A 44,878-nucleotide genomic window follows, 5' to 3' on the forward strand; every position below is an offset into this window, starting at 1 on the left:
CACAACAGTTGGTTGACAAAGTTACGGCGGCCATAGCGAACGGGAAACACCCGGACCCATCCCGAACCCGGAAGTTAAGCCGTTCAGCGCCGATGGTACTGCACCCGAGAGGCTGTGGGAGAGTAGGACGCCGCCGGACATACATTCACGTGAAGGCCATCCGTCCGGGTGGCCTTCACGCATGTGACGAGGAGCAGATCAGTGGCCGAGGAGCGTCGTCCGCGTCCGAACCGTCGTTCCGACGGGCGCCCGCAGGGCGGAAAGGCGAAGCCGCGGGGCGCGAAGCCCGGCGCCGGCACGTCGCGCGGCGCGGAGAAGTCCCAGCGAGGCGACCGCGCCCGGCAGGACCGGGGCGGAAAACGGCCTTCGCGTGCGAGCGACTGGTCGCGACCGGCAGACAAGCAAGGCCCTCGCAGTGAGCAGCAGGCCCGCTATGACGGGCCGCCCCTGCCGGACGACATCACCGGCCAAGAGCTCGATCGCGCCGTGGCCGGCCAGCTGAAGGGGCTACCCGAGAAGCTCGCGGCCCGCGTGGCCCGCCACCTGGCGGCCGCTGGACTGCTGATCGACGAGGACCCCGAGACGGCCTACCAGCACACGCTGGCGGCACGGGCGCGCGCCTCGCGACTGGCGGTGGTCCGTGAGGCCACCGGCGAGGCGGCCTATGCCGCCGGCCACTACGCGGAGGCGCTGAGCGAGCTGCGGGCCGCGAAGCGGATGAACGGCGCCACGGCGTACCTGCCCATCATGGCGGACTGCCACCGGGCGCTCGGACAGCCGGAGCAGGCACTGAAGCTCGCCCGCAGCCCGGGCGTGGCTTCGTTCAAGCCCGACGCCAAGGCCGAGATGACGATCGTCGAGGCCGGTGCCCGCCGGGACCTCGGCCAGGTCGACGAGGCGATCCGGACCCTCGAGCACGCGCCGCTGAACTCCAAGAGTCGCGAGGCATGGGTGGTCCGCCTCCGCTACGCCTACGCCGATGCTCTGGAGGAGGCCGGCCGGCGAACCGAGGCGCTCGCCTGGTTCCACCGCACCCAGGCGATCGACGGAGCCGACCTCACCGATGCGGCCGACCGGGCCGCCGCGCTGGAGCGTTCCGCCGAGACGGAGCCCTGCGACGCGGACTGACCGATTCGCTGGTAAACACGCGTCACATGGGCCACACTAGGACCCACAACTACACAGGTGTGGTTCACACGTTCAGAACGTGATCCTCCACGACCCGACAGAGCCCGCTGGGGAAGGCGTAGCTCGCGCCGGGAGCAAAGGAGAGTCACGGTGAACGCACGTACCACCAGCACCACGCGGGGCGTCCTCTACGTCCACTCCGCGCCGTCTGCACTGTGCCCGCACATCGAGTGGGCCGTGGGCGGCGTCCTCGGCGTTGCCGTGAGTCTCGAGTGGACGCCGCAACCCGCCCAGCCCGGCAGCTACCGGGCGGAGCTCTCGTGGGCCGGCTCGCCCGGCTCGGGAGCCGGCATCGCGTCCGCCCTCCGAGGATGGAACCACCTGCGGTTCGAGGTCACCGAGGAGCCCACGAGCGGCACCGAGGGTGGCCGCTACTCCTACACCCCCGAGCTCGGCGTCTTCCACGCCGTGACCGGCCTGCACGGAGACATCATGATCCCCGAGGACCGGCTCAAGGCCGCGGTCGTGAAGGCCGCGCTGGGCGACACGACCCTGGTCACCGAGATCGACAAGCTGCTCGGCAAGCCCTGGGACGACGAGCTGGAGACGTTCCGGCACGCTGGCGAAGGAGCCCCCGTCCGCTGGCTGCACCAGGTCGTCTGACAGCCGGAGCGCGCCGCCCCTCCAGCGTGGGTGGTCGACCTAGGGGCGGCGCAACCGGAACCGCCCCGGCTTGATCCATACCTGGTCGACCAGTGCCCAGCCGTCGTAGACCGACAGCTTGCCGCGGATCTTGAACCGCCCGGGCACGGTCGAGCCGCGGCAGACGCCGAAGCTCCCCGTGCCGCGCTTGGGATCGATCTCGGAGTCCTTGACATCGCTCGCCACTCCCCGCCCGCGGCGATCGACCAGGAAGAACTCCGCCGACCAGTCGTTGCCGGGTTGCACCTGCCCCGGCCGCACCCGGTAGTGGAACCGGTACGCGTGGCAGCCGCCGCGCAGCACGCCGTCCTTGCGCCAGGTCCGGCCGTACTCGGCGCTGCCGGCGAAGGTGGGCGGCGGCGCCAGGGTCAGGACCAGTCCGCACGCCAGGATGAGGGCGACCAGGTGCTTCGTACCCGTCACGTCAGACCTCCCGCTTGGTCCAACGGCCAGGTGTGACCTGCGTTACGGTCCGGTCACTCGGCCTCGGCCACTGCGCTCAGAGCGGGATGTTGCCGTGGGCGCCACGTCGGACGCCGACGGTCTGCACCGCGTCGTCGATCGCGTGGGCGATCGCCGACCGGGTGCGGGCAGGGTCGACGACCTCGTCGACCACGCCGATCTCGACCGCCTTGTCGACGCCGCCGGCGATCCGCTCGTGCTCGGCGGCGAGCTCGGCCTCGACCTGCGGACGGATGTCCGGGGCCACCTCCGACAGCTTGCGGCGGTGCAGGATCCGGATCGCCGCGACCGCACCCATCACGGCGACCTCTGCCCCGGGCCAGGCGAGCACCCGGGTCGCGCCGAGCGACCGGGCGTTCATCGCGATGTAGGCGCCGCCGTACGTCTTGCGGGTGACCAGCGTGACTCGCGGCACCACGCACTCCCCAAAGGCGTGCAGCAGCTTCGCGCCGCGCCGGACGACGCCGTCCCACTCCTGGCCGACCCCGGGGAGGTAGCCGGGCACGTCGACGACGACGATCAGGGGCACGCCGAGGGCGTCGCAGAGTCGGACGAAGCGGGACGCCTTCTCCGCGGAGAGCGAGTCGAGGCAGCCACCGAGGCGGAGCGGGTTGTTGGCGACGACGCCGACGGTCCGGCCGCCGAAGCGGCCGAGTGCGGTGACGATGTTCGGGGCCCAGCGGGCGTGCAGCTCCTGCATGGTGCCCTCGTCGAGCATCGACTCCACGAGCGGGTGCACGTCGTAGGCACGCTTCTTGGACTCCGGCAGCAGCTCGGACAGGTCGCGATCGACCACACCGGCGACGTCCAGGCTTCCCTGCGAACCGAGCAGCGAGGCGACGGTCCGAGCACGCTGCAGCGCCTCCGCCTCCGACTCGGTGAGGATGTGCACCACGCCGGAGCGCCGGCCGTGGGGCTCCGGTCCGCCGAGCCGCAGCATGTCGACGTCCTCGCCGGTCACCGACCGCACGACGTCGGGGCCGGTGACGAAGATCCGACCCTCGGGTCCGAGGATCACGACGTCCGTGAGCGCCGGGCCGTACGCCGCCCCGCCGGCCGCGGGACCGAGCACGACCGAGATCTGCGGGATCTTGCCGGAGGCCTGAGTCATCGCCTGGAAGATCCGGCCGACCGCGTGCAGCGAGAGGACGCCCTCGGCCAGCCGCGCCCCGCCGGAGTGCCAGAGGCCGATGATCGGCACGCCCTCGGTCATCGCACGGTGGTACGCATCCACCACGACCCGGCAGCCGACGTCGCCCATCGCGCCGCCCATGACGGTCGCGTCGGAGCAGAACGCCACGACCTGGGTGCCCGCGACGCTGCCGATGGCCGCCAACATGCCCGAGTCGTCGTCGGGCGTGATCAGCTCCATCGTCCCCTCGTCGAGGAGCGCCCGCAGCCGGTGGACCGGGTTGCGCGGGTCCTCCTCGCGGGGAAGCTTCGTCCGCTTGGCGGCCGGGGCGGTGGTCACGCGACGCTCCCGAAGGCGACCGCGACGTTCGCGCCGCCGAACCCGAAGGAGTTGTTGAGTGCGGCGATGTCACCCTGCGGCAGGTCGCGCGCCTTGGTGGCGATGTCGAGCTCGACCTGCGGGTCCTGGTCGTCGAGGTTGATCGTCGGTGGCGAGACCCGGTGGTGGATCGCGAGGACCGTGGCGATCGCCTCGAGCGCCCCGGCGCCACCGAGCAGGTGCCCGGTCATGGACTTGGTGCTGGTGACCACGACCTCGTTGACGTGCGACCCCAACGTCGCGTGGAGCATCAGCCCCTCCGCGATGTCCCCCTGCGGGGTGGACGTCGCATGGGCGTTGACGTGGACGATCGAGGACGGGTCGATCTCAGCCTCCTCGATCGCGCGGAGGATGGCGCGGGAGCCGCCGCGTCCGGCCGGGTCGGGCTGCGCGATGTCGTGGGAGTCGGCGGTGATGCCGGCCCCGAGGACCTCGGCGTACAGCTTCGCGCCGCGGGCGCGGGCGTGCTCCTCCGACTCGAGCACCAGGACCCCGGCACCCTCACCGAGCACGAACCCGTCGCGCGCGGTGTCCCACGGCCGCGACACGGTGGTCGGGTCGCCGGGGTTCTTCGACAACGCCATCATGTTGGCGAAGGCCGCCATCGGCAGCGCGTGGATCGCCGCCTCGGTGCCGCCGGCCAGAACCATGTCGGCCCGACCGAGCCGGATCTGGTCCACCGCCAGGGCGATCGCCTCGTTGCCGGACGCGCAGGCGGAGACGGGAGTGTTGACCGCGGCCCGGGCGCCGACGAGCAGGCTGATCTGGGCTGCCGGTGCGTTGGGCATCAGCATCGGCACCGCGAGCGGCGAGACCCGGCGGGGACCCTTGTCCCGGAGGGCGTCGTAGTTGTCGAGCAGCGTGTTCACGCCGCCGATGCCGGAGGCCATGGCGACCCCGAGCCGGTCCTCGTCCACGTCCGCACCCTCGAGGCCGGCGTCACGCCAGGCCTCCATGGCGGCCACCATCGCGAACTGGGAGGACCGGTCGAGGCGCCGTGCCTTCACCCGCTCGAGGATCTCGGTCGGCTCGACGGCGGCGCGTCCGGCGATCTTGACCGGCATGCCCTCCGCCCACTCGTCGGTGAGGGTACGGACACCGGAACGACCGGCGAGCATGCCGTCCCACGTGCTCGCGACATCTCCACCGAGTGGGCTGGTGGTGCCCATGCCGGTGACCATGACTCGGGTGCGGCTCATGTGCAGACTCGATCCTTCGAAACGGGAGTGGGTGGTGGGGTGGGGCTCAGCCCTGGGCGCGCTCGATGAACGCGACCGCGTCTCCGACGGTCTTGAGGTTCTTGACCTCGTCGTCGGGGATCGACACGCCGAACTTCTCCTCGGCGGCCACGACGACCTCGACCATGGACAGCGAGTCGACGTCGAGGTCGTCCACGAACGACTTGTCCATCTGGACGTCGTCGGCGTCGATCCCGGCGACCTCGTTGACGATCTCGGCCAGGTCCGCGCGGATCTCTTCGGTGGTGGGCATTGCGTTCCTCTCTTGTGGGGTGCTGCTCGTGGGTGTGCTGAGGGGTGGTGCTGCTAGGGGACGGTGACGACCTGGGCGGCGTACGCCAGGCCGGCGCCGAAGGCGATCAGGAGCGCGGTGTCACCGCTCCTGGCGTCGCCCTCCTCGATCATCCGGTGGAGCGCGAGCGGGATCGACGCCGCCGAGGTGTTGCCCTGCTCGGCGATGTCGCGAGCGATCTTGACCCGCTCGGGCAGCTTCATCGACCGCGCCATCGCGTCGATGATGCGCATGTTGGCCTGATGGGGGACGAAGACGTCGAGGTCCTCGGCGGTGACGCCGGCCCGGTCGAGCGCCTGCTGGCCGATCTTCGCCATCGCGAAGCTGGCCCAGCGGAAGACCGGGTTGCCCTCCATCACCAGGTGGGGCATGACGCCGCTCCCGGGGACGGCCGGTGTGCCGACCACGTCGCGCCAGTCCTCCTTCTGCCGGATCAGCTCGAACTGCTCGCCGTCGGACCCCCACACGACCGGACCGATCGCCGGCGTATCGCTCGGTCCGACGACGGCCGCACCGGCGCCGTCGGCGAAGATGAACGCCGTGCCCCGGTCGTAGAGGTCGGTGAGGTCGCTCAGGCGCTCGACGCCGATGACCAGCACGTGGCCGGCGCTGCCGCCACGGACCATGTCGGCGCCGAGGGACACGCCGTGGCAGAACCCGGCGCAGGCCGCTGAGATGTCGAACGCGGCGGCGTTCTCGGTGCCGAGCTCGTGGGCGATGGCGGTCGCGATCGCGGGGGTCTGCAGCAGGTGGGTGACCGTCGCGACCACGACGCAGTCGATCTGGGCGGGTGCGATGCCGGCTCGCTCGATCGCCTCGCGCGCTGCGGAGACCGACATCATCTGGACGGTCTCGTCGGGGGTCGCCCAGCGGCGCTGCTTGATGCCCGAGCGTTGCTGGATCCACTCGTCGCTGGAGTCGATCGCCTCGACGACCTCGGAGTTGGGGATCACCCGCGAGGGGCGGTAGGCGCCGATCCCGAGGATGCGTGCGTACGGCGCTCCGGACGCAGACTCGACAGTCGCCATCACGCGACTCCTTCCGGGTGCAGGCGGAGCAAGGGCTGGCCCGGGGACACGATGTCGCCGTCCTCGACGAGCCACTCGACGACCTGACCGCCGTGGACGGACACGACCCTGGTGCGGTCACGCAGCGTGGCGACCTCGCCGATCGGCGCGCCAGGCTCGAGGGAGTCGGCGTCGGCGACGTTCTCGGCCACGTGGAAGGTTCCCTTCGCGGGCGAGACGATCATCCGCCAGGTCGGGGTCGTGTCGATCGGCGAGGCCTCGCCGTGCTTCTGCACGAACGCCCGAGCCTCGTCGAGCTGGTCCGGCGACTTGAGCGCGAACGTCTCGACGCCCTTGAGGGCGCGCTTGGCGATGCCGGTCAGGGTGCCGGCAGGGGGCATCTCGAGGATGCCGGTGACGCCGAAGTCGGACATTGCGTCGAGGCAGAGGTCCCAGCGGACGGGGCTCGCGATCTGCCCGACGAGCCGCGCCAACACCTCACGCCCCTCGTGGAGGATGGTGCCGTCCTTGTTGGAGATCACGGGGATTCGCGCGTCGTGGACGGAGACCGACCGGGCCAGCTTGGCGAGATGGCCGACGGCGGGAGCCATGTGCTCGGTGTGGAACGCACCGGCGACGCTCAGCGGCATCAGCCGCGCCTTGGCCGGCGGGTCGTTCGCCAGCGCCTCGAGCTGCTCGAGGGTGCCGGCCGCGACCACCTGACCCGGACCGTTGTCGTTGGCCGGCGTGAGGCCGTGCTTCTCGAGGACCGCGAGCACCTCGTCGCGGTCCCCGCCGAGGATCGCCGTCATGCCGGTCGGCGTCACGGCGGCGGCCTCGGCCATCGCCTTGCCGCGCTCGCGGACCAGCACCATGGCCTGCTCGGCGGTGATGACGCGAGCGCCAGCGGCCGCGGTGAGCTCACCCACGCTGTGGCCGGCGACGGCGCCGATCTTGGAGAACGCGTCGGCCGGGTGGGGGAAGAGCTCCAGGGCGGCGACCAGTCCGGTGGCCACCAGCAACGGCTGTGCGACCTGGGTGTCTCGGATCGCGTCGGCGTCCGCCTCGGTGCCGTAGTGGCGGAGGTCGAGCCCGGCCACGGTGGAGAGCCACTCCAGGCGGGACGCGAACGTGGTGTCCTCGAGCCAGGGGGTCAGGAAGCCGGGGGTCTGGGCGCCCTGCCCGGGCGCGACGATGACGAGCACACCGCACACTCTGCCGGTCCGAGGCATCGCCCGGCGCCTCCGCCACTCACGAAACCCGGGCCCCGTTCTTTGTAGGGTTCCTACAAAGAATCGGCGCGGCCGGACTGGCGCCCGAGCACCAGGGCGATCTGTAGCACGAACGCGTCGCGCGGATCCGAGGGGGAGAACCCGGTCAGCTGCGCGACCTGCTTCAGTCGGTAGCGGACCGTGTTCGGGTGCACGAACAGGGTCCGGCCGGTCGCCTCGATCGAGCCGCCGGAGTCGACGTACGCGGTGAGGGTCTCGATCAGCGTGCCGCGCGCCTGCACCAACGGGAGGTAGATCTCCTCCACCACGTGCCGTCGGGCATGGCCGTCACCGGCCAGCACCCGCTCGGGCAGCAGCTCGGAGCTGCGGACCGGGCGGGGCGCGTCCGGCCATCCGGCCGCCGCCCGGTACGCCGCGAGGGCCGCCCGGGCCGACAGGTGCGCGTGGTCGAGGCCGTCGGCCACCGGGCCCACCACGATCGGCCCGTCGCCGAAGAGCTCGGCGACCGAGAGAGCAGCGTCGCCCGCCTCCTTGACGTCACCGAGCAGCACCACGAGCCGTTCGCCCTGCGCGGCGCACAACGCGTCCATCCCCGATGCCCGCGCGAGGCGGCGCGCCTCGGCGAACACGTCGGTCTCGGTCCGCTGCGCGGGGACCCGGCCCAGCACCACCGCCACGTCGCCCAGGGCGGACCACCCGAGTGCGCTGGCTCGCGACATCACCTCTTCGTCGGCCTCGCCGCGCAGCACGGAGTCGACGACGAGCGCCTCGAGCCGGGCGTCCCAGGCGCCGCGCATCTCGGCGGCGCGGGCATAGACCTCGGCGGTCGCGAACGCCACCTCCCGGGCGTACCGGAGCACGGCTGCGTGCACGTCGGCGCTGTCCGCCGGGTCGATGATGTCGTCGATGCTGGTCTCGACGACCCGCAGCGAGAGCTTCACCAGCTCCACGGTCTGCTGCAGGCTGATCACCCCGGTCAGGGCGCGTGGTGCTGCTCCGAACACGGCGGCGGCCAGCGCGCTACCTGCTGGTTCCGGCTCGCTGCCGTGTGAGTACCAGTCCACGAACCCCTTGACGCCGGCCTGGACGATCAGGCCGACCCACGACCGGTCGTCGGCGCTGAGGTGCCGGAACCACGCGAGGTCGGTCTCCATCCGCGACGTGGCCGTGGTGCTGAGCGCACCGGTGGAACGCACCAGTGCGGCGGCCGCGCGCTCGCGATCGGTCTCCGACGGGCTGGAGGGGGTGGCCACGCCCCCGAGGCTAGTCGAAGGGCAGGGGAGGGGGCGGTATCACGCCCTGCTCCTGGAAACTCTTGCGGAACAGGGGGTTTCCGGCTTCTGAACGGGTACCTGATCTGGTTGAATCCGGCAGAACCGACCGAGAGGGTGGCGCGGCAGTGTCGAAGTCGCGAGAGGACGTGCAGTACCTGACCATTCACGGTCATCGGCGTGCGTTCGTGAAGACCGGCCAGGGCCCGGTCGTGCTGCTGCTCCACGGTCTGGGCTGCGACCACACCACCTGGGACCCCGTCATCGCCTCCCTGGCGCGCCGTTACACCGTCATCGCCCCGGACCTGCTCGGCCACGGGCTCTCGGACAAGCCGCGGGCCGACTACAGCGTCGGCGGCTACGCCAACGGGATGAGAGACCTGCTCACGTGTCTCGGGATCGACCGCGTCACGGTGGTCGGCCACAGCTTCGGCGGCGGGGTCGCGATGCAGTTCGCCTACCAGTTCCCCGAACGCACCGAGCGGCTGATCCTGGTTGCGTCCGGTGGCCTGGGGCCGCAGGTGTCGCCGTTCATCCGCGCGATCACCACCCCCGGATTCCACCAGGTGATGGGCGCGCTCACCCTCCCCGGCGTACGACACCTCGGGAAGGCGGGTCTGCACGGCCTGGCGCGACTGCCGTGGCGCCACACCAGGGACCTCGACGAGGTGGCAGCGATCTACGAGTCGTTCAAGGACCCGGCCACCCGGCGCGCGATCCGGCACGTGGTGCGGGCCGCCGTCGACTGGCGCGGACAGATCATCACGATGGCCGATCGCGCCTATCTCACGCAGGCGATGCCCATGGCCGTCATCTGGGGACAGGACGATCAGGTCATCTCGGTCGACCATGCCTCCCTGGCTGCCGAGCTCGCCCCCGACGCCCGCGTCGAGGTGATCCCGAACGCCGGGCACTTCCCGCACCGCGACCACCCGCAGCGGTTTGTGAAGCTCGTCCACGAGTTCATCCGCTCGACCGCACCCGCGACCTACTCGCGCGCCCGGTTCCGGGCGCTGCTGCGAGCGGGACGGCCGCTCGAGCAGGACCGAGCGAGCGTCACCCGGATCAGGCCGGCCTGATCAGGCGTCGCCACCCTCCTGCTTCACATCGGAGACCGCAGTCGGGTCGTCGATGGCGTAGGCGTGGAACGCGTGGGCGATCTGCTCGCGCGGCACCTGACCGGCGTCGGCGAGCGCCTGCAGCGTTTGCACCACCACCGACTCGGCGTCCACGTTGAAGAACCGGCGGGCGGCCGGCCGGGTGTCGGCGAAGCCGAAGCCGTCGGCACCGAGCACCCGGTAGTCCGCGGGCACCCACCGGGCGATCTGCATCGGCACCGCCGTCATGTAGTCGGAGACCGCCACGACCGGGCCGGAGGCACCCCGCAGCTTCTCGGTGACGTACGGCGTGCGCGGCTCCTGGTCGGGGTGGAGCAGGTTCCACTTCTCGCACGCGACGGCGTCGCGCGCGAGCTCGTTCCACGAGGTCACCGACCAGGTGTCGGCAACGACGCCCCAGTCGTCGCGCAGCAGCTGTGCAGCGCGCTCGGCCCAGGGGTAGCCGACACCCGACGCGAGCAGCTGCACCCGCGGGCCGTCGCCCTCGCCGACCGAGACGCGATGAAGGCCCTTCAGGATCCCGTCGACGTCCACGTTCTCCGGCTCTGCCGGCTGCGACACGGGCTCGTTGTACACCGTGAGGTAGAAGATCACGTTCTCCGCGTCAGGCCCGTACATCCGCTCGAGGCCGGACTGCATGATGTGGCTGACCTCGTACGCGAACGCCGGGTCGTAGTGCACGACCGCAGGGTTGGTCGCCGCCAGCAGCGGCGAGTGCCCGTCGGCGTGCTGGAGGCCCTCACCGGTCAGCGTGGTGCGGCCGGCGGTGGCGCCGATCAGGAACCCGCGAGCGAGCTGGTCGGCCATCGCCCAGATCGAGTCGCCGGTCCGCTGGAACCCGAACATCGAGTAGAAGATGTAGAACGGGATCATCGGCTCGCCGTGGGTGGAGTACGACGAGCCGGCCGCGATGGCCGACGAGACCGAACCGGCCTCGGAGATGCCCTCGTGCAGCATCTGGCCCTGCGTGGACTCCTTGTAGGAGAGCAACAACTTGCGGTCGACCGACTCGTACTGCTGCCCGCCGGGGTTGTAGACCTTCGCGCTGGGGAACATCGAGTCCATGCCGAAGGTGCGGTACTCGTCGGGCGCGATCGGCACGATCCGGTCGCCGATCTCGGGGTCCTTCATCCAGTCCTTCAGGAGCCGGACCAGGGCCATGGTCGTCGCGACCTTGTTCTTGCCGGAGCCCTGCTTCAGCTCGGCGTACACGGCGTCGCCGGGCAGCTTGAGCGGGCTGGACCGGTCGATCCGGCGTGGCAGCGAGCCCCCGAGCGTGGATCGGCGCTCGAGCATGTACTGAATCTCGGGCGAGTCCTGGCCGGGGTGGAAGAACGGCGCGGTGCCGTTGCGCTCGTAGGTCTCCTCGAGCTCCTTGTCGCTGAGCGGCAGGTAGAGCCGGTCGCGGAACTTCTTGAGGTCGTCGATGTTGAGCTTCTTCATCTGGTGCGTGGCGTTGCGGCCCTCGAGGGCGTCGATCGTCCAGCCCTTGATGGTCTTCGCCAGGATCACCGTCGGCTGGCCGACGTGCTTGGTGGCCGCGTCGAAAGCGGCGTACACCTTCCGGTAGTCGTGACCGCCGCGCGGGAGCTTCTCGATCTGGCTGTCGCTCATGTGCTCGACCATGGCCCGCAGCCGGGGGTCGATGCCGAAGAAGTGCTCCCGGATGTAGCCGCCGTCCTCGGTGGAGTAGGTCTGGAACTGCCCGTCCGGCGTGGTGTTCATCCGGTTGACGAGCACGCCGTCGACGTCCTTGGCCAGCAGCGGGTCCCACTCACGTCCCCACACGACCTTGATGACGTTCCAGCCGGCGCCTCGGAAGAAGGACTCCAGCTCCTGGATGATCTTGCCGTTGCCGCGCACCGGCCCGTCGAGCTGCTGCAGGTTGCAGTTCACGACGAAGACCAGGTTGTCGAGCTCCTCGCGCGCCGCCAGCCCGATCGCGCCGAGCGACTCCGGTTCGCCCATCTCGCCGTCGCCCAGGAAGGCCCACACCTTCTGCTGGGCCGTGTCCTTGATGCCGCGGTTGTGGAGGTAGCGGTTGAAGCGCGCCTGGTAGATCGAGTTCAGGGCCGTGAGACCCATCGAGACCGTCGGGAACTCCCAGAAGTCGGGCATCAGCCGCGGGTGGGGGTAGGACGGCAGGCCGTTGCCGGGTCCGTGCTGCACCTCCTGGCGGAACCGGTACAGCTGGTCCTCGGTGAGCCTGCCCTCGAGGAACGCGCGGGCGTAGATGCCCGGGGAGCCGTGACCCTGGATGTAGATCTGGTCGCCACCGCCGGGGTGGTCCTTGCCGCGGAAGAAGTGGTTGAAGCCGACCTCGTAGAGGCTCGCCGCGGACTGGTACGTCGCGATGTGGCCGCCGACCTCGAGGCCCTTGCGGTTCGCGCTGGAGACCATCACGGCGGCGTTCCACCGGATGAACGCGCGGATCCGGCGCTCGATGTCCTCGTCCCCGGGGAACCAAGGCTCACGCTCGGGCGGGATGGTGTTGATGTAGTCGGTGCTGCGCAGCGCCGGCACGCCCACCTGCTTGGCTCGGGCCTGCTCGAGCAGTCGCAGCATGACGTAGCGAGCGCGGTCTCGGCCGCGCTCCTCGAGCATACTGTCGAAGGACTCCAGCCAGTCGCTGGTCTCCTCGGGGTCGATGTCGGGCAATTGGGTCGGAAGGCCTTCGTGGATCACCGAGGGCACCGTCCCCGTCTGCTGCTTCGCGGTGGTGTCGTCGCTCACCCTCCCATCGTCGCACGCACGTGAAGCGGGCGAAATTTACCCAGCGGTAGCCACCAGGGCTGTGGGAAACGGGGGTTCGGGTTGCCAACCCCCGCCAACTCCGCTGGACTACTCCACACCTCAGCGTGCTGATGCACGACAACCGCGAGACGATGGAGGAGAAGTGAGTTCGACGGCGGGCAGCGATGCCGCGCAGCCGGAGGGGCGCGACGGCACGGCGGTCGCCGCGAGTCCCGCGACCCGGCTGGGCTTCACGACCGGGATGGTCGTGCAGGAGCTCGGCTGGGACACCGACACCGACGACTCCCTCCGGATCGCGATCGAGGACGCGATCGACGCCGACATGGTCGACGGTGACTACGGAAACGTGGTCGACGCCGTGGTCCTGTGGTGGCGCGAGGACGACGGCGACCTCGTCGACGGCCTGGTCGACTCGCTCACCGACCTGGTCGGTGGGGGAGCGATCTGGCTCCTCACGCCCAAGGTCGGCCGGCCGGGCGCGGTCGACGCGGCCGACATCGCCGAGGCTGCCCCGATCGCGGGCCTCGCGCAGACCACCACCGTGTCGGTCAGCAAGGACTGGACCGCCACGCGCCTCGTGACGCCGAAGACTCCTGCGTAACCCTGCCGCCACCTCGTACGTTCGAGTGGACATCATGCAGAGACTCGCGAACGGCCTCTCGAACACTGTCACGACGGTGCGGGTGCTCGGTGGGTCCGGTGTCGTCCGGCCGCTCTCGCCGCGCAAGGTCGTGGGGCTGGCGCGGGTGCTCAGGGACTGGGGGACGGGTCCTGCCGGTGGTTTCGCCACGCTCGCGGTCACCGACCCCGACCGGGTCGGACTGGTCGACGAGCTGGGCGAGCTCACGTTCGGCGACATCCACCGTCGCAGCAACGCGCTCGCCCGCGGGCTGCGCGAGCTCGGTGTGGGGGAGGGCGACGCGGTGGCGGTCATGTGCCGTAACCACCGAGGCTTCGTCGACGCCACCATCGCGGTGGCCAAGCTGGGCGCGGACATCCTCTACCTCAACACCGCGTTCGCCGGCCCCCAGCTCGTGGCCGTGCTGGAGCGCGAGTCGCCGAGCGCCGTGATCCACGACGAGGAGTTCAGCGGTCTGCTCGGGCAGGCGGACGTCGAGCAGCGACTGCTCGCCTGGCCCGACTCCGACACCACCGAGCAGACGACCGAGGCGCTGATCGGCATGCACGACGACTCCGACCTGAGCCCGCCGCAGCGGCACGCCCGGATCGTGATCCTCACCTCGGGCACAACCGGTACGCCGAAGGGAGCGCCGCGCACCGAGGCGGGCATCGACGCGGCGGTCTCGCTGATGTCACGGATGCCGTTGCGCCGCGGGTGGCGCACCCACATCGCGGCGCCGCTGTTCCACACGTGGGGCTTTGCCCACCTCATGCTCGCGATGCTGCTGGGCTCGACCGTCGTGCTGCGCCGCCGGTTCGACCCCGAGGAAGCGCTGCGGGTCACCCAGGACCATGGCTGCGACTCGATGGTCGTCATCCCCGTCATGCTGCAGCGGATGCTCGCCCTGCCGGAGGAGACGCTGGCGTCGTACGACCTGTCCCGGGTGCAGGTCGTCGCAGCCTCCGGCTCGGCGCTGCCGGGCACGCTCGCCGTGAGCTGGATGGACCACTTCGGCGACAACCTCTACAACATCTACGGGTCGACCGAGGTGGCCTACGCGAGCATCGCGACGCCTGAGGACCTGCGCGAGGCACCGGCTTCGGCGGGCCGCCCTCCCCACGCCACGGTCGTGAAGGTCCTCGACGACGAGGGCCGGGAGCTCCCCGACGGGGAGACCGGCCGGATCTTCGTGGGCAACTCCATGCTGTTCGAGGGCTACACCGGCGGAGGCAGCAAGGACCTGATCGACGGGCTGATGTCCACCGGTGACGTGGGCCGGTTCGCAGAGGACGGTCGGCTCTACGTCGAGGGTCGCGACGACGAGATGATCGTCTCCGGCGGTGAGAACGTCTTCCCGCAGGAGGTCGAGGACTGCCTGGTGGGGCACGACGACGTCGTCGAGGTGGCGGCGATCGGGGTCGACGACGAGGACTTCGGCAAGCGGCTGCGGGCGTTCGTGGTCCGCCGCGACGGCACCGTGGGGGAGGACGAGCTCAAGAACCTGGTCAAGGAGAAGCTGGCCCGCTACAAGGTGCCGCGCGAGATCGTGTTCGTCGACGAGCTGCCCCGCAACGCCACCGGGAAGGTCCTCAAGCGCCAGCTCGCCGAGCTCGACGAGGCCGCCGACGGCTGATCGGACCCGGGTGGGAGGATGAGCTCACCATGACCGGCTTGACCCTCGGCGCTCCCGCCCCCGACTTCACCCTCCGCGACCAGTTCGGCCAGGACGTCACGCTCTCGGCCTACCGCGGCACGAAGGCGGTCGCCCTCGTCTTCTTCCCGTTCGCGTTCTCCGGCGTGTGCACCGGGGAGATGGCGGGCATCCGAGAGCGGCTCGCGGAGTTCATGACGTTCGACACCGAGGTGCTCGCGATCTCGTGCGACCCGGTCTACACGCTCCGAGCCTTCGCGGACGCCGACGGACTCAACTTCCCGCTGCTCAGCGACTTCTGGCCGCACGGCGAGGTGACCAGGACCTACGAGGTGTTCGACGAGGACCGGGGAGCGCCTCACCGCTCGTCGTACGTCGTGGACCGCGACGGTCTGCTGCGCTGGTCGGTGCACTCCCCGCGGTCGGACGGGCGCGACCTCGACGAGCACCTGAGCCAGCTGCACGCCCTGGTCTAGCGGGGGTGTGGCCGGGTGCGGAGCGTCAGAAACCAGGTGGTCTAGACCGGGAATGAGAAGTTTTCAACAATTCGGCCACAAACGACGACTTCCTTGGATCGGGTGTCTATTCTCGTTCCTGTCGAGCCGCTGGTGACCCGAGACGCCAGCGGCTCGACTTTTTCTTTCCCCTCGACCGCTGCCGATCAGCGTCGTAGCGGTCGGCTCCCGTAGTCTGTGCCCGCCCTTGCCAGGCGTCGGTAGCTCAGCGGTAGAGCACTCGGTTTACACCCGAGCGGTCGGCGGTTCGATCCCGTCCCGACGCACCCACGCACGCGACCCCACGTCGGTGGACCCGCACAGAACCGGACCGTTTACCGACCCCGGGTGACCTCCGGGTCGCAGGGAGTGTTGAATCGGTCGCGTGGAGCACCAGTCGGGAGGCGCGCCGGAGGAGACCGGCGCACGGTCGGGTGACGCGCCGGCCACGTCGATCGTCGATCGGCTGCACGGGCAGCGGCTGCTGCTGACCGGCGTGACCGGGTTCGTTGGCGAGGCGCTGCTGCACCTGCTGCTGTCGGAGGTAGCGGGCACGCACGTCACGCTGCTGGTGCGGCCCCGCGGCTCCACGTCGGCCGAGGACCGGGTGCGCACCCTGCTCGGCAAGACGATCTTCGCCGACGTGGTCGCAGCTGCCGGTGACGTCGACGCGCTGCTGGGAGACCGGGTGAGCGTCCTGCCGGGCGACCTGGCTGACGTGCCGGCGCTGCCCGCCGACCTCGATGCCGTGGTCCACTGTGCCGGCGACGTGTCCTTCGACCCGCCGGTCGACGACGGGTTCCGCACCAACGTGCTGGGCACGCGAGACCTGCTGGCGCGGGTCCGCGAGGCCGGACCCGCCGTCCATTACGTCCACATCTCCACGGCGTACGTCGCCGGGCGGCGTCGCGGCACGATCCCGGAGGCTCCGGTGCCGCACGACGTCGACCTCGAGACCGAGCTGCGCTGGGGCCTGTCGCAGCGCGACGCGGTCGAGCACCGGTCTCGTGGGACCGCGCTGCTCACCCGGGAGCGCAAGCGCGCCGAGCGGGCGCACGGCCGGGCTGGGCTGCTCAGTGCGGCGGAGGCCACCGAGGAGGCGCGCAAGGCCTGGGTCAAGGACGAGCTGGTCCGGATCGGCACCGAGCGGGCGCGCAGCCTCGGGTGGACCGACTGCTACACCTTCACCAAGGCGTTGGGCGAGCGGGTCGTCGAGCAGTACGCCGCTGGCGGCCCGCACCGCGTCAGCATCGTGCGTCCGAGCATCATCGAGTCGGCCCTCGAACGGCCCCACCCGGGCTGGATCGAGGGCTTCAAGATGGCCGAGCCGCTGATCCTCGCCTACGGTCGCGGCGAGCTGCCCGAGTTCCCTGCGGCGGCTGACACGACCGTCGACATCGTCCCGGTCGACCACGTCGTCGCCACCATCGTGGCGGTGCTCGCGAGCCCGCCCGAACCAGGCACGCCGGCGTACTTCCACGTCTCCTCCGGCGCCCGCAACCCGCTGACGTTCCGCAACCTCTACGACAACGTCAGGCAGTACTTCGACGAGCACCCGTTCGCGGCCGGTGACCGCGGCGCGGCCCGGCTGCCGGACTGGCGGTTCCCCGGTGCCCAGGCCGTGGAACGACTGCTGACGACCAGCGAGCGCGCGCACAAGGTCGCCGACCAGGTCATCGGGCGTGCGCCGCGCAGTGAGCGGGTGCGAGACCTGGCCCGCAAGCTCGACCAGCAGGGACGACGGCTGGAGTTCCTGCGGCGCTACCTCGACCTCTACCGCGAGTACGCCCAAGCCGAGCTCCGGTTCTCCGACGACCGGACGCTGGCGTTGTACCGCTCGCTCTCGGCGGCCGACCGCGAGACGTTCGCGTTCGATACCTCGGTCGTGGACTGGCGTCACTACCTCCAGGACGTGCACTGCCCGGCCGTGTCCGACCCGATCCGCCGGATGGACGAGCTGCGAGCTGCCCGCAAGCGTCCGAGTCGCACCGCCCCTCGAGCGCTGAAGCCGGCCGACGACCCGGCCGCCGCCCGCAGGATCGGCGCGTTCTTCGACATGGACGGCACGCTGTTGTCCTCCAACGTCATCGAGACGTTCTTGTGGCTGCGGCTGCCCGAGCTCGATGGGCCCGACCGGCTGGCCGAGCTGGCGCGGATGGCCGCCCGGGTGCCCGGCCTGGTGCGGGCGGAGCGCAAGGAGCGCAGCGCCTTCCTCAGGTCGGTCTACCGGCAGTACGCCGGCGCCCGGCTCAGCGACCTCGAGGCCGTGGCCGACGCCGAGCTCACCGACCACGTGCTCGCCCGGCTGGCGCCGGCTGCCGTCCGCCGGATCCGCGAGCACCGCGCAGCCGGGCACACGACCGTGCTCGTGACCGGCGCGATCGAGCCGCTGACGCGGCCGCTCCGCCCGCTTTTCGACCACATCGAGTCCGCGGAGCTCGCCGTTGACGACCGGGGGGTCTGCACCGGGTTCCTCGCGTCCTCACCGCTGGTGGGGGAGTCGCGGGCAGCCTGGATGCGTTCCTGGGCGGCCGACCACGGCATCGACCTCGCCGCGTCCTACGGGTACGCCGACTCCCACTCGGACCTGCCGCTGCTCGCGGCCGTCGGCAACCCGGTCGCAGTGCGCCCCGACGTCTCCCTGTTCCGGCATGCCCGCCGGCAGCACTGGCCGATCGTCGACTGGGCCAGCTCCGATGCCACCCCGCGCGTTCTCAACCCGGCGGGTGAGCGCTGATGATGCTCGCCCTCGAGATGTTCCGTTCCCGGCCCCGGCACGTGGCCGGGAAGCTGGCCGGCAACCGGCTGCCGGGGATGCTGTCCGGCTTCGCGGCACCGCTGCGGCTGGTCACCATCACCGAGCCCAAGGTCGCGCGCGAGGGGTGGGCACGGTTGCGCACGCGACTCTCGGGCATCTGCGGGTCCGACCTCGGCGCGCTGTCAGGGACGACCAGCCTCTATTTCTCAGCGGTCGTGTCGATGCCGTTCGTGCCCGGCCACGAGGTCGTCGCCGAGCTGGTCGACGACTGCGAGGACCTGCCCGCGGGGACCCGGGTCGTGGTCGACCCGGTGCTGACCTGCGCAGCCCGCGGTGTCGAGCCCTGTGACGGGTGCGCCACCGGAGCGACCAACCGCTGCGACCGGATCACCGTCGGCCACCTCTCGCCCGGCCTGCAGACCGGGTTCTGCGCCGACACCGGTGGCGGCTGGGGGCAGACCCTGGTCGCCCACCGCAGCCAGCTGCACGCGGTGCCGGAGGGCTACTCGGACGAGCAGGCGGTGCTGACCGAGCCGATGGCTTGCGCCGTGCATACTGCGCTGGCGGCCAGGATCGGCGCCAACGACCGGGTGCTCGTGAGCGGGGCCGGCTCGGTGGGGCTGCTCGTGACGCTGGCGCTACGCAGCCTGACCGCGGCCGGAGAGATCACGGTCGTCGCCAAGCACGGGCACCAGCGCGAGCTGGCGCGTGACTTCGGAGCCACCGAGGTCGTGACCCCCAAGGAGGCGCTGCGGCGAGTACGCCGGGCCACCGGCGCCCTGCAGCTGTCGCCCGAGCTCGCGCCGGCGTACCTGCTCGGCGGCGTCGACGTCGCGATCGACGCTGTCGGCAGCCGCGGGTCGCTGGAGACCGCCCTGCACTCCACCCGCGCCGGCGGCCGGGTGGTGCTCTCCGGGATGCCCGCCCGGGCGGACCTCTCCGCGGCCTGGTTCCGGGAGCTCGAGATCGTCGGCTCCTATGCCTCCGCGCAGCGCGAGCCCGGTGCCGACGACCGGCCCGCGTTCGCCGTCGCGACCGACCTGGTGGCCGGGGACCCGGTCGCACAGCTGGCGAAGTCGGTGGTGAGCTATCCGCTGCACGGCTGGCGCGAAGCACTCGACCACGCCCACTCGGCCGGCCGCCTCGGCACGGTCAAGGTTGCGTTCTCACCGGGCAGTCGGTCGTGAGGTACGAACGACCGACGTGGGCCCGGGGAGGTCGAGCAAGCGGCGCGACCGAGGAACGAGGTCGCGGCAGCGCGTCGAGACCCAGCAAGCTCAGACGAGACGGCAAGGTGGGAACAACATGAGCAGACCCGGATTCGTGCTCGAGGTGGACGACCGCACTCCGCCTCTGGTGGTCCACGAGGGGCAGGGCTTCCGGCTGGAGGACTTCCCGCTCGGCACCCGGGTGGTCTACCCGCCCGAGTCGCTGCCCGCCGTCCCCGACGTCGAGGAGGCGATCCGCGAGGCGCTGCTCAACCCGGTCGACTCCGAGCCGCTCCCGTCCCTGCTGCGGCCGGGCATGCGGCTGACCATCGCGTTCGACGACCTGTCTCTCCCGCTCCCGCCGATGCGGGCGCCCGACATCCGGCAGCGGATCATCGAGCAGGTGCTGACGCTCGCGGCGGAGGCCGGCGTCGACGACGTCGAGCTGATCGCGGCGAACGCGCTCCACCGGCGGATGACTCCGGCGGAGCTCAAGCACATCGTCGGAGAGCGGGTCTTCCGCTCGTTCCACCAACAGGGCCAGCTCTACAACTTCGACGCCGAGGACCGCGACAACCTCGCCCATCTCGGGGTCACTGACAAGGGCGAGGACGTCGAGATCAGCAAGCGGGCCGCGGAGTCGGACCTGCTCGTGTACGTCAACGTCAACCTGGTCGCCATGGACGGCGGCCACAAGTCGGTCGGGATCGGGCTGGCGTCGTACAAGAGCCTTCGCCACCACCACAACGCGCAGACGATGGTGCGGTCACACTCCTTCATGGACCACACGAAGTCCCACCTGCACCATTCGGCCTGGCGGATGGGTCGGCTGATCAAGGACCACGTGAAGGTGTTCCAGATCGAGACCACGCTCGACAACCGGGTGTTCCCCTCGCCCTACGACTTCCTCATGAAGCGGGAGTGGGAGTGGTCGGTGCGCGACCAGGCGTCGATGCTCGCGGTTCGGCGCGGACTGTCCGTGGCGCCGCGGCGCCTCCGCCACAAGATGTTCCACGACATCCGGGCGCCCTACGGGCTGACCGGCATCAACGCCGGCGAGGTCGAGGCGGTGCACGAGCGGACCGTCGCGACCGTGCACCGGCAGCAGCTCGTGGAGGTGCAGGGGCAGTCAGACGTGCTCGTGATGGGTGTGCCCTACCTCGGCCCGTACAACGTGAGCTCGACGATGAACCCGATCCTCGCCACCTGCATGGGGCTCGGCTACTACTTCAACTCGTACCGGGGCCAGCCCGTCGTGCGTCGCGGCGGTGCGGTGATCCTCTACCACCCGCTCAACGAGGGCTTCGACCAGCTGCGCCATCCGTCGTACGTCGACTTCTACGAAGAGGTCCTGGCCGAGACGACCGACCCGGTCGTGATCGGAGAGAAGTACGAGCAGCAGTTCGCGACCGACCCCTGGTACATCCACCTGTACCGCACCTCGCACGCCTACCACGGGGTCCACCCGTTCTACATGTGGTACTGGGCGGCGCACGCGATGGACCACGTCGACGACGTGATCTGGGTCGGCGCAGACCGCAAGGTCGCCTCGCGGCTCGGGTTCCGCGCCGCCACCACGCTGGGCGACGCGCTCGAGATGGCCTCCGACACCGTGGGGTCCTCTCCGTCGATCACCTACTTGCACAACCCGCCGCACCTGATCGCCGACGTGAAGGTGTGAGCACGATGGCTACGGGGAGGCACGTGGTCCGTGACGGCGTCGAGGACGTCCGCAAGGTCGCCCGCGGCTGGCGCTGGGGTCGTCGACCCCTGGTGCCGCGGTCCGCCGAGCCGTGGGTGGAGCCGGTCGAGCAGACCGTCTTCGGTACCGACTGGGCGCGCCGCCGCCCGGGGCGCGTGGCGCGCGAGGTCGCGCAGAAGGCGGGGCTCGAGCCGGTGTTCCGCTCCCAGGTCCGCACCCGCGTCGAGGGGGTCGACATCCTCTCCCGGACCGAGGGGCCCGTGATCTTCGTGGCCAACCACGCCTCCCACCTCGACACCCCGCTGATCCTGCTCTCGCTGCCCGACGAGTGGCGGCGTCGTACGGCGGTGGCGGCTGCGGCCGACTACTTCTTCGACACCTGGTGGCGGGCGGTCGGCTCGGCACTGCTGTTCAACACGTTCCCGATCGACCGACGCGGGGGCGCGATGTCCGCGACGCCCGGCGAGGTGCTGGCCGACGGCTGGAGCCTCGTGGTGTTCCCGGAGGGCACGCGCTCGCAGGACGGCTGGACCGGCCGGTTCCGGCTGGGCGCGGCGTACCTCGCGTGCGAGCACGGCGTGCCGGTCGTCCCCATCGCCCACCGCGGCACGTTCGCGGCGATGCCACGCGGGCAGAACTGGCCCAGCCCGGGGCGCCGACAGCTCACGATCAGGTTCGGCGAGCCGCTGCGTCCCGAGCCCGGCGAGTCGCCGCGCACCTTCGCGCCCAAGATCCGCGACGCGGTCGCCACCCTGCTGGACGAGGAGTCGACCACCTGGTGGGAGGCTCGGCGGCGCTCCGCCGCCGGCTCGATCCCGGACCCATCGGGTCCCGACGTCGCCACCTGGCGACGGGTGTGGGCGCAGACCGCCTCGCCTGAGGCGAACGGCTCCCGTCGTGCCGCCTGGCGGCGCTGAGCCGCTCTCCACTGGTCCCAGAAACGCGCACGTGCGACCAATCCGTCTCTGAATCCCGCTCCGAAGGCCAGGTGACGCGGCTCGTCCGAGCCGCGTGCTCACTGGGAGGGATGACATGACAGAGACGAGCAGAAGGAAGTTCCTGGCGGCTACCGGGGTCGGTGTCGCCGCCGCAGGCACCCTCGGGATCGCAGGTGTCGCACAGGCGCGGCCAGGAGAGCGGGCCGCGCGCGAGCAGGTGCTCGCCTACGTCCCCAACCACCGCCGCGCCGAGATCCGGTTGCTCGTGGGGGAGCGCGAGGTCGTCGTCCAGGACCGCGACCTCGTCGCCCGGCTCCTCAACGCGGCAGGAGGTCAGTGATGTCCTCCCACCGCGAAGCACCCGAGATCTCGAAGGACCCGGTGGCCGACAACACCGACACGTACGCCTTCCGGAGCCCTGACCGGCCCGACACGATCACCTTGATCGCGAACTTCATCCCGCTCCAGAAGCCCGACGGCGGTCCGAACTTCTACGAGTTCGGCGACGACGTGCGCTACGAGATCCACATCGACAACGCCGGGACCGGAGCGTCGGACATCATCTACCGCTTCGAGTTCCAGACCAAGGTGCGAAACAAGGCCACGTTCCTCTACAACACCGGTCCCATCAACGACATCGGCGACGAGACCTGGAACCGGCCGCAATACTACAAGGTGACACGGATCAAAAATGGGACCAGCCGGGTGCTGGGCTCGAACCTTCCGTGCCCGCCGGTCAACGTCGGCAAGCGGAGCACGCCCGACTACGCGGCACTGTCCCGCCAGGCGATCAACGACCTCGGAGGTGGGCGGAAGGTGTTCGCCGGCCAACGGGCCGACGCCTTCCACGTGGACCTCGGGTCGGTGTTCGACCTCGCCGGGCTCCGTCCCTTCAACGAGGCGCACCTGATCTCGCTTCCGGCGATGAACGGCGTCAACGCGGTGCAGTCCTACAACGTGCACTCGATCGTGCTGCAGGTGCCGATCCGCGACCTCACGCGGGATGGGAGCAAGCCGTCGTCGGTCGACGACCCGCGTTCGGTGATCGGGGTGTGGGCGACGGCGAACCGCCGCAAGAACCGGATGTTCGACCCCGACACCGGCCGCTTCGAGGGCATCGGCCCGTGGGTGCAGGTATCGCGACTGGGCAACCCGCTGTTCAACGAGGTCGTCGTACCGATGGCGGAGAAGGACGTGTGGAACTACCGGGAGCCGCGCTTCGACAAGAAGTACGAGAAGTACGTCCTCAGACCCGAGCTGCAGACGTTGCTGCCCGTGCTCTACCCGGGTGTCTTCCCGAACCTGGCCGCCTATGACAAGCCGCGGGCCGACCTCCACGCGATCCTCCTCACCGGGATCCCGGCGGGCGTGGTGCCGGGGTTCCAGAACTTCAACGGCGCGACGCCGGCCGACATGCTCCGGCTGAACGTCGCCGTCCCGCCGGCGAAGAAGGAGAACCCGCTGGGGCTGGTCGCGGGTGACGCGGCGGGCTTCCCCAACGGCCGACGCCTCGGGGACGACGTCGTCACCATCGAGCTGCGCGCCATCGCGGGTCTGACGATCCCGCTCGTCGACCCGACCTTCAAACCGGACGGTGCGGCGAGCGCGGTGACGGACGGCACGAAGGACACCAACGCCCCGATCACCGACTCGTTCCCGTACCTCGGCCTGCCGGGTGGTGGCTACCAGACCAAGCCGGGAACGACGAAGGCGTCATGAGCGCGCGCGAGCACGCCCACGACGTGGAGAACCCGCACGCCGGACAGGGCATGGTGCTGCTCGACATCGGGGGTGACGTCGGGGCTCTGGTGGTGCAGATGCCACGCGAGCTGCTGGACCAGGAGGTCGAGATCTGGCAGGACGGCCCACGCCCCACCGAGACCCACCTGCCGCACGTGGCAGTCGTTGACCGCCCCGTGGAGCGAGGCAGCGTGCCGTCCCTGGTGTTCCCGCACCTTCCGGCCGGCCGGTACCGGTTGGCGCCGAAGGGGTCTCCGCGCGCCCGGCTGGTCGTGGACGTCCGCGGGGCGGAGGTGACAGAGGCCGCGTGGCCGACCCGGCTGCCACGGTGAGATCGGCCCCGGAGCCGTCACCACGGCTCCGGGGACCGGCTAAGAGTGGTCTCATCCGGCCCTCATGCTCGGCTCACCGCTGGGCGAGACGGTTCTTCTCGAGCAAGGGAACCCCCCGACAGCATCGAGAGGAACATCATGAAGCGCTCCACCCTCAACCTCCCCGCCGCCGCGTTCGCCGGTCTCGTGACCACCGGCCTGCTGGCCCTGCCGATCTCCTCGGCGTTCGCCGCGGACGACGTCAAGATCAAGCGGAACGACGACGACACCCCCGACCTGGTCATGGTCGCCGACGACGACGAGATGGACCCGGCCGCCGGTTCCAACGTGAACTTCAAGGCCGACAACACCAACACCAGGTCGCGTTACACCAGCGGTGTCAACAGCAACGACAAGACCAACAGCCGCCACACCAAGGTCAGCCGCGACCGTGACCGCAGCCGCGGAGACAAGACCCGCGACTGGACCCGTGACGGCGGCGACAAGACCCGCGACCACTCGGCCAACCGGACCAACGACCGCTCGCGCAACGACACGCGTCGCTGAGCGGCCTAGGCTGAAGACGTGAGCGAGTCCCACAGCTGGCACCTGGCAGAAGGTGACCGCATCACCCCCGAGCTGACCGTCCTGCGGCGGCTCGGGGGTGGGTATGCCTACGAGGTCTTCCTGGCCTTCGACGAGATCACCTACGTGGCGGTCGTCGCGAAGGTGGTCCGGCCCGACCAGGTGCACGACGACCACACCCTGCGCGGACTCCGTCGCGAGGTCGAGGCGCTCGCCCTGGTCAACCACCCGTCCGTCGTACGAGGTCTGCGCTTCGACCTCGAGAACGAGCGGCCGCACGTGGTCCTGCAGCACATCGAGGGTCCACGGCTGTCGTCGTTGATCCGGCGGCACGGCCGGCTCCAGGAGCAGCAGTACCTGCCGCTGGCGATCGAGGTCGCGGCGGCGCTCCACTACCTCCGCGGCGTCGACCTGCTCCACCTCGACATCAAGCCCAGCAACGTGATCATGGCGGCGCCGGCCCGGCTGATCGACCTGTCGATCGCCCGCCCCTCGGCGGACGCTGCCCGGAGCAGGCAGCTCGGCACCGACTACTACATGTCCCCGGAGCAGGCCGACCCGGACACCTTCGGCCCGCCCGGCTTTCCCAGTGACGTCTGGGGGCTCGGTGCGACGCTGTTCCACGCAGTCGCCGGGTACCGCGCCTTCGACAAGGGCTCTGAGGACGCCGAAGAGCTCGCGGGGCGCTTCCCCCAGGTCGTCGACGAGCCCTACGACCTGCCAGACGACGTGCCCGGACCGGTCCGCGAGGTGATCGCGGCGTGCCTCGACAAGGACCCCGCCAAACGTCCGCTGCCGTCGGACGTTGTCGACGCGTTCGAGCCGGTCCTCGCCGGTCTGCCCGCCCCGAAGCTGACGTTCAAGGTGCGCGGCTGACTGCTGCTCATGAGGAACCTCTCATCTTCGACTCACGGAGGCCTCACCGGAGCACTGGAGGCTGGTCCCGAAGCCGACATCTGAGACACAAGGAGACGGAACCATGCGGAAGATCACCATCAGCGCCACCGCCGTGGCGGGCGTCGCTGTCGTGAGCCTCCTCGCGCTGCCGATCGCCTCGGCGTTCGCGGCCGACGATGTCGACGTGAAGCGGGACGAGGACACGCCTGTGCTGACCACCGTCGTCGACGACCTGGACGGAAACGACCCGACCGACCCGACCAACAGCGCGACCAACGGCCCCACCAACCCGACCAACGGCCCGACCAACACGACCAACGGCCCGACGAACGCCACCCGCGACGCGACCAGGGGCGACGTGACCAACGGCGTGACCAACGACGTGACGAACGGCGTGACCAACGACGTGACGAACGGCGTCACGAACGGCGTGACCAACGACGTCACCCAGGGACCCACCAACGACGCCACCGCCGGCGCCTCTCGCGACGACTGAGCGCTGGCGGCCAGACCCCCCGGCGCACCACCCCCGACCACCCCCCGGGTCGGGGGCGGTGACGCGCCCGGGGTCTGTCAGGAGGAGGTCAGGTGTTGAAGCGGTAGCCCATGCCGCGCACCGTGCTGATGGCCGCCGCACCGAACTTCTTGCGCAGGTACCCGACGTACACGTCGACGACGTTGGAGCCCGGGTCGAAGTCGAGTCCCCACACGTGGTCGAGCAGCTGCTCGCGGGAGAGCACCTGGCCGGCGTTGAGCATGAAGATCTCGGCCAGCATGAACTCGCGGGCCGACAGGTCGAGCTCCTTGCCGCCGCCGACCGTCGCGCGGCGGGTGCGGAGGTCGAGCCGCACGCCACCGGCCGACAGCATGTCGCGAACCCCGCTGCCGTCTCCCTCGTTGGCCTGCCGGAGCCGCAGCCGCACGCGCGCGAGAAGCTCGGCGAACCGGAACGGCTTGGGCATGTAGTCATCGGCGCCGCCCTCCAGGGCGCTGACCGTGTCTGTCACGGAGTCGCGCGCGGTCAGCACGATCACCGGCATCCGGGAGCCTTGGGCGCGTAGCTGGTCGAGCACCTCGAAGCCGTCGAGGCGGGGGAGTCCGATGTCCAGCACCATCAGGTCGTACTCGCCGCTCAACGCATGGTCGAGGCCGTCGTGGCCGTCAGCGACCACCGTGGTCGCGTGGCCCTCGGCGCGAAGTCCCTTCGCGACGAACGACGCGATGCGTTGCTCGTCCTCGACGATCAGGATGCGTGCCATCGGGGCTCCTGCTCCAGTTCGATGGTGAAGACCGCGCCCTGCGGCTCGGCGTCGTCGATCCGGACGATCCCGCCGTGAGCCTCGACGATCGCCTTCACGATCGACAGCCCCAGGCCGAACCCCTCGTCACCGGGTACGACGTCTGCGCGACCGAAGCGCTCGAAGATGTGGCTTCGCATCTCGGGTGGTACGCCCGGTCCGGTGTCGCTCACCCACAGCGACACCAGCCCCTCCTCGACCCGCGAGCCGATCCCGACCCGGCCGCCGTCCGTGGTGTGCTTGACGGCGTTGTCCGCGAGCTGCAGCACCGCTTGGGTGATCCGCTGCTCGTCGAGGTGTGCGATCCCCTCGCCGACCCCTTCGAGAGCCCACTCGCGCTCGGCGAGTGCCCGCGCCTTTGCGTACAGCGTGTGGGTGAGTCGCTCTACCGACACCGCGGTCGGGGTGAGGAAGTCCGGCCGGTCGTGCTTGGCCAGCAGGATCAGGTCACCGACGAGGCGGGACATCCGGTCGATCTCGTCCAGCAGCAGCTCGCGGGTCTCCGCGACTTCCTGCTCATCGGTGGGGTCGAGCAGCTCGAGGTGGCCTCGCAACACGGTCAGCGGCGTCTTGAGCTCGTGACCGGCGTCGTCGAGGAACTGCCGCTGCCCGACGAACGCGGACTCCAGCCGGGCCAACATCGCGTTGAACGTTCTCGTGAGCGCCGAGATGTCGTCGTTCCCCACCTCGGGCAATCGCATCGACAGGTCCGATTCCGAGATGTCTTCCGCCGTGTCTCGGAGAACGCGGAGGGGGGCGAGCAGCCGACCGGACTGCCAGGCCGCCAGCCCGGTGATGGCCAGGAGGGAGAACAGGGCGACCACGGCGTAGGTCCGCATGGTCGAGACCAGGTCGGCTCGCCGCAGGTCCATGAACGTGACGACCACGAGAGCGCCTTCGGCGTCACCCTGCTGCAGGTTCTGCGACGCCACCACGACCTCGCCGTACGACGGTAGGTCGAAGCGCGCCGAGGGGGCACGGCCCTCGACGACGCTGCGCGTGGCTCGGAGGAAGTCCGGATTCGTCGCCAGTGAACCGGCGACATCCTCGACGTCGTCACCGGCGATCCCGTGCTCTGGTCTGTCGTTGACCCAGCCGACCAGGATCTCTTGCTCGTCGGGCACGTTGTTCCGAAGGAAGCCTCGGAGCCGGTCCTCGAGGGTGTCGGGCGGCTGGCCGGCCACGGGCTCGGGGTACCGCCTCAGGAAGGCGTCCAGCTCGTCGAACTCCTGCTCGATCTCGTTCAGGGTGGTCTCGTTCCCGTTGCTGTAGGCGATCGCGTACACGATGACGCCGGCACCGGACAGCGCGACCAGCAGCAGGACGGCGATGGTCGCCGTGATCCGGGCCCGGACGGTGAGCCCGGGACGAGCGGGACGCTCAGCCGTCGTCGTCGTCCTGGTCGTCGTCGTCCCCGTCGTCGTCGTCCCCGTCGTCGTCGTCGAGGTCGTCGACCTCGGGCTGGATGACGTCGATGTCGTCGTCGTCGTCGAGTTCTCCGGAGCGCCCGTCGCCTCCACGGTCGTCGCCGCCCTTCTCGCCCGGGCGGCCGCGGCCGCCTTCCTGGGAGCGCTGCTGGTCCGCCCCATCGTCGATGACGATGGTTTCGCGCGGCTTCATGTCGTCCAGGTCGGACGCGGCCAAGGAGGTCGCGGCGTACCCGAGCACGGCGACCAGGGCCGCAACCGGGATGGCGAGCTTCCACACACGACTCATGGTGACATGCTGGCCGCTCAGGGTGGCACGGACATGAGTCGATCATGAGAGCCCTCTCATCAACGACCGGTCGACCGTCGGTGTGCCGGCGTCGCGGTGTCTAGGGTGAGCAGAGTCCCCGATGAGGAGGAGCCCATGATCGTCCCCTTCAGCATCTCCGACTTCCTCGAGCGCGCCCGACTGGTGTACGGCGAACGGGTCGGCGTGATCGACGAGCCGGACCAACCCGCCGCCTCCCTCGGCGAGGTGCGGTACGCCGAGCTGGCTGCGCTGGCAGCGCGGCAGGCCGCGCACCTGGACTCGCTCGGGATCGGCCCGGGTGACCGGGTCGCCGTCGTGTCCCACAACAGCGCCCGGTTGCTCACCTCGTTCTTCGGGGTTGCCGGGTACGGCCGGGTGCTGGTGCCGGTGAACTTCCGGCTCCGGCCCGACGAGGTGCGCTACATCGTGCAGCACTCCGGCGCTCGGGTCCTCTACGTCGACCCCGAACTCGACGACACGTTGCAGGACGTGAACGCCGAGCACCGCTTCGTGCTGGGCGACGACGATCATCTGTTCGGGCCCAGCCCCGAGAGCCGTGGCGCCGAGCCCGAGCCGTGGGACCCCGACGAGAACGCCACCGCCTGCATCAACTACACGTCGGGGACCACCGCGCGACCCAAGGGCGTCCAGATCACGCACCGCAACATCTGGGTCAACTCGGTCACGTTCGGGCTGCACGCCGGAGTCAGCGACCGGGACGTGTACCTCCACACGCTCCCGATGTTCCACGCGAACGGTTGGGGCATGCCGTTCACCATGACGGGCCTGGGCGTGCCGCAGGTGGTGCTCCGCAAGGTCGACGGCACCGAGATCCTGCGCCGGGTCGAGCGGCACGGGGTGACCGTGATGTGCGCCGCGCCCGCGGTCGCAGCTGCCGTGCTGGACGCGGCGCAGACCTGGGAGGGCGAGATCCCCGGCCGCGACCGGGTCCGGATCATCATGGCGGGCGCGCCGCCGCCCACCAGGACCGTGGCGCGGGTGGAGGAGGAGCTCGGTTGGGAGTTCGTGCAGATCTACGGTCTGACGGAGACCTCGCCGCTGCTGACGATCAACCGGAGCCGGGCGGAGTGGGACGTCCTCACCGGCGAGGAGCGGGCGCAGAAGCTGGTCCGGGCCGGCGCGCCTGCGCTCGGCGTACGGCTCGCCGTCGAGCAGGAGGGGGAGGGGACCGGTGAGCTGTTGGCCCGCTCCAACGTGGTGCTCGAGGGGTACTGGGAGCAGCCGGAGGAGTCGGCGGCGGCGCTTCGCGGCGGCTGGTTCCACACCGGCGACGGCGCGGTGATCGGGGACGACGGCTATGTCACGATCCAGGACCGTAAGAAGGACGTGATCATCACAGGTGGCGAGAACGTGAGCAGTATCGAGGTCGAGGACGTGCTCTTCTCCCACCCGGCGGTGGCCGAGGTGGCCGTGATCGGCGTCCCGAGCGAGAAGTGGGGCGAGACCATCAAGGCGCTCGTCGTGCTCGGCGACGGAGCCGAGGTCACCGAGCAGGAGCTGATCGCGTGGTGCAAGGAGCGGGCGGCCGGTTACAAGGCGCCGACCTCGGTCGAGTTCCGCGACGAGCTGGCGCGGACCGCGACCGGCAAGCTCCAGAAGTTCAAGCTCCGGGCGCGGTACTGGGAAGGGTACGAGCGGCAGGTCAACTGACCGCGACATGGCCCTGGCCGTCTGCCTGCTCTTCGATGTGCGCTCCGAGCAGCGGCTCGTCGCCGTGTGGCACGCCCTGGAGGAACGCGGGATCCCCACGCTCCTGACGCACACGCACCGCCGGCACGTCCCACACCTGTCGTACTCCGTCCTGCGTGAGTACGACGTGGAGAAGGTCCGCGAAGCCATCGAGCAGCTGCCGGCTGCGCCACCGCTGGCGCTCCACTTCGACGCGGTCGTGGGGTTCCGGCGTGGGCGGTCCGCCCTGGTCGCCGCCGTCTCCGCGGCACTCGTCGAACGACACCAGCGAGTCGTGGACGCCGTCACCGCGACCGGTGCGGACCTGCACCTCCACTATGTCCCCGGTCACTGGATCCCGCACGCGAGCCTTGCCACCAGGGCACGGCGCGACCAGCTGGGGGAGGTGGCGGCCGTGGCTTACGACGTGCTGCCGCTCAAGGCGATCGCGGACCGGGTCGCGCTGGTCGACAGCAGCACCGGGCAGCGGTGGCCGATCGACCACCTGGTGTGAGGCCACAGGTCGATGGCTGCGCGATTCAGCTCAGCTCCATGATCCGCTCGTCATCGGCCATCTCGCCCGTCTCGACGAAGCCGAGGCCGGCGAAGAGCGCACGGCTCGCCTCGTTGTCGGGGTGGTACGACATCCGGATCGGACCCGGCTGCTCACGCAGACGCTCGATCAGGAGCGCCACGACCCGCCGCCCGACGCCGCGACCCTGGTGGGCCGCGTCGACGAGAAGCCCACCGATCCACTGCGACCCGTCCTCGGGGTCGGTGCCGTACATGACGTGCGCCACCGCCGTCCCGTCCTCGAAGGCGCCCAGGTTGTGCCAGGTGTCCTCGAGCATGCCGAGCAGCAGGTAGCGGGCGGCCAGGGCGTAGACGAACCGGCGCTGGTCGTCGCGTGGAGCGAGATCCGCGACCTCTCGCCAGTTGTCGGAGGTGATCGGCTCCAGTGACAGGTCCACGTTCAGCGATGCTAGGCGACCGCGGCCCGGTAGCCTCCGGGCTGTGCCGACCCTGAAGGACGTCGTCGACCTGATCCACGGCTGGTACCCGCCCGCCACTGCGGACTCCTGGGACGCGGTCGGACTGGTGGCGGGAGACCCGGAGGCGTCGGTCGAGAAGGTGCTGTGTGCGGTCGACCCGACGCCGGAAGTCGCGCGCGAAGCCGTCGAGTGGGGAGCCGACCTGCTGCTCGTCCACCACCCCCTCTTCCTGACACCGGTGCACGGGGTCGCCGCCACGACCCCCAAGGGTCGGACCCTGCACACGCTGCTCGGCGCCGGGTGCGCGCTGCTGACCGCACACACCAACGCCGACCAGGCGGTCGGTGGGGTGTCCGAAGCGATGGCTGCCGCGCTCGGGCTCGCCGAGGTCGAGCCGCTGCTGCCCGCGCCTGCACCACCCACCGACAAGCTCACCGTGTTCGTGCCGGTGCCGGACGCCGACCGGGTCCGCGACGCGCTCGCCATGGCGGGGGCGGGCCGGATCGGCGACTACGACCACGCATCCTTCTCGACACCGGGAGAGGGCCGCTTCCGCCCGCGCGACGGCGCCAGCCCGTCGATCGGCGAGGTCGGGCGGGTCGAGCTCGTCGACGAGGTGCGGGTCGAGGTGGTGCTGCCGCGCCACCTCCGGACGCACGTCGTCGGCGCGATGCTCGAGGTCCATCCCTACGAGGAGCCGGCGTACGACGTGGTGGAGCTCGCCGACCCCGGCGGTGCGGCCACCGGCACCGGTCGGATCGGCTCGGTCGCGCCCACCAGCCTCCGTGAGTTCGCCGCGTCGGTCGCTGCGTCGCTGCCTGAGACGGCGCACGGCGTCCGCGTCGCAGGCGATCCGGACCGGTCGGTCCGCCGGGTGGCGGTGTGCGGCGGGGCCGGTGACTTCTTGCTCGACACCGTGTTGGCGGGCGACGCGGACGTCTACGTGACCAGCGACCTTCGCCACCACCGGGCTGCTGAGTTCCTGGAGCACGGGGGGCCTGCCTTGGTCGACGTCGCCCATTGGGCGGCGGAGTGGACGTGGCTGCCGGTGGTCTCGGCGAGGTTGGCCGGGGCCCTGGGGGATACGGTGGAGACCCGTGTCAGCACGCTGAACACCGACCCCTGGCAGTTCCGGACCTGAGGAGCAACGCTGAAAGCCGACCCGTTCGCCCAACTGAGGCTGCTCGACCTCCAGGAGCTCGATGCGAAGGCGGACCAGCTGCGACACCAGCGGCGCACCCTGCCCGAGCTCGCCGAGATCGAGGCCCTCGAGCCCCAGCGCGCCGAGCTGGCGAGCAGGGTCCGCGAGGCCGAGCTGCTGGTGGAGGAGCTGTCCTCCGAGCAAGCCAAGATCGACGCCGACGTGGAGTCCGCGCGCGCGCGTCGCACCCGCGACCAGGAGCGGGTCGACCAAGGCGTCATCAGCAACCCCAAGGACCTCCAGCGGATGCTCCACGAGCTCGAGTCGCTCGACCGACGCATCACGTCCCTGGAGGACCAGGAGCTCGAGGTGATGGAGCGGCTGGAGGAGGCGCAGCAGGCACACGACTCGTTGGTCGCGCAGCTGACGGCGTCCGAGGAGCGGCTGGCGACCCTCGTCAAGTCACGTGACGAGCGGTCAGCCGTCCTCGACGAGCAGCTGCGCGACATCGCAGCGGAACGGTCCCCGCTCGCCGACGGTCTGCCCGCCGACCTGCTGGCCCTCTACGACAAGCTCCGGGAGAGCAAGGGTGGCGTCGGGGCCGCCCCGCTGCGCGCCGGCGAGTGCGGAGGCTGCCGCCTCACGGTCGATCCAGCCGAGCTGGCGACGATCCGCGCGGCCGGGGTCGACGAGGTCATTCGCTGCGAGGAGTGCCAGCGGATCCTGGTCCGCACCTCCGAGAGCGGTCTGTGACCGACGAGCCACCGGAGCCCACCACCGTGGTGCTCGTCCGGCACGGCGTGACGGAGTACACGACCGGCCGCCGCTTCTCCGGGGGACTGGGCGGCCACAACCCGGCGCTGTCGGAGGAGGGTCGGGCCCAGATCGGGTTGGTCGCAGAGTGGCTCTCGCCGTTGCGCGACCGGGCCGCGGCCGTCGTCACCTCGCCGGTACGCCGGACGCGGGAGTCCGCCGAGCTGCTCGGCGAGGCGTGGGGCGTGCCGGTGGTCGAGGAACCGAGTTTCGCCGAGATGGAGTTCGGTGCGTGGGAGGGGCTCACCTTTGACGAGGTGGGGGAGCAGAACCGCGACGAGCTGCTCGCGTGGTTCGAGTCGGTCGACGCCCGCCCGGGCGGCACCGGCGAGTCGTTCCGGTCCGTCGAGGAACGGGTGCTCGCCGGCCTCGACCGGTTGCTCACGGCGTACCGCGGGCAGACGGTGGTGGTCGTCAGCCATGTCACGCCGATCAAGACGTTGGTCACTCACGCGCTCGAGGCTCCGACCGCGTCGCAGTTCCGGCTCCAGCTGACGCCGGGATCGGTCACGGTGCTGTCGTTCCGCGATCCCGACCAGCCGGGGCCGCCGGCCACCGTGCGACTGCTCAACGCGCTGCCTCCACCGCAGCCGGCCTTCCTCGACCACGGCGGGTGGTGACGGCCCGCCTCGGCGGGTTCGCGGTCAGACCTGACTGACCACGACATCGAGCCGAGTGCCCTGCGCCGTGGCGGGGCCGGTCTCGACGTGCCACCCCAGGTCGGCCAGGAGTCGGGCCAGCGCGGCAGGTGTCCGCGGGTCCCCACCGTCCTCCAGCAGTGATCGGACGATCCGTCCCTTGGTCGCCTTGTTGAAGTGGCTGACCACCGATCGCGTGCCGTCCGCCTCGTGGAGCACGCGCACGGTCGCGGTGCGCCGGGCCAGGTCTGCCGGCGCACGCCAGAACGCGGCGTACGTCGTGGAGCGCAGGTCCATCAGCAGTCCCGTGCCGAGGGCCGCACGGACCGCCTCGCCCAGGACCACGCGCCACGCACCGGCGACCGGGCCGAGGCCGGGGAGCGTGGCGTCGCCTGAGAGCCGGTAGGCCGGGATCCGGTCGCCGGGGCGGACCAGTCCGAAGAGTGCGGACGTGATCGCAACCCGGTGGCCGGCCCGTCGGCGACCTCCCGGGCTGAGCGCGCCGAGGTCGAGGGCGTCGTACAGGACCCCGGTGTAGATCCGGTCCGCCCGCGCCGTCGGAGCGGTGGCCAGAGTGCGGTTGCGCTCCAGCAGGTCGAGCTGGGTGTGGCCGATTCCGAGCAGGTCAGCCGCGTCGGCGCGCTCGCTTGCCGAGGCCAGTGCGTCGAGGACGGTTCGCCGGGTCGTGGTGAGGGACGGGTGCCCGAGCCGGTCGAGGTCGAGCGGCTTCCCGCGGGTCGGAGCGGACTTGCCCTCGCTCGGTGGCAGCAGGATCAGCACGCGGGCAAAGATAGGCTCTCGGAATGGCGAGCAGTCGGGTGGTCCGGGTCCGGTCGGCGCACGGAGCGGTGGCCGAGCAGCTGGCGAAGGGCGTCCAGGCGATCCAGGAGGAGCTGGCGATCGACCCCGGCTTCCCCGCCGAGGTGGAGGAGGCCGCCGAGCGAGCCGCGTCCGCGCCACGACTGCCTGAGCTCGACCGCACCGACCTCGAGCTGGTCACCATCGACCCCGTCGGAGCGCGCGATCTCGACCAGGCCCTCCACATCGAGCGCGACGGGAAGGGGTTCGTCGTCCACTACGCCATCGCGGACGTCGGTGCGTTCGTGGAGCCGGGCGGACCCGTCGACGTCGAGGCGCACAGCCGCGGTGAGACGCTCTACGGTGCCGAGTCGAAGGTGCCGCTCCACCCTCCCGTGATCTCCGAGGACGCCGGGTCGCTGCTACCCGACCAGGAGCGGCCCGCTCTGCTCTGGACGATCCGCGTCGACGAGACCGGTGAGGGCACCGAGGTCGAGGTGGAGCGGGCCCGGGTCCGGTCGCGGGAGCAGCTCGACTACACCACCGCGCAGCAGCGGATCGACGACGGCTCCGCCTCGGAGTCGCTTCAGCTGCTGAAGGAGGTCGGGGAGCTGCGACTGGCCCGCGAAGCGGCCCGCGGCGGGGTCTCGCTGCCGCTGCCGGAGCAGGAGGTGGAGATCGATGGCGACATCGTGTCCCTGCGGTTCCGCTCGCTGCTTCCGGTCGAGCAGTGGAACGCCCAGATCTCGCTGCTGACCGGCTTCGCCGCCGCGTCCCTGATGGTCTACGCCCGGGTCGGCATCCTCCGCACCCTCCCGGAGCCGGACCCGCGGGACATCAAGCGGCTGCACCGCACTGCCCGCGCCCTCGGCATCGAGTGGCCCGCGGAGCAGCTCTACCCCGACTTCATCCGCTCCCTCGACGCCGGCTCCCCCCAGCATGCGGCGATGATCGTCGCGTGCACGCGGCTGCTGCGGGGAAGCGGGTACGTCGCGTTCGACGGCGAGGTCCCCGAGGACCCCGAGCACGCAGCGCTCGCCTCGGAGTACGCCCACGTCACGGCACCGCTTCGACGGCTCGGTGACCGCTACGCCGGTGAGGTCTGCCTGGCGCTGTGCGCCGGCGACGAGGTGCCCGGCTGGGTGCACGAGAAGCTGCCGGGCCTGCCGGACACGTTGCGCGAGTCGGCTCACCGTGGCAACCGCTACGAAGCCGCCGTCCTCGACCTCGTGGAGTCGCTGCTGCTGCAGCACCGCGTGGGGGAGTCGTTCCCGGCCGTCGTGGTGGAGCTCGAGGACGACGACCGCCGCCGTGGCACCGTGACCGTGCAGGACCCGGCGATCGAGGCCCGGGTGGAAGGCGCGTCGGAGCTGCCGCTGGGGGAGAACGTGACCGTGACCCTGGCGACTGCCGACCCGGCGAAACGCGCGGTTCGGTTCGCCCTTCAATGACGGGACTTGCGCCGGGGGCCTGAGGTCCCGTGACTACAACGGCGGGTGCTGGCCGGTCTCCCCGTGTGGCGGCTGGCTCAGGATGTAGCGCGCCGACCCCAGCGCAGCCACTGCGGCGGGGAGCGCCTCGAAGCGTTCGGTCAGGGCCAACAGGGTGAGGCAGCCGAAGGCGACGACGTCGAACAACGGCATCGGCGGTGCCGGGGCCGGCGCGGTCTGACGGTTCGTGACGTGGTCCATGGGGCACCCTCCTTCAGCCTCATGATAGACCACTAAATAGATGTAGTTAGTACGCTAGTCAGGACAGGTCACTCACCCAGTTGGGGGAGCATTCCTGTCCCCGCCCGGTGTTACGGTCCGCCACAGCAGGGAGTGCTGGGCGCAGGGTTTCCATCGTGAGAGTCCACGGGCCGACCTGCGGAGTGGTCCTGGCGCACGGGGGGCGGCCGGGACCACTCGCCCTGCTCGGCCCGGATGGGGATGGGCTGGCCTGTAGGCCGGGTTCTGTCCCGCCGCACGGCGGGGGCGACCATCCATCTACGACGACCGTTGCCGGCCGCCTCCAGCGGTCTACCCGCGTGCTCGGGCGGGCCGCCCTCAGTCGCACGCGCGCCCGGCGCCTCCCAGAATTCGGGTGGCGCCGAGCTTCTTGACCTTGCTCCGGGTGGGGTTTACCGAGCCGGTCCGGTCACCCGAACCGCTGGTGGTCTCTTACACCACCGTTTCACCCTTACCGCCCCAGGGGTTTCGAGGCTCAGGCCGCTAGGCGGCCTTCGCACCTCAACCTCCAGGGCGGCGGTCTGATCTCTGTGGCACTGTCCCGCGGGTCACCCCGGGTGGCTGTTGGCCACCACCCTGCCCTGTGGAGCCCGGACCTTCCTCGGCGTACTCCGCCCCTCGCGGGGAGAAGTGCGACGCGGTCGCCCGGCCAGCCCATCCGCGCACAGTGTGGCAGCGCGGCGACGCGCAGGCCAGTCCCGGAAACTTCGGGGCGAGGATGGTTGACGGGAGCCCCGACTGCTGATGGGGTCGCGGTGCTGGCTCGGCCATGTCGTGAGCGCCCACCGGTGCTCTGCCGTTCAGCTCGGGATGAACAGGAGAGAACCTTCCTCATGCATGCACTCACACATCGCCGCCGGGCGTTAACCGGCCTGGTCGCGACCGCGGCCCTCGTGGCCGGCGCCCTGGCCGCCAGCGGTGGCGCGTCCGCCGCGCCCGACGAGCCGCCCTCGACCTCGGTGCCGATCCTGACGCCGGAGGGCCAGATCTCGTCGTACGTCGTCAACGTCCGCAAGCCCAAGGACAACCACTTCCGCAACGTACGTCGCGCCATCGGTCGAGCCGACGGCACCGTGATCGAGGAGTGGCCACAGATCGGCGTCTTCGTCGTCCACTCCACCAGCGAGTCGTTCCGCTCCGACGTGGTCGAGGAGGGCGGCGACAACGTCGCCTCGGTCGGCGCCACCCGCACCGTCGCCGTCGTCGAGGGGACTCCGGACGCGATGGGGGCGCGCTCTGCCCGCACCGACGTGCAGAAGGACGAGTTCGCCAACACCGCCGCCGAGGACGTCGCACGCGACCCGCGCGAGGGCGAGCAATGGGACATGCAGGTGATCAAGGCCGACCAGGCTCACGAGGTCTCGGACGGGTCCGGCGACGTGCTGGTCGGTGTCCTGGACAGCGGCATCGACCCCGATCACCCGGACCTGCAACCCAACATCGACACGGCGAACTCGGTGAACTGCACCGACGCGGGCCGGGTCGACACGTCTCCCACCGGGTGGCACCCGACCACCAGCGACCACGGCACGCACGTCGCTGGCACCATCGCAGCGGCGCGCAACGGCGAGGGCATCGTCGGCGTCGCACCGAACGCCAGGATGGCGTCGGTCAAGGTCGTCAGCGACCAGGGCTTCATCTACCCCGAGTTCGCCGTCTGCGGCTTCATGTGGGCCGGGATGAAGGGCATGGACGTGACGAACAACAGCTACTTCGTGGACCCGTTCATGTACTGGTGCGGTGACCAGCCCGACCAGGCTGCCGCGATGGAGGCCGTCAACCGGGCCGTCCAGTGGTCGACCAAGCGCGGCACCGTGCATGCCGCCGCCGCGGGCAACGCGCGCACCGACCTGGCCACCAACACCGTCGACACCTCCAGCCCGAACGACAGCACTCCCGTCACTCGCACGATCAACAGCGGCTGCTTCGACATCCCGGCCGAGCTGCCGGGCGTGGTCACCGTGTCGTCGTTCGCAAGGCAGTCTCCGATGGGCCTCGAGACCTGGCTGTCGAACTTCTCCAACCGCGGCCTCGGGGTCATCGACGTCGGAGCACCGGGGTCGTCGATCCTGTCGACCATCGTGGCGGGCAACGGCTACGGACTGAAGAGCGGCACCTCGATGGCGTCGCCGCACACGGCGGGCGTGCTGGCGCTCCTGGCGGGGGAGCACCCCGACTGGTCGGCGGCGCAGCTGGCCGAGGCGCTGGAGCAGCAGGCGGACGACAAGCCGTGCGCGGCTCCGCAGCCGGACCCGCTGGGTCGACCGAACCCGCCGTGCGTGGGCTCCACGCCCGACAACAGCTACGCAGGTGAGGGGATGATCGACGCGCTGGACGCCGTCACCTCCTGACCGGTGCCGGGCGCCGGCCGGTACCCCTTCTGGGGACGCCGGTCGGCGCCGCGGGTCATGGCAGCGTCAGCACCTCGGCACCGGTCGGTGTCACGACCAGGGTGTGCTCGAACTGCGCGCTGCGACGGCGGTCCTTGGTGACCACCGTCCACTCGTCGTCCCACATGTCCCATTCGTGAGTGCCGAGGTTGAGCATCGGCTCGATCGTGAACGTCATCCCGACCTCGATGACGTCGTCGAACTGGGGCTCGTCGTAGTGGGGGATGATCAGGCCGCTGTGGAAGGCGGTGCCGATCCCGTGCCCGGTGAACTCCCGGACCACGCCGTACCCGAAGCGCCGGGCGTAGCTCTCGATCACGCGGCCGATGACGTTCACCTGCCGACCGGGACGAACCGCGTTGATCCCGCGCGCGAGTGCCTCCCGCGTCCGCTCGACCAGCAGCCGTGACTCCTCGTCGACCTCGCCCGCGAGAAACGTCGCGTTGGTGTCGCCGTGGACCCCGTCGAGGTACGCCGTGATGTCGATGTTGACCAGGTCGCCTTCCTCGATCGGCCGGTCGTCCGGGATGCCGTGGCAGATCACCTCGTTGACGCTGGTGCACATGCTCTTCGGAAAGCCCTTGTAGCCCAGCGTCGACGGGTAGGCACCGTGGTCGCAGAGGAACTCGTGGCCGATCCGGTCGAGCTCGTCGGTCGTCACGCCCGGCGCGACGTGCGAGCCGACGAGGTCACGGGCCTGCGCTGCGAGCCGCCCCGCGACCCGCATCTTCTCGATCGTGTCCGCGTCCTTGACCTCGCTGCCCGTGAAACGCTCGGGCCGCGGCTGATCGACGTACTCCGGTCGCGGGATGTGGGCCGGCACGGAGCGCCGGGGCGAGATCACACCGGGAGCGAGCGGGGCTGCGACTGGCATGCAGCGAGTGTAGTTTCCGAGTCATGAGCGACACGACGTACTGGTTCTGCGTCAAGCACCACGCCGTCGAGACCCCGCCGGACATGTGCCCGCCGATCGACCGGCTCGGGCCCTACTCGTCACGGGAGGAGGCCTCCCGAGCGCTCGAGAAGGCCGATGAGCGCAACCAGGAGTGGGATAACGATCCACGCTGGAACGACGAGCTCGAGGACTGAGCCGACCGTGGCCCCCGCGCTGTTCGATTGGGGCGGGTAAGGGGCTGGACCTCCCCGCTCGAGCGGGGTCGCGAGGAGCGATCCGGTCTGACCTGGTGAACCCGCCGAAAGGGTTGGCACGCGTTTGCTTGACGTCAAGCAAGCACGCGGACGGGACCATCCCACCAAGGCTCGTCTGCGCGGCGCCGCGCTTCGTGCGCGCGGAGTGCTACCCCCGCGGTCGGACGCGCAGGATCGCGTCGTCCCCGCCGTCGTTGTCGGTGGTGATCAGCAGCGCACCGGACGGCATCCTGGTGACCGAGCGGAGCCGCCCCAACTGGCGCAGCTTCCGGGGAGCCACCGTCCACTTGAGCCGACCGGCGGGGCCGAACTTCATGAAGATCACCCGGCTGGCCTTGAGCGCCGCCACGGCGAGCGTCCCGTCGAGCCGACCCCACTTCCTGCCGTAGACCCACGCCGCCCCCGAGGTGGCGACGGTCGGGTTGCCGGAACGCCAGCGCGCTCTGATCTGCCTGCCGGGCAGGGACTGGTCGGTCATCGGGACGCTTTCGTCGTAGCCCGGCACCGGGTGCCAGCCGTAGTCGCCGCCCTTCCGCAGTCGGTTGACCTCGTCGTCGCGGAACGACCCGTGCTCCACCGACCACAGCGAGCCGTTGCGGCGCTGGGCCAGACCCTGCACGTTGCGGTGACCGTAGGTGTAGACGTACCGCTTCTTCCTGTTCTGGGCCTTCCCGAACGGGTTGCCGGGCCACGGCCTGCCGGTCGCCGGGTCGAGTCGCAGCGTCTTGCCGCCGAGCGACTTCAGGTTGCGCGGGTTGGTGCCCACGGCAGCGTCGCCGGTGCCGACCAGCATCGCCCCGGACCGGGCGATCAGCAGTCGGCAGCCACCGTGCCGACCAGACGACGTCGGGAACCCCGCGACCAGGGTGTCGACGCGGCGGGCGCGCCTGGCGCCGGCCGAGAGCCGCCACGCGGTGACGCGCACGTCCACCCCACCGCCGGCCCTCCGCCAGCCCGAGCAGGTGTAGAACCGGCGGTTCTGAGCGAAGTCGCGGTCGACCGCCATCGACATCAGGCCGGTCTCACCGGAGACCCAGATCTTGTTGCTGGGGAACCGCACGGTTCTCCGTCGACCACCGGAGTACGCCGAGAGCCGGGCTCGGTCGCGCTCGGTGATCAGCAGCGTGCCGCCCGGAAGCCGCTTGACGTCCCAGGGGTTGTCGAGCCCGGTGACCACCCGCCGCACGCGGAGCGCCGGCAGCGCGGCGCGAGACGACGCAGCCGTCGCCTCGGCGGTCGGCGACGCCGGAGCGGCCGTCCCGCTCGACGCGGCGTCGGTCACCGTGGGGGAGGTGGCTGTTGCAGCCGGAGACCCGGCGTCGTCGGTGGCGCAGGCGGGAGCGGCCGTGACCGCGAGGGCGAGGGCGACGGCGGGGACCAAGGGGCGCATGTCGCCACGCTAACCGGGGAGCTTCCGCGCGGCGACACGAGCGCCGGGTCAGAACGTGTGCTCGGGGCCCGGGAACGTGCCGGCGCGGACGTCGTCGGCGTAAGCACGAGCGGCGTCGAGGAGCACGGTGTGCACGTCGGCGTACTGCTTGACGAAGCGGGCCATCTTGCCGGTGCGCAACCCGAAGGCGTCCTGCCACACCAGCACCTGACCGTCGCAGCCGTTGCCGGCACCGATCCCGATCGTGGGGATCTCGAGCTCCTTGGTGACCTGGGCGGCGACGTCGCCCGGCACCATCTCCATGACGACCGCGAACGCGCCCGCGTCCTGCACGGCGTGCGCGTCGGACAACAGCCGGTCGGCCGCGTCACCACGCCCCTGGACCCGGTAGCCGCCCAGCGCGTGCTCGCTCTGCGGGGTGAAGCCGATGTGGGCCATCACCGGGATGCCGCCTCGGGTCAGCCGCTCGATCTGCGGCACCATCTCGACGCCGCCCTCGAGCTTCACGCAGTGGGCGCCGCCCTCTTTCATGAAGCGAGCGCCGGTGAGGTAGGCCTGTTCCGGTGAGGCCTGGTAGGAGCCGAAGGGCAGGTCCCCGACCACCAGGCTGCGCTTGACCGACCGGGCGACCGCGCGGGTGAGCGGGATCAGCTCGTCGACCGTGACGGGGAGCGAGGTCTCGTTGCCGTACACGTTGTTGCTCGCGCTGTCGCCGACGAGCAGCACCTCGATGCCCGCCTCGTCGAACGTCGCCGCAGCGTACTGCTCGTACGCCGTCAGCATCGTGAACTTCTCGCCGCGCTCCTTGAAGTCCCTCAGATGGTGGGTGCGGATCCGCTTCACCGGCTGCGCGGGGGCGGCCTGCTGCGGGCCGCTGCCGTAGGGGGCGGGCTGCTCGTCGCTCATCCGTTCAGGCTAGTCCCGCGGCGCTGGGTCGCGGTGTGGCGTCGCTCACGAGGCGTACGACGAGCCGGGGGAGGTGCGGGTTGCCGAGATTGATGGGATGCGGGGTCGAGTGTCGGACCGGGCTTTGACAGAATCACCCGCATGGAGCGCGGACCTCAGCCGGATCCCGTGACCGCTGCCCTCGAGCAGGCGCAGCGGATCGCGGACGAGCTGCTGCGCGACTCCCAGGCCGAGGCCGAGGAGCTGACCGCGCAGGTCCGAGAGAACGAGCAACGCACCGCCGCTGCCCGCGCCGAGGCGGAGAAGGCGTTGGCCGAGGCAGTACGCCTCAGGGAGCAGGCCGCCACCCGGCTCGCACGCGCCTCCGAGCAGAGCCAGGAGCTGGTGCGCGACGCCGGTGAGCAGGCGATGCTCATCATGCAGACCGCCGGCCGCGACCGCGACCAGCTGCTGGCGGACGCCCGGGCCGCGGCGGCGGAGGAGACCGAGGCGGCTCGCCGGGAGCGGGAGACCGTGGAGGCCGAGACCGCACGGATCCGCGAGGAGTCCAAGGCGCAGGTCGCGGCGCTGCTCGCCTCCACCGAGGAGCAGGTCGCCGCGCGGTTCGCCGAGGTCGAGCGGCACGAGCAGACCCGTCGGGCCGAAGTGGCACGAGTCGCCCAAGGGCTGGAGGCGGAGGCGACCGCGCGTGCGAACCAGGTGCGTGAGGAGGCGGAAGCCGAGGTCGCCGAGCTGCGGCAGACGGCGCAGACCGAGGCGGCCGAGTTAAGGGAGCGGGCACAGCGTCAGCACGACGCCTTGCTCGCGGAGGCCGAGGAACGGGTCAAGTCCGCCCGGGCGGAGGCCGACCAGCGGTTCGCCGAGGCCGCCGAGCAGTCGGCGTGGGCCGAGCGGACCGTGCAGGAGCTGCTCAGCACGACCGAGCAGGAGGTCGAGCGCAAGCGGTCGGAGGCCCATCAGACGCTCGACGAGGAGCTGGCCCAGCGACGCGCCGAGCAGGAACAGGCGGCTGCAGCGCACCAGGAGGAGCTCGACCGGCTGGCGACCGAGGCGGCGGCCGAGCGCGACGAGCTCGGCGCCGCCGCGCTGGCGGAGCTCGAGCGCGCCCAGGGCGAGGCCGAGCAGATCCGGGCCACCGCGCTGGCAGACGCGGAGGCGCAGCGCGCGGCCGCGGCCGACGTGCTTGCCGACGCGGAGGACCAGGCTGCGTTCCGGCTCAGTGAGGCCGAGTCGAGCGCCAGGACGTTGCGCGAGCAGGTGGCGGCCGACTTCGCGCGGTCTCGGCAGCAGGCGCAGGAGATCCTCAGCGAGGCCCGCCAGGAGGCGGCCGCGACCACGCTCGCGGCCCGTCAGGAGCGCGACCGGCTGGTACGCGAGGCCGAGCAGAAGGTGGCCGCCGCCCGCTCCGAGGTCGAGGGGCTCGAGCAGCGGCGTGCGGCCATCGTCGGGGAGCTCGGTGGGCTCTCCGGGGTGATCCAGGCGCTCGCCGTACCGGAGCCCGAGGATGGCCCCCACGTGGACGCTGACGCCCCCGATGCGCTCGACGGCACGGCCGGGGGCGACGATCGTGACGAGCACGCCGACGAGCACGAGAACCAGAACGACGAGCACGACGAGCACCTCCGGTCCGAGCACGTGCCCGAGACCGTCCCGCCGACCCACGATCCACGACCCAGCAACAGCGAGGACTGACATGTCAGACCAGAACACCCAGCCGTCATTCCGGATCGTCCGGCGAGGCTATGAGCCCACCGACGTCAACCGGCACATCGCGGAGCTGCTGAAGGAGACGGGTCAGCACCAGCAGCGGATCGCCGAGCTGACCGGCAAGGTGCGGGAGCTGGAGGCAGCCCGGCAGCTCGCTCAGGAGCACTCCGAGCAGCCGCCGTCGTTCGCCGACTTCGGCAAGCGGGTCGGAGACATCCTCGCGCTCGCCGAGGAGGAGGCTAACGACATCCGGGCGCATGCGGAGAGCGATGTCGACGCGATCCGCCGCGAGGCGCAGTCCGAGGCCGAGCGGATCCGGACCGAGGCTGACCAGTACTCCACCCTCCGCCGTTCGGAGGCCGACGAGGAGGCCGAGGCGATCGTCGCCGCGGCCCACAAGCGCGCCGACGAGCTGGCCGACGAGACCCAGCGCGAGGCAGCCGCCCGGCGACAGGAGGCCGACGCAGTGTTCGAGTCGCAGCAGGCCGCGGCTGCCCAGGCAGCGGCCGACTTCGAGACCACACTCGCCGAGCGCCGCGACAACGCCGAGCGGGAGTTCGCCGCGCAGTTCGAGACCGCGAAGACCCAGCTCGAGGAGGCCCAGACCCACCTCGACCGCACGCGGGCCGACGCTCAGCGGATCCGGTCCGAGGCCGAGACCGGTGCCCGTCGCATGCTCGAGGACTCGCAGAAGGAGTCCGAGTCGATCGTGAGCCAGGCCCGCGCACACGCGGACCGGATCCGCGAGGAGTCCGACCGCGAGCTGGTCGCCGCGACCCAGCGGCGCGACAGCATCAACGCGCAGCTCACCAACGTCCGGCAGATGCTCGCCACGCTGACCAGTGCGGCGCCCGCTGCACTCTTTGCCGACCAGGCCCCG

43 protein-coding genes, 1 tRNA gene, 1 rRNA gene and 1 other RNA gene are annotated in these 44,878 nt (G+C 70.8%); 28 read left to right on the plus strand and 18 right to left on the minus strand.

The genetic code is table 11. From position 1 onward, the window contains the following. Nucleotides 1-22: 22 nt before the first annotated feature. The 3 genes from rrf to VFZ39_RS07440 all read left to right on the plus strand — a co-directional run bounded on the left by rrf (nt 23) and on the right by VFZ39_RS07440 (nt 1,791). Nucleotides 23-139 (plus strand): 5S ribosomal RNA (rrf, locus tag VFZ39_RS07430). Nucleotides 140-486: 347 nt separating this feature from the next. Further along, a complete protein-coding gene (locus tag VFZ39_RS07435) occupies nt 487-1,128 on the plus strand; it encodes a hypothetical protein (protein ID WP_330865100.1) in 642 nt (213 codons plus the stop codon). A gap of 150 nt (nt 1,129-1,278) precedes the next feature. Then, entirely contained in the window at nt 1,279-1,791 is a 513-nt protein-coding gene (locus VFZ39_RS07440; protein WP_330865101.1) for a DUF3145 domain-containing protein, read from the plus strand. Between the two features lie 39 nt (nt 1,792-1,830). On the opposite strand, the gene VFZ39_RS07445 is transcribed toward VFZ39_RS07440, so the two are convergent. The 7 genes from VFZ39_RS07445 to VFZ39_RS07475 all read right to left on the minus strand — a co-directional run bounded on the left by VFZ39_RS07445 (nt 1,831) and on the right by VFZ39_RS07475 (nt 8,824). Continuing rightward, the gene (locus VFZ39_RS07445; protein ID WP_330865102.1) at nt 1,831-2,253 is read right to left on the minus strand and encodes a hypothetical protein; all 423 of its coding nucleotides are present in this window, start codon (nt 2,251-2,253) and stop codon (nt 1,831-1,833) included. Between the two features lie 76 nt (nt 2,254-2,329). Beyond that, a complete protein-coding gene (locus VFZ39_RS07450) occupies nt 2,330-3,763 on the minus strand; it encodes an acyl-CoA carboxylase subunit beta (RefSeq protein ID WP_330865103.1) in 1,434 nt (477 codons plus the stop codon). After that, nucleotides 3,760-5,001 (minus strand): beta-ketoacyl-[acyl-carrier-protein] synthase family protein, encoded by a 1,242-nt coding sequence (locus tag VFZ39_RS07455; RefSeq protein ID WP_330865104.1) that lies wholly within the window; start codon nt 4,999-5,001, stop codon nt 3,760-3,762. Before VFZ39_RS07455 ends, VFZ39_RS07450 begins: the two co-directional genes overlap by 4 nt. Nucleotides 5,002-5,047: 46 nt before the next feature. After that, nucleotides 5,048-5,293: an acyl carrier protein gene (locus tag VFZ39_RS07460; RefSeq protein ID WP_330865105.1), complete on the minus strand. Its 246-nt coding sequence runs from the start codon at nt 5,291-5,293 to the stop codon at nt 5,048-5,050. A gap of 53 nt (nt 5,294-5,346) precedes the next feature. After that, the gene (locus VFZ39_RS07465) at nt 5,347-6,360 is read right to left on the minus strand and encodes a beta-ketoacyl-ACP synthase III (RefSeq protein WP_330865106.1); all 1,014 of its coding nucleotides are present in this window, start codon (nt 6,358-6,360) and stop codon (nt 5,347-5,349) included. Further along, complete coding sequence (locus VFZ39_RS07470; protein ID WP_330865107.1) at nt 6,360-7,544, minus strand: acyltransferase domain-containing protein; 1,185 nt, start codon at nt 7,542-7,544, stop codon at nt 6,360-6,362. Before VFZ39_RS07470 ends, VFZ39_RS07465 begins: the two co-directional genes overlap by 1 nt. Nucleotides 7,545-7,624: 80 nt before the next feature. Next, complete coding sequence (locus VFZ39_RS07475) at nt 7,625-8,824, minus strand: PucR family transcriptional regulator (protein ID WP_330865108.1); 1,200 nt, start codon at nt 8,822-8,824, stop codon at nt 7,625-7,627. Between the two features lie 146 nt (nt 8,825-8,970). Between VFZ39_RS07475 and VFZ39_RS07480 the strand changes: the two genes are divergently transcribed. Continuing rightward, the gene (locus VFZ39_RS07480) at nt 8,971-9,921 is read left to right on the plus strand and encodes an alpha/beta fold hydrolase (RefSeq protein WP_330865109.1); all 951 of its coding nucleotides are present in this window, start codon (nt 8,971-8,973) and stop codon (nt 9,919-9,921) included. Here the strand turns inward: VFZ39_RS07480 and aceE are convergent, their stop codons facing one another. Then, nucleotides 9,922-12,693, minus strand: coding sequence for a pyruvate dehydrogenase (acetyl-transferring), homodimeric type (gene aceE, locus VFZ39_RS07485; RefSeq protein ID WP_330865110.1), 2,772 nt, complete (start codon nt 12,691-12,693; stop codon nt 9,922-9,924). Between the two features lie 163 nt (nt 12,694-12,856). Here aceE and VFZ39_RS07490 point away from each other — a divergent pair, with 163 nt between their 5' ends. The 14 genes from VFZ39_RS07490 (at nt 12,857) to VFZ39_RS07555 (ending at nt 26,116) form a co-directional block, all read left to right on the plus strand. Next, nucleotides 12,857-13,315: a DUF3052 domain-containing protein gene (locus tag VFZ39_RS07490; RefSeq protein ID WP_414690271.1), complete on the plus strand. Its 459-nt coding sequence runs from the start codon at nt 12,857-12,859 to the stop codon at nt 13,313-13,315. 34 nt (nt 13,316-13,349) lie between these two features. After that, nucleotides 13,350-14,969 carry an AMP-binding protein gene (locus tag VFZ39_RS07495; protein WP_330865111.1) on the plus strand — a complete coding sequence of 540 codons (1,620 nt, stop codon included), beginning with the start codon at nt 13,350-13,352 and terminating at the stop codon, nt 14,967-14,969. Nucleotides 14,970-14,998: 29 nt separating this feature from the next. After that, entirely contained in the window at nt 14,999-15,463 is a 465-nt protein-coding gene (locus VFZ39_RS07500) for a peroxiredoxin (RefSeq protein ID WP_330865112.1), read from the plus strand. A 233-nt stretch (nt 15,464-15,696) separates the two neighbouring features. Then, nucleotides 15,697-15,768, plus strand: a tRNA-Val gene (locus VFZ39_RS07505). Nucleotides 15,769-15,866: 98 nt separating this feature from the next. Beyond that, nucleotides 15,867-18,218 (plus strand): HAD-IB family hydrolase, encoded by a 2,352-nt coding sequence (locus VFZ39_RS07510; protein WP_330865113.1) that lies wholly within the window; start codon nt 15,867-15,869, stop codon nt 18,216-18,218. Next, on the plus strand, nt 18,218-19,426 hold the full coding sequence (locus VFZ39_RS07515) for a zinc-dependent alcohol dehydrogenase (protein ID WP_330865114.1): 1,209 nt from the start codon (nt 18,218-18,220) through the stop codon (nt 19,424-19,426). Before VFZ39_RS07510 ends, VFZ39_RS07515 begins: the two co-directional genes overlap by 1 nt. Before the next feature lie 118 nt (nt 19,427-19,544). Beyond that, nucleotides 19,545-21,128, plus strand: a complete 1,584-nt coding sequence (locus tag VFZ39_RS07520; protein ID WP_330865115.1) for a lactate racemase domain-containing protein — start codon at nt 19,545-19,547, stop codon at nt 21,126-21,128. A 5-nt stretch (nt 21,129-21,133) separates the two neighbouring features. After that, complete coding sequence (locus tag VFZ39_RS07525; RefSeq protein ID WP_330865116.1) at nt 21,134-22,066, plus strand: lysophospholipid acyltransferase family protein; 933 nt, start codon at nt 21,134-21,136, stop codon at nt 22,064-22,066. 115 nt (nt 22,067-22,181) lie between these two features. After that, a complete protein-coding gene (locus VFZ39_RS07530) occupies nt 22,182-22,427 on the plus strand; it encodes a twin-arginine translocation signal domain-containing protein (RefSeq protein WP_330865117.1) in 246 nt (81 codons plus the stop codon). Next, nucleotides 22,427-23,806 carry a DUF4331 domain-containing protein gene (locus VFZ39_RS07535; protein ID WP_330865118.1) on the plus strand — a complete coding sequence of 460 codons (1,380 nt, stop codon included), beginning with the start codon at nt 22,427-22,429 and terminating at the stop codon, nt 23,804-23,806. The genes VFZ39_RS07530 and VFZ39_RS07535 overlap by 1 nt, the downstream gene beginning before the upstream one ends. Beyond that, the gene (locus VFZ39_RS07540) at nt 23,803-24,159 is read left to right on the plus strand and encodes a hypothetical protein (protein ID WP_330865119.1); all 357 of its coding nucleotides are present in this window, start codon (nt 23,803-23,805) and stop codon (nt 24,157-24,159) included. The genes VFZ39_RS07535 and VFZ39_RS07540 overlap by 4 nt, the downstream gene beginning before the upstream one ends. Before the next feature lie 138 nt (nt 24,160-24,297). Then, nucleotides 24,298-24,705: a hypothetical protein gene (locus VFZ39_RS07545; RefSeq protein ID WP_330865120.1), complete on the plus strand. Its 408-nt coding sequence runs from the start codon at nt 24,298-24,300 to the stop codon at nt 24,703-24,705. 18 nt (nt 24,706-24,723) lie between these two features. Further along, nucleotides 24,724-25,599, plus strand: a complete 876-nt coding sequence (locus VFZ39_RS07550; protein WP_330865121.1) for a serine/threonine-protein kinase — start codon at nt 24,724-24,726, stop codon at nt 25,597-25,599. Between the two features lie 103 nt (nt 25,600-25,702). Continuing rightward, nucleotides 25,703-26,116, plus strand: coding sequence for a hypothetical protein (locus VFZ39_RS07555; RefSeq protein WP_330865122.1), 414 nt, complete (start codon nt 25,703-25,705; stop codon nt 26,114-26,116). A gap of 88 nt (nt 26,117-26,204) precedes the next feature. On the opposite strand, the gene VFZ39_RS07560 is transcribed toward VFZ39_RS07555, so the two are convergent. The 3 genes from VFZ39_RS07560 to VFZ39_RS07570 all read right to left on the minus strand — a co-directional run bounded on the left by VFZ39_RS07560 (nt 26,205) and on the right by VFZ39_RS07570 (nt 28,634). After that, nucleotides 26,205-26,879, minus strand: a complete 675-nt coding sequence (locus VFZ39_RS07560; RefSeq protein WP_330865123.1) for a response regulator transcription factor — start codon at nt 26,877-26,879, stop codon at nt 26,205-26,207. Beyond that, on the minus strand, nt 26,864-28,204 hold the full coding sequence (locus tag VFZ39_RS07565) for a sensor histidine kinase (protein WP_330865124.1): 1,341 nt from the start codon (nt 28,202-28,204) through the stop codon (nt 26,864-26,866). The genes VFZ39_RS07560 and VFZ39_RS07565 overlap by 16 nt, the downstream gene beginning before the upstream one ends. Nucleotides 28,205-28,298: 94 nt before the next feature. Beyond that, the gene (locus VFZ39_RS07570) at nt 28,299-28,634 is read right to left on the minus strand and encodes a hypothetical protein (protein WP_330865125.1); all 336 of its coding nucleotides are present in this window, start codon (nt 28,632-28,634) and stop codon (nt 28,299-28,301) included. 135 nt (nt 28,635-28,769) lie between these two features. Here VFZ39_RS07570 and VFZ39_RS07575 point away from each other — a divergent pair, with 135 nt between their 5' ends. Further along, nucleotides 28,770-30,326: an AMP-binding protein gene (locus VFZ39_RS07575; RefSeq protein WP_330865126.1), complete on the plus strand. Its 1,557-nt coding sequence runs from the start codon at nt 28,770-28,772 to the stop codon at nt 30,324-30,326. Nucleotides 30,327-30,333: 7 nt separating this feature from the next. After that, complete coding sequence (locus tag VFZ39_RS07580; protein ID WP_330865127.1) at nt 30,334-30,858, plus strand: 2'-5' RNA ligase family protein; 525 nt, start codon at nt 30,334-30,336, stop codon at nt 30,856-30,858. Between the two features lie 25 nt (nt 30,859-30,883). On the opposite strand, the gene VFZ39_RS07585 is transcribed toward VFZ39_RS07580, so the two are convergent. Next, nucleotides 30,884-31,315: a GNAT family N-acetyltransferase gene (locus VFZ39_RS07585; protein WP_330865128.1), complete on the minus strand. Its 432-nt coding sequence runs from the start codon at nt 31,313-31,315 to the stop codon at nt 30,884-30,886. Nucleotides 31,316-31,358: 43 nt separating this feature from the next. Between VFZ39_RS07585 and VFZ39_RS07590 the strand changes: the two genes are divergently transcribed. Genes VFZ39_RS07590 through VFZ39_RS07600 form a run of 3 tightly spaced genes read left to right on the plus strand, consistent with a single transcriptional unit; the run spans nt 31,359 to nt 33,910 of the window. Then, nucleotides 31,359-32,477, plus strand: a complete 1,119-nt coding sequence (locus tag VFZ39_RS07590) for a Nif3-like dinuclear metal center hexameric protein (protein WP_330865129.1) — start codon at nt 31,359-31,361, stop codon at nt 32,475-32,477. A 39-nt stretch (nt 32,478-32,516) separates the two neighbouring features. Further along, nucleotides 32,517-33,230 carry a zinc ribbon domain-containing protein gene (locus VFZ39_RS07595; RefSeq protein ID WP_422656604.1) on the plus strand — a complete coding sequence of 238 codons (714 nt, stop codon included), beginning with the start codon at nt 32,517-32,519 and terminating at the stop codon, nt 33,228-33,230. Then, the gene (locus VFZ39_RS07600) at nt 33,227-33,910 is read left to right on the plus strand and encodes a histidine phosphatase family protein (RefSeq protein ID WP_330865131.1); all 684 of its coding nucleotides are present in this window, start codon (nt 33,227-33,229) and stop codon (nt 33,908-33,910) included. The genes VFZ39_RS07595 and VFZ39_RS07600 overlap by 4 nt, the downstream gene beginning before the upstream one ends. Nucleotides 33,911-33,934: 24 nt before the next feature. Here the strand turns inward: VFZ39_RS07600 and VFZ39_RS07605 are convergent, their stop codons facing one another. After that, nucleotides 33,935-34,708 (minus strand): YaaA family protein, encoded by a 774-nt coding sequence (locus VFZ39_RS07605; protein WP_330865132.1) that lies wholly within the window; start codon nt 34,706-34,708, stop codon nt 33,935-33,937. A 23-nt stretch (nt 34,709-34,731) separates the two neighbouring features. On the opposite strand from VFZ39_RS07605, the gene VFZ39_RS07610 reads away from it, so the two are divergent. Further along, nucleotides 34,732-36,177, plus strand: a complete 1,446-nt coding sequence (locus VFZ39_RS07610) for an RNB domain-containing ribonuclease (RefSeq protein WP_330865133.1) — start codon at nt 34,732-34,734, stop codon at nt 36,175-36,177. Between the two features lie 33 nt (nt 36,178-36,210). Here the strand turns inward: VFZ39_RS07610 and VFZ39_RS07615 are convergent, their stop codons facing one another. Beyond that, nucleotides 36,211-36,417, minus strand: coding sequence for a hypothetical protein (locus tag VFZ39_RS07615; protein WP_330865134.1), 207 nt, complete (start codon nt 36,415-36,417; stop codon nt 36,211-36,213). A 237-nt stretch (nt 36,418-36,654) separates the two neighbouring features. Further along, nucleotides 36,655-37,113: RNase P RNA component class A (gene rnpB / locus VFZ39_RS07620), an RNA gene on the minus strand. A gap of 176 nt (nt 37,114-37,289) precedes the next feature. Here rnpB and VFZ39_RS07625 point away from each other — a divergent pair. Next, entirely contained in the window at nt 37,290-38,807 is a 1,518-nt protein-coding gene (locus tag VFZ39_RS07625) for a S8 family peptidase (RefSeq protein ID WP_330865135.1), read from the plus strand. A gap of 55 nt (nt 38,808-38,862) precedes the next feature. On the opposite strand, the gene map is transcribed toward VFZ39_RS07625, so the two are convergent. Further along, entirely contained in the window at nt 38,863-39,720 is an 858-nt protein-coding gene (gene map, locus VFZ39_RS07630; protein ID WP_330865136.1) for a type I methionyl aminopeptidase, read from the minus strand. Between the two features lie 23 nt (nt 39,721-39,743). On the opposite strand from map, the gene VFZ39_RS07635 reads away from it, so the two are divergent. Beyond that, nucleotides 39,744-39,935: a hypothetical protein gene (locus VFZ39_RS07635; RefSeq protein WP_330865137.1), complete on the plus strand. Its 192-nt coding sequence runs from the start codon at nt 39,744-39,746 to the stop codon at nt 39,933-39,935. 208 nt (nt 39,936-40,143) lie between these two features. Here the strand turns inward: VFZ39_RS07635 and VFZ39_RS07640 are convergent, their stop codons facing one another. Both VFZ39_RS07640 and panB read right to left on the minus strand, forming a co-directional pair. Next, complete coding sequence (locus VFZ39_RS07640) at nt 40,144-41,385, minus strand: PQQ-dependent sugar dehydrogenase (RefSeq protein WP_330865138.1); 1,242 nt, start codon at nt 41,383-41,385, stop codon at nt 40,144-40,146. A 48-nt stretch (nt 41,386-41,433) separates the two neighbouring features. Next, complete coding sequence (panB, locus tag VFZ39_RS07645; protein ID WP_330865139.1) at nt 41,434-42,291, minus strand: 3-methyl-2-oxobutanoate hydroxymethyltransferase; 858 nt, start codon at nt 42,289-42,291, stop codon at nt 41,434-41,436. Nucleotides 42,292-42,432: 141 nt separating this feature from the next. Here panB and VFZ39_RS07650 point away from each other — a divergent pair, with 141 nt between their 5' ends. Next, complete coding sequence (locus VFZ39_RS07650) at nt 42,433-43,983, plus strand: hypothetical protein (RefSeq protein ID WP_330865140.1); 1,551 nt, start codon at nt 42,433-42,435, stop codon at nt 43,981-43,983. Between the two features lies 1 nt (nt 43,984). Further along, on the plus strand, nt 43,985-44,878 hold an 894-nt coding region (locus VFZ39_RS07655; protein WP_330865141.1), incomplete at its 3' end, for a DivIVA domain-containing protein.

The sequence above is a fragment of the Nocardioides sp. genome (genome assembly GCF_036374615.1).
Taxonomy (GTDB): Bacteria; Actinomycetota; Actinomycetes; order Propionibacteriales; family Nocardioidaceae; genus Nocardioides.

What these genes read in the sequence shown, in the direction of transcription:
- VFZ39_RS07455 (WP_330865104.1), bottom strand. Translation starts at nt 5,001, where the DNA reads ATGAGCCGCACCCGAGTCATGGTCACCGGCATGGGCACCACCAGCCCA.
- VFZ39_RS07460 (WP_330865105.1), bottom strand. Translation starts at nt 5,293, where the DNA reads ATGCCCACCACCGAAGAGATCCGCGCGGACCTGGCCGAGATCGTCAAC.
- VFZ39_RS07465 (WP_330865106.1), bottom strand. Translation starts at nt 6,360, where the DNA reads ATGGCGACTGTCGAGTCTGCGTCCGGAGCGCCGTACGCACGCATCCTC.
- VFZ39_RS07495 (WP_330865111.1), top strand. Translation starts at nt 13,350, where the DNA reads ATGCAGAGACTCGCGAACGGCCTCTCGAACACTGTCACGACGGTGCGG.
- VFZ39_RS07500 (WP_330865112.1), top strand. Translation starts at nt 14,999, where the DNA reads ATGACCGGCTTGACCCTCGGCGCTCCCGCCCCCGACTTCACCCTCCGC.
- VFZ39_RS07515 (WP_330865114.1), top strand. Translation starts at nt 18,218, where the DNA reads ATGATGCTCGCCCTCGAGATGTTCCGTTCCCGGCCCCGGCACGTGGCC.
- VFZ39_RS07520 (WP_330865115.1), top strand. Translation starts at nt 19,545, where the DNA reads ATGAGCAGACCCGGATTCGTGCTCGAGGTGGACGACCGCACTCCGCCT.
- VFZ39_RS07525 (WP_330865116.1), top strand. Translation starts at nt 21,134, where the DNA reads ATGGCTACGGGGAGGCACGTGGTCCGTGACGGCGTCGAGGACGTCCGC.
- VFZ39_RS07530 (WP_330865117.1), top strand. Translation starts at nt 22,182, where the DNA reads ATGACAGAGACGAGCAGAAGGAAGTTCCTGGCGGCTACCGGGGTCGGT.
- VFZ39_RS07535 (WP_330865118.1), top strand. Translation starts at nt 22,427, where the DNA reads ATGTCCTCCCACCGCGAAGCACCCGAGATCTCGAAGGACCCGGTGGCC.
- VFZ39_RS07540 (WP_330865119.1), top strand. Translation starts at nt 23,803, where the DNA reads ATGAGCGCGCGCGAGCACGCCCACGACGTGGAGAACCCGCACGCCGGA.
- VFZ39_RS07545 (WP_330865120.1), top strand. Translation starts at nt 24,298, where the DNA reads ATGAAGCGCTCCACCCTCAACCTCCCCGCCGCCGCGTTCGCCGGTCTC.
- VFZ39_RS07555 (WP_330865122.1), top strand. Translation starts at nt 25,703, where the DNA reads ATGCGGAAGATCACCATCAGCGCCACCGCCGTGGCGGGCGTCGCTGTC.
- VFZ39_RS07560 (WP_330865123.1), bottom strand. Translation starts at nt 26,879, where the DNA reads ATGGCACGCATCCTGATCGTCGAGGACGAGCAACGCATCGCGTCGTTC.
- VFZ39_RS07570 (WP_330865125.1), bottom strand. Translation starts at nt 28,634, where the DNA reads ATGAGTCGTGTGTGGAAGCTCGCCATCCCGGTTGCGGCCCTGGTCGCC.
- VFZ39_RS07575 (WP_330865126.1), top strand. Translation starts at nt 28,770, where the DNA reads ATGATCGTCCCCTTCAGCATCTCCGACTTCCTCGAGCGCGCCCGACTG.
- VFZ39_RS07580 (WP_330865127.1), top strand. Translation starts at nt 30,334, where the DNA reads ATGGCCCTGGCCGTCTGCCTGCTCTTCGATGTGCGCTCCGAGCAGCGG.
- VFZ39_RS07610 (WP_330865133.1), top strand. Translation starts at nt 34,732, where the DNA reads ATGGCGAGCAGTCGGGTGGTCCGGGTCCGGTCGGCGCACGGAGCGGTG.
- VFZ39_RS07615 (WP_330865134.1), bottom strand. Translation starts at nt 36,417, where the DNA reads ATGGACCACGTCACGAACCGTCAGACCGCGCCGGCCCCGGCACCGCCG.
- VFZ39_RS07625 (WP_330865135.1), top strand. Translation starts at nt 37,290, where the DNA reads ATGCATGCACTCACACATCGCCGCCGGGCGTTAACCGGCCTGGTCGCG.
- map (WP_330865136.1), bottom strand. Translation starts at nt 39,720, where the DNA reads ATGCCAGTCGCAGCCCCGCTCGCTCCCGGTGTGATCTCGCCCCGGCGC.
- VFZ39_RS07635 (WP_330865137.1), top strand. Translation starts at nt 39,744, where the DNA reads ATGAGCGACACGACGTACTGGTTCTGCGTCAAGCACCACGCCGTCGAG.
- VFZ39_RS07640 (WP_330865138.1), bottom strand. Translation starts at nt 41,385, where the DNA reads ATGCGCCCCTTGGTCCCCGCCGTCGCCCTCGCCCTCGCGGTCACGGCC.
- panB (WP_330865139.1), bottom strand. Translation starts at nt 42,291, where the DNA reads ATGAGCGACGAGCAGCCCGCCCCCTACGGCAGCGGCCCGCAGCAGGCC.
- VFZ39_RS07650 (WP_330865140.1), top strand. Translation starts at nt 42,433, where the DNA reads ATGGAGCGCGGACCTCAGCCGGATCCCGTGACCGCTGCCCTCGAGCAG.